At 61.6% G+C, this 57,671-nt stretch carries 51 protein-coding genes (2 of these 51 cut by a window edge); 27 read left to right on the top strand and 24 right to left on the bottom strand.

The window, feature by feature from the left end:
* A protein-coding gene (locus tag ASC86_RS20885) for a 3-deoxy-7-phosphoheptulonate synthase class II (protein WP_056325745.1) crosses the window boundary here: on the top strand, positions 1–738 show its 3' portion. Its footprint begins 636 nt before the window's first position; the window shows 738 of its 1,374 coding nt (coding positions 637–1,374); its start codon lies off the left edge, out of view; it ends in the stop codon at positions 736–738.
* Between the two features lie 138 nt (positions 739–876).
* Complete coding sequence (locus ASC86_RS20890; protein WP_056325747.1) at positions 877–1,275, top strand: GFA family protein; 399 nt, start codon at positions 877–879, stop codon at positions 1,273–1,275.
* Here the strand turns inward: ASC86_RS20890 and ASC86_RS20895 are convergent.
* The 5 genes from ASC86_RS20895 to ASC86_RS20915 form a co-directional block, all read right to left on the bottom strand.
* Positions 1,251–2,207 (bottom strand): hypothetical protein, encoded by a 957-nt coding sequence (locus ASC86_RS20895; protein WP_056325750.1) that lies wholly within the window; start codon positions 2,205–2,207, stop codon positions 1,251–1,253. The two genes, ASC86_RS20890 and ASC86_RS20895, sit on opposite strands and share 25 nt — an antisense overlap.
* Positions 2,208–2,401: 194 nt before the next feature.
* Positions 2,402–4,129: a TadG family pilus assembly protein gene (locus tag ASC86_RS20900; protein WP_056325754.1), complete on the bottom strand. Its 1,728-nt coding sequence runs from the start codon at positions 4,127–4,129 to the stop codon at positions 2,402–2,404.
* Between the two features lies 1 nt (position 4,130).
* Positions 4,131–4,553 carry a TadE/TadG family type IV pilus assembly protein gene (locus ASC86_RS20905; RefSeq protein ID WP_056325758.1) on the bottom strand — a complete coding sequence of 141 codons (423 nt, stop codon included), beginning with the start codon at positions 4,551–4,553 and terminating at the stop codon, positions 4,131–4,133.
* 157 nt (positions 4,554–4,710) lie between these two features.
* On the bottom strand, positions 4,711–5,256 hold the full coding sequence (locus ASC86_RS20910; protein WP_056325760.1) for a DUF1003 domain-containing protein: 546 nt from the start codon (positions 5,254–5,256) through the stop codon (positions 4,711–4,713).
* 94 nt (positions 5,257–5,350) lie between these two features.
* A complete protein-coding gene (locus ASC86_RS20915; RefSeq protein ID WP_056325969.1) occupies positions 5,351–7,237 on the bottom strand; it encodes an LTA synthase family protein in 1,887 nt (628 codons plus the stop codon).
* Between the two features lie 384 nt (positions 7,238–7,621).
* Between ASC86_RS20915 and ASC86_RS20920 the strand changes: the two genes are divergently transcribed.
* From ASC86_RS20920 to ASC86_RS20940, 5 genes are all read left to right on the top strand, one after another.
* Positions 7,622–9,301 (top strand): NAD+ synthase, encoded by a 1,680-nt coding sequence (locus ASC86_RS20920; protein WP_056325762.1) that lies wholly within the window; start codon positions 7,622–7,624, stop codon positions 9,299–9,301.
* 99 nt (positions 9,302–9,400) lie between these two features.
* Entirely contained in the window at positions 9,401–10,114 is a 714-nt protein-coding gene (locus ASC86_RS20925) for an NYN domain-containing protein (RefSeq protein WP_056325765.1), read from the top strand.
* A gap of 31 nt (positions 10,115–10,145) precedes the next feature.
* Complete coding sequence (locus tag ASC86_RS20930) at positions 10,146–10,979, top strand: TolB family protein (RefSeq protein WP_056325767.1); 834 nt, start codon at positions 10,146–10,148, stop codon at positions 10,977–10,979.
* A 144-nt stretch (positions 10,980–11,123) separates the two neighbouring features.
* Positions 11,124–12,647, top strand: coding sequence for a diguanylate cyclase (locus tag ASC86_RS20935; protein ID WP_056325770.1), 1,524 nt, complete (start codon positions 11,124–11,126; stop codon positions 12,645–12,647).
* Between the two features lie 62 nt (positions 12,648–12,709).
* Positions 12,710–13,522 carry an SDR family oxidoreductase gene (locus ASC86_RS20940; RefSeq protein WP_056325771.1) on the top strand — a complete coding sequence of 271 codons (813 nt, stop codon included), beginning with the start codon at positions 12,710–12,712 and terminating at the stop codon, positions 13,520–13,522.
* 41 nt (positions 13,523–13,563) lie between these two features.
* Here the strand turns inward: ASC86_RS20940 and ASC86_RS20945 are convergent, their stop codons facing one another.
* The 4 genes from ASC86_RS20945 to ASC86_RS20960 all read right to left on the bottom strand — a co-directional run bounded on the left by ASC86_RS20945 (position 13,564) and on the right by ASC86_RS20960 (position 18,800).
* Positions 13,564–14,631: a DUF2865 domain-containing protein gene (locus ASC86_RS20945; protein WP_082510349.1), complete on the bottom strand. Its 1,068-nt coding sequence runs from the start codon at positions 14,629–14,631 to the stop codon at positions 13,564–13,566.
* Positions 14,632–14,822: 191 nt separating this feature from the next.
* Positions 14,823–15,464, bottom strand: coding sequence for an acyl-homoserine-lactone synthase (locus tag ASC86_RS20950; protein WP_056325775.1), 642 nt, complete (start codon positions 15,462–15,464; stop codon positions 14,823–14,825).
* 150 nt (positions 15,465–15,614) lie between these two features.
* Positions 15,615–16,352 (bottom strand): LuxR family transcriptional regulator, encoded by a 738-nt coding sequence (locus tag ASC86_RS20955; protein ID WP_056325777.1) that lies wholly within the window; start codon positions 16,350–16,352, stop codon positions 15,615–15,617.
* 135 nt (positions 16,353–16,487) lie between these two features.
* Entirely contained in the window at positions 16,488–18,800 is a 2,313-nt protein-coding gene (locus ASC86_RS20960) for an NADP-dependent malic enzyme (RefSeq protein ID WP_056325780.1), read from the bottom strand.
* Between the two features lie 172 nt (positions 18,801–18,972).
* On the opposite strand from ASC86_RS20960, the gene ASC86_RS20965 reads away from it, so the two are divergent.
* Both ASC86_RS20965 and ASC86_RS20970 read left to right on the top strand, forming a co-directional pair.
* Positions 18,973–19,821 (top strand): UDP-2,3-diacylglucosamine diphosphatase, encoded by an 849-nt coding sequence (locus ASC86_RS20965; RefSeq protein WP_244477661.1) that lies wholly within the window; start codon positions 18,973–18,975, stop codon positions 19,819–19,821.
* A 134-nt stretch (positions 19,822–19,955) separates the two neighbouring features.
* Positions 19,956–21,158, top strand: coding sequence for an MFS transporter (locus ASC86_RS20970; protein WP_056325783.1), 1,203 nt, complete (start codon positions 19,956–19,958; stop codon positions 21,156–21,158).
* Here ASC86_RS20970 and dgcA read toward each other — a convergent pair.
* Positions 21,128–22,111: an N-acetyl-D-Glu racemase DgcA gene (gene dgcA / locus ASC86_RS20975; protein WP_056325976.1), complete on the bottom strand. Its 984-nt coding sequence runs from the start codon at positions 22,109–22,111 to the stop codon at positions 21,128–21,130. The two genes, ASC86_RS20970 and dgcA, sit on opposite strands and share 31 nt — an antisense overlap.
* 230 nt (positions 22,112–22,341) lie before the next feature.
* Here dgcA and ASC86_RS20980 point away from each other — a divergent pair, with 230 nt between their 5' ends.
* The 4 genes from ASC86_RS20980 (at position 22,342) to ASC86_RS20995 (ending at position 26,534) form a co-directional block, all read left to right on the top strand.
* Positions 22,342–23,496 carry an ABC transporter permease gene (locus ASC86_RS20980; RefSeq protein WP_200943840.1) on the top strand — a complete coding sequence of 385 codons (1,155 nt, stop codon included), beginning with the start codon at positions 22,342–22,344 and terminating at the stop codon, positions 23,494–23,496.
* 35 nt (positions 23,497–23,531) lie between these two features.
* Positions 23,532–24,341: an ABC transporter ATP-binding protein gene (locus ASC86_RS20985; protein ID WP_156387152.1), complete on the top strand. Its 810-nt coding sequence runs from the start codon at positions 23,532–23,534 to the stop codon at positions 24,339–24,341.
* 59 nt (positions 24,342–24,400) lie between these two features.
* The gene (locus tag ASC86_RS20990; RefSeq protein WP_056325792.1) at positions 24,401–25,771 is read left to right on the top strand and encodes an MlaD family protein; all 1,371 of its coding nucleotides are present in this window, start codon (positions 24,401–24,403) and stop codon (positions 25,769–25,771) included.
* A gap of 148 nt (positions 25,772–25,919) precedes the next feature.
* Positions 25,920–26,534 (top strand): ABC-type transport auxiliary lipoprotein family protein, encoded by a 615-nt coding sequence (locus tag ASC86_RS20995; protein WP_056325795.1) that lies wholly within the window; start codon positions 25,920–25,922, stop codon positions 26,532–26,534.
* Here ASC86_RS20995 and ASC86_RS21000 read toward each other — a convergent pair.
* Entirely contained in the window at positions 26,509–26,799 is a 291-nt protein-coding gene (locus tag ASC86_RS21000) for a BON domain-containing protein (RefSeq protein WP_056325797.1), read from the bottom strand. The genes ASC86_RS20995 and ASC86_RS21000 overlap by 26 nt on opposite strands.
* A gap of 154 nt (positions 26,800–26,953) precedes the next feature.
* Between ASC86_RS21000 and ASC86_RS21005 the strand changes: the two genes are divergently transcribed.
* Positions 26,954–27,214: a hypothetical protein gene (locus ASC86_RS21005; RefSeq protein WP_056325799.1), complete on the top strand. Its 261-nt coding sequence runs from the start codon at positions 26,954–26,956 to the stop codon at positions 27,212–27,214.
* A gap of 192 nt (positions 27,215–27,406) precedes the next feature.
* Here ASC86_RS21005 and hemF read toward each other — a convergent pair whose 3' ends face one another.
* Positions 27,407–28,318, bottom strand: coding sequence for an oxygen-dependent coproporphyrinogen oxidase (hemF, locus tag ASC86_RS21010; protein ID WP_056325979.1), 912 nt, complete (start codon positions 28,316–28,318; stop codon positions 27,407–27,409).
* Between the two features lie 141 nt (positions 28,319–28,459).
* On the opposite strand from hemF, the gene ASC86_RS21015 reads away from it, so the two are divergent.
* On the top strand, positions 28,460–28,720 hold the full coding sequence (locus ASC86_RS21015) for a hypothetical protein (protein WP_056325802.1): 261 nt from the start codon (positions 28,460–28,462) through the stop codon (positions 28,718–28,720).
* Here the strand turns inward: ASC86_RS21015 and soxR are convergent.
* Positions 28,717–29,163 carry a redox-sensitive transcriptional activator SoxR gene (soxR, locus tag ASC86_RS21020; RefSeq protein ID WP_056325805.1) on the bottom strand — a complete coding sequence of 149 codons (447 nt, stop codon included), beginning with the start codon at positions 29,161–29,163 and terminating at the stop codon, positions 28,717–28,719. The genes ASC86_RS21015 and soxR overlap by 4 nt on opposite strands.
* A 74-nt stretch (positions 29,164–29,237) precedes the next feature.
* Here soxR and ASC86_RS21025 point away from each other — a divergent pair, with 74 nt between their 5' ends.
* Entirely contained in the window at positions 29,238–29,798 is a 561-nt protein-coding gene (locus tag ASC86_RS21025; RefSeq protein WP_056325807.1) for an NAD(P)H-dependent oxidoreductase, read from the top strand.
* Here the strand turns inward: ASC86_RS21025 and ASC86_RS21030 are convergent.
* A complete protein-coding gene (locus ASC86_RS21030; RefSeq protein WP_056325810.1) occupies positions 29,788–30,258 on the bottom strand; it encodes a tRNA (cytidine(34)-2'-O)-methyltransferase in 471 nt (156 codons plus the stop codon). The genes ASC86_RS21025 and ASC86_RS21030 overlap by 11 nt on opposite strands.
* A gap of 468 nt (positions 30,259–30,726) precedes the next feature.
* Here ASC86_RS21030 and ASC86_RS21035 point away from each other — a divergent pair, with 468 nt between their 5' ends.
* The 6 genes from ASC86_RS21035 (at position 30,727) to ASC86_RS21060 (ending at position 38,192) form a co-directional block, all read left to right on the top strand.
* A complete protein-coding gene (locus tag ASC86_RS21035) occupies positions 30,727–32,583 on the top strand; it encodes an ABC transporter ATP-binding protein (RefSeq protein ID WP_056325812.1) in 1,857 nt (618 codons plus the stop codon).
* 22 nt (positions 32,584–32,605) lie between these two features.
* Positions 32,606–32,974: a hypothetical protein gene (locus tag ASC86_RS21040; protein ID WP_056325815.1), complete on the top strand. Its 369-nt coding sequence runs from the start codon at positions 32,606–32,608 to the stop codon at positions 32,972–32,974.
* A 177-nt stretch (positions 32,975–33,151) separates the two neighbouring features.
* Positions 33,152–35,020, top strand: a complete 1,869-nt coding sequence (locus ASC86_RS21045; RefSeq protein WP_056325818.1) for an ABC transporter ATP-binding protein — start codon at positions 33,152–33,154, stop codon at positions 35,018–35,020.
* Positions 35,021–35,398: 378 nt separating this feature from the next.
* Entirely contained in the window at positions 35,399–35,977 is a 579-nt protein-coding gene (gene petA, locus ASC86_RS21050) for a ubiquinol-cytochrome c reductase iron-sulfur subunit (RefSeq protein ID WP_082510350.1), read from the top strand.
* A 14-nt stretch (positions 35,978–35,991) separates the two neighbouring features.
* Positions 35,992–37,266 carry a cytochrome b N-terminal domain-containing protein gene (locus ASC86_RS21055; protein WP_056325823.1) on the top strand — a complete coding sequence of 425 codons (1,275 nt, stop codon included), beginning with the start codon at positions 35,992–35,994 and terminating at the stop codon, positions 37,264–37,266.
* A 32-nt stretch (positions 37,267–37,298) separates the two neighbouring features.
* Entirely contained in the window at positions 37,299–38,192 is an 894-nt protein-coding gene (locus ASC86_RS21060) for a cytochrome c1 (RefSeq protein ID WP_056325826.1), read from the top strand.
* Positions 38,193–38,339: 147 nt separating this feature from the next.
* On the opposite strand, the gene ASC86_RS21065 is transcribed toward ASC86_RS21060, so the two are convergent.
* The 7 genes from ASC86_RS21065 to ASC86_RS21095 all read right to left on the bottom strand — a co-directional run bounded on the left by ASC86_RS21065 (position 38,340) and on the right by ASC86_RS21095 (position 45,047).
* A complete protein-coding gene (locus tag ASC86_RS21065) occupies positions 38,340–38,657 on the bottom strand; it encodes a chaperone modulator CbpM (protein ID WP_056325829.1) in 318 nt (105 codons plus the stop codon).
* The gene (locus tag ASC86_RS21070) at positions 38,654–39,583 is read right to left on the bottom strand and encodes a DnaJ C-terminal domain-containing protein (RefSeq protein ID WP_056325832.1); all 930 of its coding nucleotides are present in this window, start codon (positions 39,581–39,583) and stop codon (positions 38,654–38,656) included. The genes ASC86_RS21065 and ASC86_RS21070 overlap by 4 nt, the downstream gene beginning before the upstream one ends.
* Positions 39,584–39,733: 150 nt before the next feature.
* Positions 39,734–40,324 carry a hypothetical protein gene (locus tag ASC86_RS21075; RefSeq protein WP_056325835.1) on the bottom strand — a complete coding sequence of 197 codons (591 nt, stop codon included), beginning with the start codon at positions 40,322–40,324 and terminating at the stop codon, positions 39,734–39,736.
* Between the two features lie 163 nt (positions 40,325–40,487).
* Complete coding sequence (locus tag ASC86_RS21080) at positions 40,488–41,468, bottom strand: ABC transporter permease (protein WP_056325837.1); 981 nt, start codon at positions 41,466–41,468, stop codon at positions 40,488–40,490.
* A gap of 7 nt (positions 41,469–41,475) precedes the next feature.
* Positions 41,476–42,474 (bottom strand): ABC transporter permease, encoded by a 999-nt coding sequence (locus ASC86_RS21085; RefSeq protein WP_082510352.1) that lies wholly within the window; start codon positions 42,472–42,474, stop codon positions 41,476–41,478.
* Positions 42,471–43,985 carry a sugar ABC transporter ATP-binding protein gene (locus ASC86_RS21090; protein ID WP_056325981.1) on the bottom strand — a complete coding sequence of 505 codons (1,515 nt, stop codon included), beginning with the start codon at positions 43,983–43,985 and terminating at the stop codon, positions 42,471–42,473. Before ASC86_RS21090 ends, ASC86_RS21085 begins: the two co-directional genes overlap by 4 nt.
* An 81-nt stretch (positions 43,986–44,066) precedes the next feature.
* A complete protein-coding gene (locus ASC86_RS21095) occupies positions 44,067–45,047 on the bottom strand; it encodes an ABC transporter substrate-binding protein (RefSeq protein WP_056325843.1) in 981 nt (326 codons plus the stop codon).
* A gap of 230 nt (positions 45,048–45,277) precedes the next feature.
* On the opposite strand from ASC86_RS21095, the gene ASC86_RS21100 reads away from it, so the two are divergent.
* From ASC86_RS21100 to ASC86_RS21110, 3 genes are all read left to right on the top strand, one after another.
* A complete protein-coding gene (locus ASC86_RS21100; protein ID WP_156387144.1) occupies positions 45,278–46,294 on the top strand; it encodes a LacI family DNA-binding transcriptional regulator in 1,017 nt (338 codons plus the stop codon).
* A gap of 116 nt (positions 46,295–46,410) precedes the next feature.
* Entirely contained in the window at positions 46,411–47,454 is a 1,044-nt protein-coding gene (locus ASC86_RS21105) for a murein L,D-transpeptidase family protein (protein WP_056325985.1), read from the top strand.
* Between the two features lie 52 nt (positions 47,455–47,506).
* On the top strand, positions 47,507–47,905 hold the full coding sequence (locus ASC86_RS21110; protein WP_056325849.1) for a VOC family protein: 399 nt from the start codon (positions 47,507–47,509) through the stop codon (positions 47,903–47,905).
* A 454-nt stretch (positions 47,906–48,359) separates the two neighbouring features.
* On the opposite strand, the gene ASC86_RS21115 is transcribed toward ASC86_RS21110, so the two are convergent.
* Together ASC86_RS21115 and ASC86_RS21120 are read right to left on the bottom strand one after the other, a co-directional pair.
* Positions 48,360–52,172: a vitamin B12-dependent ribonucleotide reductase gene (locus ASC86_RS21115; protein WP_056325988.1), complete on the bottom strand. Its 3,813-nt coding sequence runs from the start codon at positions 52,170–52,172 to the stop codon at positions 48,360–48,362.
* A gap of 652 nt (positions 52,173–52,824) precedes the next feature.
* Positions 52,825–53,085 (bottom strand): hypothetical protein, encoded by a 261-nt coding sequence (locus tag ASC86_RS21120; protein ID WP_056325853.1) that lies wholly within the window; start codon positions 53,083–53,085, stop codon positions 52,825–52,827.
* Between the two features lie 179 nt (positions 53,086–53,264).
* Between ASC86_RS21120 and ASC86_RS26950 the strand changes: the two genes are divergently transcribed.
* Together ASC86_RS26950 and ASC86_RS21130 are read left to right on the top strand one after the other, a co-directional pair.
* Positions 53,265–55,511: a M10 family metallopeptidase gene (locus ASC86_RS26950; RefSeq protein WP_056325856.1), complete on the top strand. Its 2,247-nt coding sequence runs from the start codon at positions 53,265–53,267 to the stop codon at positions 55,509–55,511.
* Positions 55,512–55,715: 204 nt separating this feature from the next.
* A complete protein-coding gene (locus ASC86_RS21130; protein ID WP_162245024.1) occupies positions 55,716–57,167 on the top strand; it encodes a calcium-binding protein in 1,452 nt (483 codons plus the stop codon).
* 37 nt (positions 57,168–57,204) lie between these two features.
* Here the strand turns inward: ASC86_RS21130 and ASC86_RS21135 are convergent, their stop codons facing one another.
* Positions 57,205–57,671: the 3' portion of a hypothetical protein gene (locus ASC86_RS21135; RefSeq protein ID WP_056325860.1), read on the bottom strand. It continues 118 nt past the right edge of the window; 467 of the gene's 585 nt are visible here — the last part of the coding sequence; its start codon lies off the right edge, out of view — the gene reads right to left on this strand; the stop codon is at positions 57,205–57,207.

Below are 57,671 nucleotides of genomic sequence, written 5' to 3' on the forward strand. Positions count from 1 at the left end.
ATGAAGGCGATCGGCATCAGCTCGGAAACCAATCCGAGCCTGCGCGAGACCGATTTCTTCACCAGCCACGAGGCGCTTTTGCTCGGCTACGAGCAGGCGCTGACCCGCGTCGATTCGACCTCCGGCGACTGGTACGCGACCTCCGGCCACATGATCTGGATCGGCGACCGTACCCGCCAGCCCGACCATGCCCATATCGAATACTGCCGTGGCATCAAGAACCCGATCGGCCTGAAGTGCGGCCCGTCGCTGTCGGCTGACGGCCTTATCGAACTGATCGACCTCCTGAACCCGAACAACGAGGCCGGTCGCCTGACGCTGATCTGCCGCTTCGGCCACGACAAGGTCGCCGAGCACCTGCCGCGCCTCATTCGCGCGGTCGAGCGCGAAGGCAAGAAGGTGGTCTGGTCCTGCGACCCGATGCACGGCAACACGATCACGCTCAACAACTACAAGACCCGTCCGTTCGAGCGCATCCTGTCGGAAGTCGAAAGCTTCTTCCAGATCCATCGCGCCGAAGGCACACATCCGGGCGGCATCCACATCGAGATGACCGGCAAGGACGTGACCGAATGCACCGGTGGCGCGCGTGCGCTTTCGGGCGCCGATCTCGGCGATCGCTACCACACCCATTGCGACCCGCGCCTCAATGCGGATCAGGCGCTGGAACTCGCGTTCCTGCTCGCCGAGCGCATGAAGGGTGGTCGCGACGAGAAGCGCATGGTGGTCAACGGCTGATCAGCGCTGCTGATCCCCAGGGTCAGCCCTGCTGATCCCCAGGGTCAGCGCTGCTGATCCCAGGGTTGAACGCATTGAAATTGACAGGGCCGGGCCAACACTCGATGTTGGTCCGGCTTTTTCATGTCAGGGGGGATCATGCAGGATATTCATACCGGGAAGTGTCTGTGCGGCGCGGTGCGTTTCGAGACGAGAGGCGCGCTGCGCGAGGTCATCGCCTGCCACTGCTCCCAGTGCCGCCGGCAGACGGGGCTCTATTATGCCGCGACCAATGTGGCCGATGACAGGCTGACGGTGGAAGGGGCCGAGAACGTTACCTGGTACCGCGCCAGCGACGATGCGGCGCGAGGGTTTTGCCGCACCTGCGGCTCGGCGCTGTTCTGGAAGGCGGACGGGCGCACCGACACCTCGATCATGGCCGGCAGCTTCGATCAGCCGACCGATTTGAAGATCGGCGTGCACATCTTCTGCGCCGACAAGGGCGATTTTTACGAAATCAACGACGGCGCGCCTCAGTTTGCCGCTTCCAGCAACTGAAACATCCGCTCGCCCGGCGTCAGATGCGCCGGGCCTTCGGCGGCAATCGCAAAAGCGCGGTCCAGTGCGCAGTGCTTGATCGCCTGCCAGCCCATATAGGCGTTGATGAAATCCGGCGACACCGAGAGGTGCCGCTTGCGGCCGATCTTTTCAGTGCGGCCGACCCAGCCGCTTTCCTCGGCGCGGGTAAACAGCCGGCGGATATGGGTGCGCGACAGCCCGTAATGGATCGACAGTTCGGAAAAGCTCAAATCCTCGATCAGGTAGGGCCGGTTCGACGGGCCTGACGTCACGACCTTCGACATGATGTCGTCAAGCAGCAGGCCGCCGTTTTCAGTCCAGACGAAGGAGGCGATCGAGGCTGGCGGCTCGCGCCATGCGCGGTCCTCGATCAACTGCCTGGCGGCAATCGGCTGGGCGCGGTGGAAGATCGTCGGATCGGCATCGAGGCGGACGACACGGGTGCCGCCATCGAGCAGGTCGAGGCTGTGCATCTGGCCGCGGAACCATTTTTCCATGGCGTCGATGATGACGGCGGTCGGTTCCAGCGGCCGCGAGCGGCGGTTGGTGTTGCCGGGCACGTCCTGGATCAGCTTGTAGGCGAGCAGTTCGGCGAGGAAGGCGGCGGCGGTGTTGCGGCTGGCCGCGCCGAATTTCACCATGATATCGAGCAGGCGCGAAGCGGTGATGCCGCTCAGCGGGTCTTCGGGGTCGCGTTGCAGATAGAGCGCGTAAGCCGCCTGGCTCAGCAGCCATTTCTGCTGTGAGGAGACGAGGCGCGCGACCCGCGGAAAATGATCGTAAAGCCCGACGAGGTGGCGGGCGCATTGCTGAAGAACGGCGAAATAGGCGGGGTGGGCAACCAGCGCTTCCGGCGTCGTCAGGAGCGGATAGCTGCCGGTGTGATGGCCGGCGAAGGGAGCAACCGTCATGTTCCTAGTGTTCCATGGTCTCTGGCCATCTGGTTTGCGCATCGCAGCCGGCATGCCAAGCCGAAGGATGCGCCGCGTCGAGGCCGGTTTTTGCAAAAATTGCCGGGACCGGTCTCGAGCGGCAAGAGTATAACGTGCGAGCCTTCCTATCTGTTCGAAAAAATACCCAAACGGCGAAAAATCCCTGTCGTTGGTTACTGCACGAGAACCGGCCGCAGGCAATTGACGCCGGTGACGCGGACATCCGCTTCCCCAACCCGGACGCCGACCGCGAGCAGGATATTGTAAAGCAGCGTATCGATGGCCGGCGTGACGGCGCCCAGCGTATCGGCAAGGGCTGCCTGAACCAGTTTCGGGCTGCCGAGCGACAGGAACAGCACCTTGATGTCGAGATCGAGATTGCGAAGCAACGACTGGGTGGTCGAGGTCAGGGTGTCTCGCGTCGAGACTGATTTCACCGCCGACATCGCGACTTCCGAGGGGCTGAAGGTCAGCCGCTGCGGCTGCATGTTCTGGGTTTCGACATGGGCGATGCCGTCGATGCGCAAGAGCGGCGATTCGACCAGTCGGGCCTTTTCCACCCGCGGACTGCTGCCGAAGGAGGAAAGCACGGACGGATTGACGTTGCCGATGGCGATTTCGGCAATGCCGGGCACGGTATCGATGCTGACGCCGGCATTGGTGCTGCTGCCGCCATAGCAGCGGATATCGGCCAGGCGCGCTTCCGCATGCGCGACCTCGACATAGAGCGGGAGCCTGATCCTGATGCCGGCAAGGGCGGCCAGGCCATCGACCTCGACGGTTACGGCAAGGCGGGTCTGGGCGGTGCGCACCGCGCTGCCGGGGCTACCAAGGCGATGGGCCGGTGTCTCAATTGGCGGCTCCCCAATGGCGAGATTGACACTTGCGGTGGCGATGCCCGGAACACCCGTCAGGGCGGCGATGGAAATCTGGTTGCCGCCATTGGCGATCGCGGCGGCGGCCGAGAGCATTTCCAGCGCGCTGATCTTCATCTTCCAGTCGGAGCCGGCATCGACCTTGATCTCCTTCTTCGGATCGATATTGAGCAGCTGCGCCAGCGTGAACCTGGCCTTGTTGCGGGTTGTGGCGGTCTCGATGGCCTTCAGCGCGCTGTTCGCCGTGTTCGACAGTCCGCCGGCGAGCCGCATGCCGGCGAGCAGGTCCGGCATAGCGAGGCTGGCGTTCAGCACGTCCTCATAGGTCGCGCCGGTAAGCTTCAGCCGCGTGGCGATGATATCGAGGAACGGCCGGATTTCGACATCGGCATCGGCCAGCGCGCGGTAATCCATGACTTTCAGCGAGATCGTCGTGCCGAGTAGCTGGCCGAGCACGGCATTCAACACGCCGCCATCGAGGCTGGCGAGCCGGGAGCCGACCGAGAAGGCGGCAAGCTTGGTGCTGGCGGCGGTTCCGCTGGCGCGCAGCGTCGGTGGCGTCGAGAACATCGCGGCAAGATGCAGTTCGCCTTCGCGGTCGATGGTTACCTGCGCGGCATCGGCTGGAGTGGCGTTGGGAATGAAGCGTTCGCCGACATCGAGCGCCGGGTCAGGCAGGTAGCGGCCCTTGGTCAGGGTGACGATGCCGCCTTGCAGCGCCACCAGTTCGTCCTTGACCGGCTTTCCGTCGAGATCGATGAGGCCTCGGGAGGTGGCAATCGCCATGTTCAGACCGTTGGCCTTAAGGTGTCGCCGGGTGGCGGTCTCCATATTGGCGAGATCGGAGGAGGCGACGATGGCGGCGATATCGGCGGCCGCCTGCATCTCGCGCTTTTGCAGCGTCAGATAGCCGTAATCGACGCCGAGGCCGAGCGACAGGATGGCAAGCGGCGCCACAAGCGCTGCGGAAATGCCGATATTGCCCGATCTGTCGGTGCGGAGGTTCGGCGCTTTACAATTCGGCATGTCAGATACCTCCCAGTCTTATAGTGGCGTAGCGCCTGATTTCTTGGTTGGGCATCGCGAAGGTGAAGAGGTTCCAGATCGGCAGGTCGCTGGCGTCGTAGGTGATCGTCACCGTGAACTGATCGATGTTGTTGAGGTCGTCCTCGACCTCGTAGGAGACTTTCCGCTTGTTGATGAAGGGATAGTCCTCGATCATCGTGCGCACGTAATGATCGGCAAGGTTGTGGCGTTCGGTCGCGGAAAGACCGGCGACGGCCGTGCGGGCGGCGTCGGCGGCGATCTGCTGGATCGTATGGCTGGCGCTCAGATAGATGCCGTAGCCGATCATCGTCAGGATGGTCATGAAGAAAAGCGGGGCGATCAGCGCGAATTCGATCGCGGCGGCACCGTCTTTGCGACGCAAGAGACGCAGGCCGGTTTTCATAGGCACCTCCCTACAGGTTTTCGGAGAGTAAAAATTCCGATGCACCTATAGGATGTGATTCATTCGTTAAATTTTCTATACATCCAAAAGTTGATTGTTACTCAATCCATAAATCTATAGATGAAATTCCCGCGTGCTTTCGGTTGTAGGCGCCCGGTCATGTATCGGGGCTCTGGCCTGCCGCCGCCAGCTGGTTGCAGAGGCGGGTCACTTCGCCGCGCAACTCGGCGATCTCGCGGAGCAGCACCGTGTCGATCTTGTGATGCAGCGCGATCAGTTCCACCTCGGATTTCAGGTTGACCTCATAGTCCTTGCTGGCGCTCAGCCGGTCCTTCGCCGCCTGGCGGTTCTGCGACATCATGATGACCGGCGCCTGCACCGCGGCGAGCATCGACAGAATCAGATTGAGGAAGATGAAGGGGTAGGGATCGAAAGCATCTCGGGTGAGGATGACCGTGTTGATCACCGCCCAGAAGACGAGGAACAGCCCGAAGGCGATAATGAAGCCCCAGGAGCCGCCGACGCGGGCGATCGCATCGGCCAGCCGGTCGCCCCGGCTCTGGGTCTCGTCGAATTTGGCGTTGAGGTCCTGCGCCAGCGTGCGCCGCTGCCTGGCGTGATCGAGCACGAAGCGTTCGACTTCGCTCAACTGGGCATTGGCCCTGCCGAAAATCGTGTGGGTGATATCGTCGAGATGGGACATGGGATGCTCCGGCTGGCTATCCCTGATGTTCTAGGACGCTTCATGGCCGAAGGGAACATGGCTCCCTCTCCTTGCGAAGAGGGAGCAAGCGGCATCACATGGCGGGCTGGGTGGGGAACAGCTCGGCGTGGGATTCGAAGAAGCGATCCGTGCCGTAGCGCTTGCCGAACATCATGTCGTGCTGCAGGAAGCGGTAGTCGCGCACGGTTTCGTCTATCGTCTTCTGGCGAGCCCAGTTGGTGGTATCCTTGCCGTCGGCGCCGATCAGCATGTAGCGGTCGATCACGTGATGGCGATCGAAGACGTTGCCGAGGAAGCCGGTGTAGTAGGGATGCTCGAAGCCGCCCTGCTGCAGGATCTTGTAGGAGAGGAAGGCCGGGCTGATCGTGCCGATGTCCTTGACCGGGCCGGTCTTGTTCGACCAGACGACCAGGGGGGTCTCGTGCTGCGCCTTCATCTGGTCGAGCGGACCCTTGCGGGAGGCCGTCACGCCGGGCATGAAGCCGGTGCTGGTATAGACGGTGTTGAGCGGCGGCAGGTGATCTCCGAAGATGACGATGATCGTCTCGCGGTCGCGCTCCTTTGCCCAGTCCATCAGTTTCTTGAGGCTGTCGTCGGCTTCCTTGACGCCCTGAGCGTAGGTTTCCAGCACCTGACGGTCGGCATCCGGGAGGGTGCCTTCCACCTTGATGGTGTTCTTCGCATAGCGGTTGGCTTCATAGGGGCCGTGGCCCTGCAGCGTCACGGTGAAGAAGAAGAACGGGTCATCCATCGCGTCGGCCTGGCGGATGATCTCCTTGGTCAAGGATTCATCCGAGGCGAAAATGCCGCGCTTCTGCATGACCGGCATGTTTTCTTCCGAACGGAAGTCCTGGAAGCCGAAGGCGGCATAAACGGCGCTGCGGTTCCAGAACCACTTCTGGAAGGGATGCACCGCCCGCGCCACATAGCCTTCGCCACGGAAGAAGGTGGCGAGCGAGGGGATCGGGTTGCGGATATATTGCTGGTAGGGAATGCTGCCATAGGGCAGGAAGGCGTTGGAAAAGCCGGTCAGCGCCTCGAACTCGACATTGGCCGTCATGCCGCCGAATTCCGGCGAGAAGACGTTGCCGGACTGCATCTCACGGATGGTCGGCATCGGATCGGGCGACAGTTTGACGTTCGGCAGCCGGGTCGGGTCCCACAGGGATTCGCTCATCAGCACGATGACATCAGGCTTGCCGCGATGGCTGGTGCCGGCCGGAACTGGCTTGACCGGAATATTGTCGATGGCATCGATCATGTAGCCGGCAGGGGCCGTCACGTTCGCCATCGGCAGGTTGAGCGCAAAGGCCATGGCAAAGCCGTTGTGGCGATAGTTTTCCGTCTGGTCCCACATGATCGGAATGACGTTCAGGCGATCGCGCAGCCACGAGAAGTCGTTGTAGTCCATGATGTTGTAGAATGACACGAGCAGCGGCACGGACACGGCAAGCCGGGCCAGGCGCGGTTTGCGGGCAAGCTTCGGGAAGCGGCGCCAGGCAAAGCGCGCCAGCCAACCGATGGCGACGATGGCAAGGACCGAGCCGACGACGATGCCGACCGCCGTCCACGGACGGTCGCGCACCAGCACGGGCATCAGCTCCATGATCTGGCGGCCGAACAGGAAATCCGTGGGGTAGAGCGGGTCCGAGAGGAAAACCTGTTTCTGGTGGCTGATCAGAGCCGGCACGACGGCCAGCGGCGCAAGGATAAGCATGCCGATATGCTGGCGCCCGAAAAGCGCATCCAGCGTCAGACTCACCAGCAGGAAAATACCGACCGTCGTCCAGGCGGGACGCATCGGGTCGAGGAAATAGGCCACGGTCTCCTGGACCGAATTGCGGGAGATGCACTCGACCGCGAAAACCAGCAGGATGGCGAGCGCCAGCGACAGCGGCAGGGAAAGCGCGAAACGGCGGGCCTTGGCCCAGTTCCGGCCGAACTCACGGGACCGGCCGATTCCGAAGGTGGTGCCCGCGCTGCGGGGGGCGACCGTGCTGACTGCGGTTTCGAAACTGGCCAAGGCCGGACTCCAATTTTATAAAAACATCGTGAAACTGTCATACCTTTGTCATGTTGAACGCAGCATGAATAAGTCAAGGGCGCCCACGTCCATGTTGCATGTGGTCGAAGCTTACCTATCACCTTGCTTTCATTCGATATTTTTCATGTGGATAACCGCGCTTTCCGCGTTCAGGAAACCGCTCGCCCGAAAAGCCGTTCAGAAACCGCCGGCCGCGTTGCCTCCACCCCGAAAAGCGAGGCTTCCGTTTGGACGTGAACCGCTCTAAACAACGGATGCGGTCTCGACCGCGACCCCGTGCAGAATGAAGGCAGCCCGTCCATGACCGCGCAAAAGACCATTTCCTCCACGCTCCGCATCGCTGTCGCCCAGCTCAATCCGACCGTTGGGGACGTGACCGGTAATCTTGCCAAGGCGCGCGAGGCGAGGGCGGATGCGGCGCGGCAGGGGGCGGACCTGCTGCTTCTGACGGAACTCTTCATTTCCGGCTATCCGCCGGAAGACCTTGTTTTGAAACCGGCTTTCCTGAAATCCTGTCAGGCGGCCGTCGATGCGCTTGCGGCCGATACCGCCGATGGCGGGCCGGGTGTCATCGTCGGCTTCCCGCGCCAGGGCGAGACGGGGCGACACAATTCGGTCGCCGTTCTCGATGGCGGCAAGGTGCTGGTGCTGCGCGACAAGATCGACCTGCCGAACTACGGCGAATTCGACGAAAAGCGCGTCTTTTCCGAAGGCAGCATGCCGGGGCCGGTGAATTTCCGCGGCGTGCGGCTCGGCATTCCGATCTGCGAGGAAATCTGGAACGATCTCGGCGTCTGCGAGACGCTGGCCGAAAGCGGCGCGGAAATCCTGCTGGTGCCGAACGGATCGCCCTATTTCCGCGGCAAGGTCGATGTGCGCCATCAGGTGGCGCTGCGGCAGGTGATCGAAACCGGCCTGCCGCTGGTCTTCGCCAATCAGCTCGGCGGGCAGGACGAACTCGTCTTCGACGGTGCGAGCTTCGGCTTCAATGCCGACAAGACGCTTGCCTTCCAGATGAGCCAGTTCGAAGAGACAATGGCCGTCGTCACCTTCCATCGCAAGGACAATACCTGGCGCTGCGAGGCCGGCCCGTTCTCGAAAATCCCGGAAAAGGAAGAGGCGGATTACCGCGCCTGCATGCTGGGTTTCCGCGATTATGTGAACAAGAACGGCTTCAAGAATGTCGTGCTCGGCCTTTCCGGCGGCATCGACTCGGCGATCTGCGCAGCACTTGCCGTCGATGCGCTGGGCGAAGAGCGGGTGCGCACGCTGATGCTGCCCTATCGCTATACCTCGTCGGAATCCTTCAAAGATGCCGAGGATTGCGCCAAGGCGCTCGGCTGCCGTTACGACATCGTGCCGATCGAGGAGCCGGTCACCGGCTTCACCGAGGCACTTTCGGAGCTTTTCGAGGGCACCGAACCCGGCATCACCGAGGAAAACCTGCAGAGCCGCACGCGCGGCACCATTCTGATGGCGATCTCCAACAAGTTCGGCTCGATGGTGGTGACGACCGGCAACAAATCGGAGATGTCGGTCGGCTATGCGACGCTCTACGGCGACATGAACGGCGGCTTCAACCCGATCAAGGACCTCTACAAGATGCAGGTCTACGCTCTGTCGCGCTGGCGCAACACGACGGTTCCGCCGGGCGCGCTCGGACCTTCGGGCGAGGTGATCCCGTACAACATCATCGACAAGGCGCCGTCGGCCGAACTGCGCCCCAACCAGACCGACCAGGATTCGCTGCCGCCCTATCCGGTGCTCGACGATATCCTGGAATGCCTTGTCGAGCAGGAAATGGGCACGGCGGAAATCGTCGCGCGCGGCCATGACGAGGCGACGGTGCACCGGATCGAACATCTGCTCTATATCGCCGAATACAAGCGCCGCCAGTCGGCGCCGGGCGTGAAAATCACCAAGAAGAACTTCGGCCGCGACCGGCGTTATCCTATCACCAACCGGTTCCGCGATCGGTGATAGTGTCGCGTTAACCGCGTGCAATCTTAAGGCGGCCCGTCGATTGCGACGCGGCCGCCTTTTGTTACTATCCTTCTCTGTTGAGGGAGATGGTGGCCAATGGCTGAGCAGAATGCCGTACTGTTTATCGATGCGGAAAATATGCCGCCGTCTCTGGCTGACGCCATTCACGACGAGGCGATGCGGCATGGTTCCCTGTTTCATCGCAGAGTATACGGCGATTTTAGCCGAGCTTCTCTGGCTCCATGGCTGGAGGTGGCTCCGCGCCATGCACTGACGGCCTGCCAGACGGTTGCCGGCGCGGCAGGCAAGAACGGCGCCGACATCGCCCTTGTCATCGATGCTATGGATTTGTTCCACACGACTGAGGCGGCGGTGTTCTGTCTTGCCACTTGCGACGGCGATTTCACGCAGTTGGCGATGCGGATACGGCAGGGCGGAGGAACCTTCATCGGTATGGGCATGCCGCATGCATCAGCTCGTTTCCGGAGTGCTTGCGATGTCTTCAAGGTCATCGATATCCCCAAAACTGATGCCAAGCCGGTGGCTCAGACCGGTAATCCAGCCCGCGCGCTGAAGGGGGATATCTTGCAACGGGTCTTTGTCACCGCGCCACGGCTCGATGGTGAATGGGTCGGGTTGCCTGACCTCATGAACGCGCTAAAGGTTAGCCTGCCGGGATTCGAGGTGTCGGCTTACGGTCACAGCCAGCTTAGCAAGCTGCTTGCCTTTTCCGGTGTGGAATTGGCCGATAACAATAGGAAAGCGCGCCTGAAAACACCGGTATTGAAGAAGGTGGTCGATAACGGCTAGACATTTTGATCCCCAAAGGTCGGAGTGAGAGATGCGCAGCTCGGTCGAAATCTACAATATCGCTACGGGCCAGACACGGATCGTCTGGCAGACCGACAGGCTGTTCGAAGCGCCGAATTTCACCGCTGATGGCACATCGCTGATCCTCAATGCCGATGGGCTGCTTTACCGGCTGTCGCTCGATGGTGGCGAGCCGGTGGAGATCGATACCGGGCTCGCGCGGACCTGTAACAACGATCACGGGGTTTCGCCGGATGGCGCGACGATCGTCATCAGCGACAAGACCGAATATGGCGCTTCGACCATCTACACGCTGCCGCTCGGCGGCGGCACGCCGAAACAGGTGACGGTGAAGACGCCGTCCTATTGGCACGGCTGGTCGCCGGACGGGAAGACGCTTGCCTATTGCGGCATTCGCGACAATGTCTTCGATATCTATACCATCCCGGTCGAGGGCGGCGAGGAGCGGCGGCTCACCTTCGGAGAGGGGCGTAATGACGGGCCGGATTTCAGCCCGGATGGCGAATGGATCTATTTCAATTCCAGCCGCACGGGGCGTATGCAAATCTGGCGTGTTCGCCCGGATGCAAGCGCGGTGGAGCGCGTCACCGATAGCGAATATGGTGACTGGTTCCCGCATCCCTCGCCGGACGGGCGGCATCTGCTGGTCATCTCCTATGACGGCGACGTGTTCGATCATCCGCGCGATCTCAATGTCAGGTTGCGGCTGATGGATATGGATGGCGGCAATGCGCGCATCCTGTTTCCGCTGTTCGGCGGGCAGGGCACGATCAACGTGCCGAACTGGGCGCCGGACGGAAAATCCTTCGCCTATGTGCGCTATGCCCCGGCTGCGGGCGCTTGAGCGACGGCTTTTTCAACGTCCGGTTTTAACGAATTCCCAACCAGCTTGCTTAAACCAAATTTCCGCTTTGGCTGGTAGCCTGCTTTCAATCGGGAAAGCCGGCCGCGCAGGAGAACGCGCGCACGCCAAGGGGGCAGAAACGGCATGGGGCAGGGTATCATCAAAGGCAAGGGGCGGACCGGGCGCATGGTGCTGGTTATCCACGCCGCCTGCGCGGGCCTTGCACTTCTGATCGTCGCAAGCCTTGCCATCGTGCTCGACCGCTCCGTTACCGAGGCCGACCGTTTCGGCCTGACCGCCGAGCGTAAGCTGGTGGACGGCGAATTGCAGAGCGAGGTCGATGCCGTCGTGCAATACCAGGCGGAACTTTCCTTCTGGAACAAGACGTTTGCCGAGCTTGGTCAGGGCGGCTTGAGCGATGCCTTCATCAAGCAGGAACTGACCGACTGGCTGTGGAAGGATTTCGGCTTCCGCTGGATGATCTTTGCCGATCGCTCCGGCGAGGCCCTGGTGGCGGTGAAGGACGGCCAGAGAACCGAAGAGCGCGAGGGCACGCGGGCGCTGAAATGGGCCGGCGATCTCTTGGAACGGGCCGACAGGCTCTATGAAGACAATCTGGCCGCCGATGGCAGAAGCTGGCGGCTGGACCGGCCCGCCCGCAACAGCGAGGCGCTGGAAGCGCCGGTGCCGGGCATTCACGCGGCCGATATCCGCATGATCGACGGTGCCGTCAGCATCGTCGTGGTGCAGGCCGTCGTGCCGGAAAATCTCCGTATTCCGGCCCTGCGCCGCGATCCGGTGTTCATGGTCACCGTCAAGCCGTTCAGTCCGCGTATGGTGGCGGATGTCGAGGAGCGGCTTGGTGTCTCCCGGCTTGCCTTCAACCCGGTTCGCGATGTCGCCGAAGGTTCGATCCATGTGGCGCTCGGCAATTGCACCGATCCGTCCTGCATGGTCGCCGCCTGGGCACCGCGGCGGCCGGGCAGTTTTGTCCGCTCGGAAACGCTGCCGAGCGTTATCGTCATCGGCCTTGTCGCGACGCTGGTGCTGGCTTTCATCGCGCTCCGGTTCGGGTCGGTGGTGTCGGCGCTCGAAGCGAGCGAGGCGAAAAACCGGCATCAGGCAAGCCACGACCGGTTGACGGGGCTCCTGAACCGCGCCGGTTTCGAAGAGGTGCTGTCGGCCGCCGTCGCCAGAGCGCCGGAGCGGCCGTTCAGCCTGCTCTGCCTCGATCTCGACCGGTTCAAGGCGGTCAACGATACCTATGGCCATCCGGCCGGTGATTTCCTGCTGAAGGTTCTGGCCGAGCGCTTCGAGGCGCGGGTGACCGGGTGCGGCAGTGTTTCCCGCCTTGGCGGCGATGAATTTGCCGTTATCCTCGACCAAAACGTGACGCGCGCGAATGTGGCTACATTGGCGCAGGCGCTGATCGTGGCGGCGCAGACGCCGGTTCCCTATGAGGGGCAGCTGCTGCAGGTCGGCTGTAGCATCGGCATTGCCTTTGCGCCGGACCACGGCACGATCCAGCGCGAAATCGTGCCAGCGGCCGACCGGGCGCTCTATCTCGCCAAGAAGAGCGGCCGGAACCAGGCACGCACGGCCGACGAGGCGCCGATTGAAACGGATGCCGACGATGCCGCGACGGCGCGGGGCGGCCTCGCGGCGTAACCTCGTACTGGACAGGCTGGATAGGCTCGCCTTAGGTTCAGGCTTTTCGGGAGGAGACAAGCATGTCCGCACGGCTTGATGGGAAGATCGCTGTCGTCACAGGCGGCACGCAGGGGCTGGGGGCGGCGGTCGCGACCCTGTTTGCGGAGCGCGGCGCCGAGGCCATCGTCATCTGCGGCCGTAACCGGACCAAAGGCGAGGCGAAGGCCTCCGAAATATCCGGCAAGACCGGCGTTCCCGTCATTTACGTCAAGGCGGATTTCGAAAATGTCGAGGATGCGCGGCGGGTGATCGAAACCTGCGATGCCCGTTTCGGGCGCATCGACGCGCTGGTCAACGTGGCGGCGATTACAGATCGCGGCACCATTCTCGATACGACGCCGGAGCTTTTCGACCGGATGTTCGCCATCAACGTGCGTGCGCCGTTCTTCCTGATGCAGGCGGCGATCGCGGTGATGCGGCGGGAAAAGACCGAGGGCACGATCGTCAATATCGGCTCGATGTCGGCCATGGCCGGCCAACCCTTCATCGCGGCCTATTGCGCCTCCAAGGGGGCGCTGGAGACGCTGACGAAGAACACGGCCTATGCGCTGCTGCGCAACCGCATCCGCGTCAACGGCCTCAATATCGGCTGGATGGCGTCTGATGGCGAGGACCGAATCCAGCGCGAGTTTCACGGAGCTTCCGAAAACTGGCTGGAAGAGGCGGCAAAATCTCAGCCTTTCGGGCGGCTGGTCGATCCGCAGGAGGTGGCGCGCGCCTGCGCCTATCTGTCTTCGGCGGAATCCGGACTGATGACCGGTTCCGTCATCTGCTTCGATCAGTCCGTCTGGGGCGGCTATGACGGCTCGCCGCATCCGGTTGCGCCATTATAACAAGGGCTTGCGGCGAGTTTCGCAGAAAATGAATCCGGTTTTCAGTTCGGCTGTAGTTGCTGGTAGCCGGGGCCTGCCGGGTGGCGCAGGTCGATAGCGGATTCTTCCGCGGGCAGGAAGCTCGGGCCGACCACGCGCACCTTCTTGTCGCCGGGCTCGTAGGGGCGATCGGGGATCGTGCTCTTGATTTCCGCCTGGGGCTTGGTGCCGCCACTGGTGATGGTGATGATCGAGCCCTGCTGCGAGTTGCTCCGGTTCGTCGCTGACGTGCGCGGTAGGGCGCAGCCGCATTGGCCGGGAAGGCCGGGATCGCGGGTCTTGTAGGCAAAGGCCGTCGGCAGGTCGATATAGGGCTCGCCTGTCGAGGCGGAGATCATCTGATCGCTCTCCTCGGTCTTCAGCGCGTGATAGTAGAGCGCGGTTTCCGCGCCGGGGCAGCGGCGGCGGCAGGTGTCGGCGTCGCGCTGGAAATCCGCCGGCGTCGCATTCGACGAGATCGGGAAGAAGGCACCGTCGCAGGTGCGCACGCACATGGTCCTGAGATTTCCGTCTTCACCGCCCGGAAGGGTGAAATCCGCCATATCGTCCTGATCCGACAGGGACTGCATGCTTTCACGGATCGGCGGCAGGTCCTTCAGGATGTTGCGGTGGGTTTCCGGTTCGGCGGCGGCTTCGAGGATCTTGTCCTGTTCCTCGGCGCAGCGGTTGACGTCGAGGGCGGCGAGAATACGGCGGCGGGTGCTGTCGTCACCGCCGGAAATCAGGCTCTGGCGGCGGGCCTTCAGCGCGTCGAGATTGCCTTCCATCTGATGGATCATGGCATCGAGGCTGTCGCAGGTCTCGTTTGGCGGCGCGCCGACGACGATGACGCTGCCGGCGCTGCAGCCTGCCCGGCGGCGATCGCTGCGGGCCTGGCGCAGGTCTATGTTCTGGCGGGAGATGGCGGCGGCGTAATCGCGAAGGTTGGCATTGGAGATGACGTTGCTGCGCGGTAGCTCGTCGAGCCGGGCGGTCAGCCGGTCGCACACGGCTGAGGCTTCTGCGGCCTGAACCTCCAGAAGCAGAAACGCGGCAGAAAAAGCCGCTATCGACGTCGAACCGAAACGCACGTTTGTTTATCGCCTGAAATTGCCGGGCGGGATGCTCCCGCAGAACTGGCCTCAGCCATATCATAACGGCATTCCGCGATGGTGCAACGCGGGGCTGGGGACAATGTTAATGGCGCCGGCGAGGCGGGTCCGCAGCATGCGGAAATCCCCTCGGTCGCAGCGCGGACCGAGGGGATTTCGAAGTTGGAGCTTTAAGCGGCGCGGGCGGTTTCCAGCGACATGGCTTCTTCCAGCACGGTTCCGTCGATGGCGGCGACGGCCTTCATCCGCTCCAGGAGGTCGTCGGTGACTTCCCAGGCGACGGCGACGGCGAAAACCGAGCCGATGCGGTGCGGGGCGCCGATGCGCTCGCCGGGGCAGCCCATGCGGCGGAACATGCGCTCCAGGAAGACATCCGTGACCGTGACGATGTGGCTGAGGCCGGAAGCAAGGCTGAGCTCACCAACGCCGCACATCAGTTCGGCTGCGGCGATCGTCACCTGGTTGGAGGCGCGGTCCTGCGAGATTTCCGGATCGATGCAGAAGCGGCTCGATTCCCAGATCGAAGCGCTGCGGATTTCCGGCTCGCCGTCGAGCAGGATCGGGAAGGTGTCGTCGAGCATGTTGGGGCCGAGCGTCGGCAGGAGGCGCAGCGAGCCGCGCAGGCGGCCGTTGTCGGAATAGGAGAGCACGTAAAGCGGGTTTGCCGTGTCGTAGTCGTCGATCTCCCATTCGTCACGCACCGAGACGTCCCACTTCAGGAAATCATGGAACACACGCTTGCGCAGCTTGAACATGGCGTCGATTTCGCCGGGATTGAACTTTGCAGTGCGGCTGTTGAAAATCCTGATCATTTCTTTGCTCCTTGGTCGGGATGAGCAAAGCCTGTCAGTTTTTGGGGGTTCCTGAAACTGTCGGTAGCGACAGGTTACAGATGCACGTCGCCATGCAAAATAGAGCCCCGGTCGGCGGGGCTCTATTCACAAAGACGGAAAAGGAAGGGGTCAGAAGGTCGGGATGAGATCGTGGCGCACGGCCTGGGCGACGGCCTGCGCGTTGGAGACGACATTCAACTTGCGCCGGGCATTTGTCATGAAGAAGCGCACGGTGCGTTCGGTGATGCCGAGGATGTGGGCGATTTCCCAATAGCTCTTGCCGGCGGCGGCCCAGCCGAGCACCTCGGTCTCGCGGTTGGTCAGTTCCGTATGCACGCCGCCCGACCGGCCGCGCCGCATGTCACTTTCGATTTCGCCGGCATGGAAGAGATTGGCGAGATGCTGGAAATCCCTGACATGGCAGCGGCTATAGGCCGCCCATTCCGAGGCCGGCAAGGTGGACTGAATGGCGAGGAAGGCCAGCCGGCGCATGGGCGTGGCAAGCGGCAGCGTTACGCCGACGATATTCATCCCGCGCCGCTCGAAGGCGGTCAGATGCGGCTCGATCTGCGGGTTAATCTTGCGGGCGCTCAGCCAGTCGACCGGGCGCACCGCATTGGTGAAGGTGTTCAGAATTGGCGCGATATGGGAAAAGTCTCGATTCAACCATTCGTTGATAATGCGGTCGGGCGCGGTGCTGTGCAGGCGATGGATGCTCATGCCTGACGGTGTGAGGTCGGCATCCAGATACAGCAGATTGGCGATGTCGAAAGATCCTCGCATTAACGCGAAAAATCTTTTGTAACCAATATGTTGTTCGCCTTCCATCACGTCCAGCAAATCAAAATATGCCCGTTGGTCGGTCATGCTGAACACCCTTTTTTTTGATGGGTTTCAGCATGCAAACCATTTTTGGTCTTGTCTAGCTCAATCGTTGGTTAAACCAAAACTTTCTTGCTAACAAATCCAAAGTTGTAATTAATGCTCATTTCGGCACACATTTCAGGCGGGATGAGAGGCTTCCACCACGGCCAGAGCTGCCATGTTGACGACGCCGCGCGAGGTGGCCGATGGAGACAGGATATGGGCGGGCAGGGCAGCGCCAAGCAGGACCGGCCCGACATGCAAGCCGTCGGTCATGGTCTTGACGACGCCGAGCGTGATGTTGGCGGCATCGAGATTCGGGAAGACGAGCAGGTTCGCCTCGCCGGTCAGGGTGCTGTTGGGCATGACCCTGCGGCGCAGGATGTCGGAGATGGCGGCGTCGCCGTGCATCTCGCCGTCGGCTTCCAGATCGGGCGCTTCCACCCGGATGATCTCCATCGCCCGCCGCATCTTGCTGGCGCTTTCGGAATCGCGCGAGCCGAAGCTCGAATGGGAAACGAGAGCGGCGCGCGGCGTGATGCCGAAACGGCGGATTTCCTGGGCGGCCATGATCGTCTTCTGGGCGATCTCTTCGGCCGTCGGATTGTAGGTGACGTAGGTGTCGGTCATGAAGGTCGCGCCGCGCTGGGAGATCAGCAGGCTAAGCGCGGAGAAATCGAGCACGCCCTGACGCTTGCCGATGATCTGCGACACGTCGCGCAGGTGGCGGCTGTAGCGGCCCTCGACGCCGCAGATCAGCGCATCGGCCTCGCCGCGGCGCACGGCGAGCGCGCCGATGACCGTCGTGTTCGTCCGAACGATGGTGCGGGCGGCTTCCGGGATGACGCCGAGACGGCCGACGAGCGAGAAATACTCATCGACATAGTCGCGGAAGCGCGGGTCGCCTTCGGGGTTCACCACTTCGAAGTCGGTCTCGGGCCGGATGCGCAGGCCGTAGCGCTTGAGGCGCGTTTCGATGATCTGGGGACGGCCGATGAGGATCGGCCGGGCGGTGCCTTCCTCGAGCAGCACCTGGGCGGCGCGCAGCACCCGCTCGTCTTCGCCTTCGGCAAAGATCACGCGGTTCTTCGCCGCATTCTTGGCGGCCGCGAAGATCGGCTTCATGATGAAGCCGGAGCGGAAGACGAAGCGGTTCAGCTGGTCGAGATAGGCATCGAAATCGGTGATCGGGCGGGCGGCGACGCCGCTTTCGGCCGCAGCCTTGGCAACGGCCGGCGCCACGCGCAGGATCAACCGCTGGTCGAAGGGCGAGGGGATCAGGTAGTCCGGCCCGAAGATCGGGGTTTCACCGGTATAGGCGCGGGCGGCAACATCAGACGGCTCTTCGCGCGCAAGCGAGGCGATGGCGCGCACGGCGGCCATCTTCATTTCCTCGTTGATCGTGCGGGCGCCGCAATCCAGTGCGCCGCGGAAGATGTAGGGGAAGCAGAGGACGTTGTTGACCTGATTCGGGAAGTCGGAACGGCCTGTGCAGATCATCGCGTCCGGGCGGGCGGCGCGGGCGACTTCCGGCATGATTTCCGGCGTCGGATTGGCGAGCGCCATGATCAGCGGCTTTTCGGCCATCTGCTGCAGCAATTCGGGTTTCAGGACGCCGGCGGCCGAAAGGCCGAGGAAGACATCGGCACCACCGATACTGTCTGCCAGCGTGCGGTTGTCGCTCTCCTGGGCATAGACGGATTTCCACTCGTCCATCAGCACTTCGCGGTCGGCATAGACGAGGCCTTCGAGGTCGTGGACCCAGATGTTTTCGCGTTTTGCGCCGAGCGTCACCAGCAGATTGAGGCAGGCGAGGGCGGCAGCACCGGCGCCCGAGGTGACGATCTTGGCATTGGCGATATCCTTGCCGGCGAGTTCCAGACCGTTGAGGATCGCGGCGGCGACGATGATCGCCGTGCCGTGCTGGTCGTCGTGGAAGACCGGGATCTGCATTCGGTCGCGCAACTGGCGCTCGACCTCGAAGCACTCCGGCGCCTTGATGTCTTCGAGGTTGATGCCGCCGAAGGTCGGCTCCAGCGCCGAGATGACATCGACCATGCGCTCGATACCCGGCGCGTCGATCTCGATGTCGAAGACGTCGATGTCGGCGAATTTCTTGAACAGGACGGCTTTGCCTTCCATCACCGGCTTGGAGGCCAGCGGGCCGATATTGCCGAGACCGAGCACGGCCGTACCGTTCGAAACGACGGCAACGAGATTGGAGCGGGCGGTATAGGCTGCGGCGGCATCCGGGTTGTCGCGGATCGCAAGGCAGGGGGCGGCGACGCCGGGCGAATAGGCAAGTGCGAGGTCGCGCTGGTTGCCGAGCGGCTTGGTCGGCTGGATCTCAAGCTTGCCCGGACGCGGATAGCGGTGGAAGAACAGCGCCTGTTCGTCCAGATCGCCGCTTGCCGGAACCTCGGAACCCTTGCCCCTGTCAGCCGTCGTCATTCTTGACCTCCCATCATCATAATGGGGGTCTTTTTTCATGAAATTTCCACGGCGTACAGTTTTTTATGGCATTTGTTTTATGTCCGTGCGGCTGATGCTGTTTCAACGGCCACAGTCATTGTCATGCTCCTGCAACACGAGTCTGGTTTCTGGCGGTCATCTGGACAGGAAGATGATCTGCGAGACCGCCATGACCGATATCGATACCGAAGCCCGCCGTTACCGGACGCTGTTCATTTCGGACGTTCATCTCGGCTCCAAGGCCGCCAAGACCGATTTTCTTCTCGACTTTCTTCGCCTCCACGATGCCGACACCATCATCCTCGTCGGCGATATCGTCGACGGCTGGCGGCTGAAGCGGACCTGGTACTGGCCGCAGCCCTGCAACGACGTGGTGCAGAAGCTGTTGCGCAAGGCGCGCAAGGGCACCCGCATCATCTACATCCCCGGAAACCACGACGAGTTCATGCGCGATTTTCCGGGCGTCCATTTCGGCGGCATCGAGGTCGCCAACCGCCATATTCACGAGGCGGGCGACGGGCGCAAGTATCTGGTGCTGCATGGCGACGAATTCGATGTCGTGGTGCGCAATGCCCGCGTGCTCGCCTATCTCGGCGACTGGGCCTATGACACGGCAATCGCCATCAATGTGGTGCTGTCGGCAGTGCGCCGCCGCCTCGGACTGCCCTACTGGTCGTTTTCGGCCTGGGCCAAGCTGCAGGTCAAGCATGCCGTCAATTTCATCGGCGAATTCCAGAAGGTCGTGGCCGACGAAGCCCGCCGCAGCGGCGTCGACGGCGTGATCTGCGGCCACATCCACCACGCCGTCATCGACCAGATGGACGACATCCGCTACATCAACACCGGCGACTGGGTGGAAAGCTGCACGGCGGTCGCCGAGCATCAGGACGGCACCATGGAGCTGATCACCTGGCGACAGCTCGCAAGCCTGCCGGCGCCGAGGACCGATGTTGCTCTCGTCCCGGTCGCCGACCTGCTGCGCGAGCGCGAAGCGGCTTGAGTGGAAAGCGTCCGTATCTTTCCGGTAGTGCGAACATCGGCTTTGTGTAGCGGAATCTCGTAAGGAGCGCTCCGTCCTATGGCGGCCCGCGGAAAGCCTATGGTAAGGCTCGCGGACAATCGTCAGGTCCTTCCATGATTCCCTCACCCCAGTCTCCCGTCCGCGAGGACGCGCCGGCCCATTTCGTGCCGCGTATCGCCTTGCTCTTCTGCGCGCCGCTGATCGTCAACGGCTTTGCCCTGCCGTTCTTTCCGGTCTGGCTGCAAACTCTTTCACTCAGCGATTTCGAGATCGGCATCATCCTTGCCGTGCCGATGTTCCTGCGTGTTTTTACGGCACCTCTGGCCGGCGCTTTGGCCGACAGGATCGGTGAGCGCTCTAAGGTGCTGATCTGGTCTGCAGTGCTGTCGCTGCTGACGGCGCTGGCTCTGTTTGTTTCGCATGCCTTCTGGTACGTGCTCGTCGTCTATGCGGTGCAGGGCGCGGTCTATTCGCCCTATGTGCCGATCGTCGAGGCGATCGCGCTGTCGGGCGTGCGGCGCTGGGGCTTCGATTATGCCCGCATGCGCGTCTGGGGATCGATCGCCTTCATCGGCGCTACGATGATCGGGGGCGAGCTGATCGGCTGGTTCGGCGGCGGCATGGTGCTGCCGGCGATGGCGGCAGGTTTCGCGTTGATGATCGTGACCACGCAGGCCGCACCCAAGGTCGGACGGCCGCGGCGACCCTCGACGCTGACGACGCTGACCGAGGCGCCGCCGAAAACCCTGCGCAGGCTGGACCTGCAATTGCTCCTGATCGGCGTGACGCTGATCAGCGGCAGTCATGCGATGCTTTATGCCTTCTCGGCGATCTACTGGCAGCGCATCGGCATGAGCGGCACGGAGATCGGGCTCTTGTGGAGCGCGGGCGTGGCGGCGGAGGTCGTGATGTTTGCCTGCGCCAAGCCGATCATCCGGCGCTTCAGCATCTGGACGATGATCTTTTCCGGCTGCGGACTGGCGGTGGTGCGTTGGCTGCTCTTTCCGATGGATCTCGGTTTCGGCGGCTATTTCCTGCTGCAGTGTTTCCACGCCTTCACCTATGCGATCATGCATACGGGCATGCAGAACCGGCTGGTGGATCAGGTGCCGGAAGAACTGGAAGCCTCCGCGCAGGGGCTCTATTTCTTTTACAGCGGCATTTTCATTGCCATCTTCACCTTCGTCTCCGGCTATCTCTATGCCTGGTACGGGGTGAAGGGTTTCTACGGCATGTCGGCGGTCGCCTTTGTCGGCTGTTGCTCGGCCTTTGCGGCCTACTTGCTTCAGCCCCAGAGGCCGGCAGCCGGCGGATAGACCAGCGAGGCCTCGTAGCGCAAACCGTGGCTGCGGTCGTGGGCCAAGAGCAGCGGACCGTCGAGATCGACGAACTCCGCCCCTTGGGCCAGGAGGACGGCAGGCGCCATGCCGAGCGAGGTGCCGACCATGCAGCCGATCATGATCTTCAGGTCCAGCGCCTGCGCCGCCTTCTTCATGCGCAATCCCTCGGTGAGGCCGCCGGTCTTGTCGAGCTTTATGTTGACGGCGTCGTAGCGATCGACGAGGGCGGCGAGGTCTTCCGTCGCGTGCACGCTTTCATCGGCGCAGACCGGCACCGGGCGGGCGATGCCGGCAAGGGCCGCATCCTTCCCGGCGGGCAGCGGCTGCTCGATCAGCGCGACGCCGGCTTCGGCGCAGGCTTCGAAGTGCATGGCAAGCGTTTCGGGCGTCCAGCCCTCGTTGGCGTCGAGGATGATATCGCTTGCGGGGGCGGCTGCGCGGACGGCGCGGATGCGGGCGCGATCGTCGTGGGTGCCGACCTTTACCTTCAACAGCGCCCGGTGCGACCAGATGGCGGCCTGGGCTGCCATCGCCTCCGGCTCTGCGAGGGAGAGGGTGTAGGCGGTGGTCAGCGGCTTCAGGGCCGGCAGCGCGATCCTCTCGGCCACGGTTACGCCGCTTTTCTTGGCCTCCAGGTCCCAGAGCGCGCAATCGACGGCGTTGCGGGCAGCGCCTGCTGGCATCAGCCGATTAAGTTCGATGCGGCCGATGCCGGCCTCCAGATCGGGGCGGACCTCCTCGATCTGCGCCGCCACGCTCTCCAGCGTCTCGCCGTAGCGGCCGTAGGGCACACACTCGCCGATGCCGCTTGCCCCGCCTTCCGTGATGCGGCAGGTGATGACGGAGGCTTCGGTCTTGCTGCCGCGGGAGATGGTGAAGGTTCCGGCGATCGGAAAATGCTCGACGGCGATTGAAACTTTGCGGCTCACGGCCATCTCTCCTCCTAAAATTCATCCGGTTCAGATTGAACCGGATGAATTTTAGTTTCTTCTGTTTTCGTTTGTCTTTCGGAAAACCGGTTTCCACTTTTCCTGACAAACTCCCTGTCCTGTCTTTGCCGCTCTTGCGGGCGGCATCAATCGGTGACAGATCGATACCGAGCGGCTATGAGTCGTTTACGTTTTATCAAATGCAGCCGGCGGCGGAAGACCGAACAGACGTGACGCAATCCAAACGGACGACAGAAGCCGAGGTGACGCTGGACGAGACGGCGGGCGGCGGGCCGCGGGTCTACCGCTTCAGCGGCGAATGGCGCAACGTCACCGCGCCCGATGCCGCGCAGAAGCTTGAGAAGCTGGCGAAGAACGGCGGCGCGGGCGGCGAGGTGAACCTCGACGGGGTGACGGCCATGGATACGGCCGGCGCCTGGCTGATCCGCCGTTTCATGGAAAAATCCGGCGCAGGTGAGGGCGGCCTGACGCTATCGGGCGATGCCAAGCGTTATATCGAGCTGGTCGAGGCGATGCCGAAGGCGCTGCCGGACCCGACCGAGGAGCCGGACCCGAAGCCTTCGCTGGCCGAACGGGTGTTCGCGCCGGTCGGCAAGGTCATGGCCTCCATCTGGGACGATGTGATCGCCTCGCTCTTCATTCTCGGTTCGGCCGTGCGCGGCGCCCAGCTGAAGCTCGGCCGTCACAGCGGCCTTTCGCCGGCGGCGATCGTCAGCCAGATCGACCGCATGGGCGTCCAGGCCGTGCCGATCATCATGCTGATGTCGTTCCTGATCGGCGCGATCATCGCACAGCAGGGCGCGTTCCAGCTCCGTTATTTCGGGGCGGAGCTGTTTGTCGTCGATCTCGTCGGCATTCTGCAACTGCGCGAAATCGGTGTGCTCCTGACCGCCATCATGATTGCGGGACGTTCAGGCAGCGCGATTACCGCCGAGATCGGCTCGATGAAGATGCGCGAGGAGATCGATGCGCTGAAGGTCATGGGGTTGAGCCCCATCGGCGTACTGGTCTTTCCGCGGCTGGTGGCGTTGACGATCGCGCTGCCGCTACTCACGATCATCGCCAACTTCGCGGCGCTGGCGGGGGCGGCCCTCGTCGCCTGGGCCTATTCGGGCATTACGTTTGCCACCTTTCTTGCCCGCCTGCAGGAGGCGGTCGATTTTTCATCGGTTCTCGCCGGCATGATCAAGGCGCCGTTCATGGCGCTGATCATCGGCGTCGTCGCAGCCGTTGAAGGCATGAAGGTCGGCGGCAGCGCCGAATCGCTCGGCGCGCACGTGACGCAATCTGTGGTGAAGGCGATTTTCGTGGTCATCCTGGTCGACGGCCTGTTTGCCATCTTCTATGCGTCGATCGATCTCTGATGGCGGGGGAACACGACGATATGCAGGCGGAGACGATGGACGAGCGGCCGCATGCCGGGCCGAGCGGCGAGCGTGATGTCATCCTCTCCGTCAAGGGGCTGACGGTCTCCTTCGGTTCCCATACGGTGCTCGATCATCTCGACCTCGATATCTATCGCGGCGAAATCCTCGGCTTCGTCGGTGCGTCCGGCGCGGGCAAGTCTGTGCTGATGCGCACGGTGCTGAGGCTCCTGCCGAAGCAATCCGGCACCATCACCATCCTCGGCTCGGAATACGACAAGGTGAGCGATGAGGAGCGCATGGTACTCGACACGCGCCTCGGTGTGCTCTTTCAGCACGGGGCGCTGTTTTCCGCGCTGACGGTGCGGGAAAACATCCAGGTGCCGATGCGCGAATATCTGAACCTGTCGCAGGAGATGATGGACGAACTGGCGCGGCTGAAGATCGACATGGTCGGTCTCGCGCCGGAGGCGGCGGACAAATATCCGTCCGAACTTTCCGGCGGCATGATCAAGCGCGCGGCTTTGGCGCGGGCACTGGCGCTCGACCCCGATCTCGTTTTTCTCGACGAGCCTACGTCGGGCCTCGATCCGATCGGGGCTGCCGAGTTCGACAATCTGATCGCCAAACTGCGCGACACCCTGGGGCTGACCGTGTATATGGTGACTCACGACCTCGACAGCCTGTTCTCGGTTTGCGACCGCATCGCGGTTCTCGGACAGAAGAAGGTGCTGGTCGAGGGCACGATCGAGGACATGCTTGCCTGCGACGACGAATGGGTGAAATCCTATTTCCGCGGCAAGCGCGCGCGCTCCATCGTTCGCGAGAAAGACGGGCAACCTTAAGTCGCCACGGCGGCAACATCGATTTGAGACTGCGGAAGGCCACGAGGTAAGCGTCGGGAATGGAAACCAAAGCCAACTACACCATTGTCGGGTTTTTCACCGTCATGGTCATCGTCGCCGCTTTCGGCTTCGTCTACTGGATGTCGCAATATGGGCGCAGTGGCGAAATGGTCGAGCTGGTCATCAGCATCCCCGGTTCCGCCAACGGCCTTTCCGTCGGCTCGCCGGTGCGCTTCAACGGCATTCCCGTCGGCTCGGTGAGAAACCTCGCAATCAACTCGAACGATCCTCGTTATTCCGTTGCCGTGACACAGGTTTCGGCTGAAGCGCCCGTGCTGAAATCCACCAAGGCGACGCTGGAAATCCAGGGCCTGACGGGGGCCGCCTACATCGAACTCAGCGGCGGCAACAAGGGTGACGAGAATATCCTGCAGACCGCGCTGAACAAGGGCGGAAGCGCCCACATGGTCGCCGACCAGTCGAGCGTGACGAGCCTGCTCGCCACCGCCGACAAGATTCTCGACCGCGCGAACAATGCCATCGGCGATATCGAGGGTTTCGTAAAGGACGTGCGCGGGCCGCTCACCAACACCATCGCCAACGCCGACAAGTTTTCGAAATCGCTGGCGGACAATGCCGACGGCATCAACAACTTCCTGAAGAGCGTCAGCTCGCTGTCGTCGTCGCTGACGGCGGCCTCCAAGCGGCTTGATTCGACGTTGGCTGCCGCCGAACAGGTGGTGAAGTCGGTCGATCCCCAGAAGATCGACCATATCGTCGGCAATGTTTCCAAGATGTCGGACGATCTGGCCGCTGCTTCGGGGCAGGTGTCGGATACGCTCGCTTCCGTGCGCAGCACGGTCACGACCTACCAGCGCTTCGGCGAGAACGCCAACACCACGCTCGGCAAGGTCGATAACCTCATCGCTTCGGTCGATCCGCAGAAGATCGGCACCATCGTCAACGATATTTCGGCGGCAAGCGCGGATGCGCGCAAGACCGCCGCCTCGATATCCGGTTTCGCCGATACGATCACCGCGCGCCAGAAGGATATCGACCAGACGATCACCGATGCCCGCGAGATCGCCAACAAGCTGAATGCAGCTTCCAGCCGTGTCGATGGCATCCTCGTCAAGCTCGACGGCTTCCTCGGCGATGCGGATGCGCCCTCTCTTTCGGCCGATGCCCGCGCGACGCTTGCCTCCTTCCGAAAGGTTGCCGACAATCTCAATGCCCAGATCGGGCCGATCGGCGACAACCTCAAGCGATTCTCCGGTTCGGGCCTGCGCGATATCGAGGCGTTGGTCGGCGAGACCCGACGCACGGTGCAGACGCTCGACAACACCATCCAGACCTTCGACAAGGACCCGCAGCGGCTGATCTTCGGCGGCGAGACCGTGAAGCAGTATAACGGGCGCAACCGGCACTAACGGGCGGGTTTCAGGCCGCTGAAATAGTGACATGCCTGCAAGTCCCGGCGGCAAAACAGCTTTGTCGACGACCGCGCATGCGTTTTGCGCTTGTCACGGCAGATCGAGCCTCTAAGTTGCCAGTGATTGGCGAAGGATTCGGTCTGGCATGGCGTTTTCGGGTAAGTGGGGCGGCCGCAAGGCGGGATGGGCGGCGAAGGCCGCCGTCGGTATTGTTGCCGTCATACTTGCGGGCTGCGCCGGCAAGGCGAACAACGACACCTATGGCCTTTCGGCGGCGCCGACCGTCGAAGGACCTGCCTCGACCAACCGCCAGATTCTCGTCCCAGAACCAACGGCGCTGAAGGCGCTCGACAGCGATCAGGTGGTGGTGCGGCTTTCCGGCTCGGAAATCCAGTATCTCGCCAAATCGCAATGGAGCGACCGCCTGCCGAAGATGGTGCAGGCCAAGCTGGTCCAGACTTTCGAGAACACGGGCAAGGTCGGCGGCGTCGGCAAGCCGGGCGAGGGGCTGGCGATCGACTATCAGGTCATCACCGATATCCGCTCCTTCGAGATTTCGACCGAAGGCACGGATACGGGTGTGGTCGAAATCTTCGCCAAGATCGTCAACGATCGCTCCGGCGAAGTCGTCACGCAGAAGGTGTTCCGCGCCACGGTACCGGCGCGGGGCAGCGGCAATCCCGCCTTTATCGATGCCCTGAATGCGGCATTTGCCCAGGTCTCGGCCGATATCGTCAGCTGGACTCTGAAGTCGATCTGAACTCGCTCGAGACGATCCGGTTGATGACCTCATCGACACCGGGCACACTTTCGGCTGCTTCCTGAGCCCGATCGACCTCTTCCGGCGTCTGCACCATACCCGACAGCAAAATCACATTGCCCTTGGCGACGACGGTGATGTCGCTGGCATCGAGCCCGCCCACCGAAGCCAGGAAATTGGCCACATGGGTTTCCAGATCGTCGTGTTGCGGCGGAAAATCCTCTTCTACCTCGTGGCCGTAAAACATTCTTTCCTTGAAGACCATGTCCGTTTCTCCCTGCAGGTTGCTGAGGCTCAAACGCGCGATTTCAACTTTTGTTCGATCCTGTTCCATCTGAAACAGCGGAAAAACAAGGGGTATGGGATCGTAAGGCCACTGGATGAGAGGAGATCATCCACAACCCCAAGAGGAGAACGTTATGCGCAAGTTCATCATGTCCGCCGCTGTCGCAGCCATCGCAGCCGTCTCGTTCGCAGCTCCGTCGCAAGCCGGCGGCTTCAGCATCGGCTTCGGCGGTTACGGTCACCATCACCACGGCGGCAATTTGGAAATCGGCTTTTATGACAACGGTTATTACGGCGGCCCCTACTATTACGAGCCCACCTGCTTCATCAAGAAGATCAAGAAATACGACAAATGGGGCAACCTGAAGATCAGGAAGATCAAGGTCTGCGAATAAGCGGCCCTCTTGTCGGTATCAAAAAACCCGACTGCATGGCGGCCGGGTTTGTTTGTTGACAGAGCCTGCCAACGCCCTCTGTGTCATCCTCGGCCTTGAGCTAAGCATCCATGGGCCTCTCGTCGAATGGAGAGGCTGATGGATGCTCGGCTCAAGGCCGAGGATGACGGAGAAGAGGACGTTGCTGCGTGTTTATGGCCAGCACACCAGAGGCGGCAGCGAGGACAGGATCGACTCGACATTGCCGCCTGTCTTCAGGCCGAAGATCGTGCCGCGGTCGTAGAGCAGGTTGAACTCGACATAGCGGCCGCGGCGCACGAGCTGTTCGTCGCGGTCGGCCTCGGTCCAGGGCGTGTTGAAATTGGTGCGCACCAGCTTTGGATAGATCAGGTTGAAGGCCTTGCCGACATCCTGGACGAAGGCGAAATCCGCATCCCAGCCACCTTTCTCCTCATCCGAATGCAGCCAGTCGAAAAAGATGCCGCCGATGCCGCGGGCCTCATTGCGGTGCTTCAGGAAGAAGTACTCGTCGCACCAATCCTTGTAGCGGGGATAATCCGCCACTGCATGGCGGCGGCAGGTGATCTCCATGCCGCGGTGGAAAAGCAGGGTATCGGGATCGGTCTGGGTGCGGCGACGGTCGAGCACCGGCGTCAAGTCGGCGCCGCCGCCGAACCAGTTGCTGGTCGTGACGACCATGCGGGTGTTCATGTGCACCGCCGGCACATTGGGATTGACCGGATGGGCGATCAGCGAAATGCCGGACGCCCAGAAGGTCGGGTCTTCGCTGGCGCCGGGGATCTGCTGGCGGAATTCCGGCGAGAACTCGCCGTGGACTGTCGAGGTGTGGACGCCGACCTTCTCGAAGACACGGCCTTCCATCATCGACATGCGGCCGCCGCCGCCTTCGCCGCCCTCGCGCAGCCAGTCCTTTGCCGTAAAGCGGCCCGGAGCACGATCGGAAAGCGGGCCGGTCAGCTCGTCCTCGATTGCCTCGAAGCCGGCGCAGATCGCATCGCGCAGGGTTTCGAACCAGGCGCGGGCACGCTGCTTCTTGTCTTCGATATCGGCGGGCAGGCCCTTCGGCAGGTCCGGTCTTTCCATGAATGTCATCCTCGTGGCGGCATCGTCGCACGCTTCCTGCTTCTGCGTGGCCGGCAGCGGGATCGCTGGAATTACGGACTCGCAAAAGCGCAACGGCGTGCTTATCTTTTCAAGCGTGCACACATAGCGAAAGATGGGCGTATGGCAAGACGACCTGCAGCACCTCCGCTTGACGGCCTCCGGCGGCAAATTGCCCGCCACCGGCAGGACAATGGCCGCAAGGACAGCGGCAATTTCGTGCGCGAAACCTTCCGACTAGATCGTGAACAGGCCCGCGAGAAGGCGCGCGAATGGTTCGATACCTGGCCGAAGGCCGCCTACTGGACCGAAGTGGAAAGCTGGCGCGCGCTCGACGGCAACGAGATCGAATTCACCATGCGCCGCCTGCCGAGCGCCGACTAATCATCCTCGATCAGATGCGCGCCCGGACCCTTGGACGAAAGCTCGTCATGCGGGTTGCGCAGCGGACAGTCGTGCATCGAAAGACAGCCGCAGCCGATGCATGACGTCAGCTGGTCGCGCAGCGCCGTCAGTTTCTCGATCCGTTGCGTCAGGTCGGTATGCCAGCGTTCCGACAGCCGCTGCCAGTCGGAGGCGAGCAATTGCCGGTCGTCGGGCAGGGTGGAAAGCGCCTCCTCGATTTCGGCGAGCGGTATCCCGGTCTTCTGGGCAATGCGGATCACGGCGATGCGGCGCAGCACGCTGCGCGGATAGCGGCGCTGGTTGCCGGCGGTGCGGCTGCTGCCGATCAATCCTTTGGCTTCATAGAAATGCAGCGTCGAAACGGCGACACCGCTTCGGGCGGCGACTTCGCCGACGCTCAGGCCCATTCCGGATATTTTCATCGCTTGACCTCAACTTTACTTGAGGTTTTATAACAGCAGCTCCGATGTTTTGAAACAGGAGCGCATGCATTCGCATGACTGAGAAACTGACTATCGCCGTGATCTATGGCAGCGTCCGCGAGGGCCGCTTTTGCGATACGGTCGCAAACTGGGTCCTGTCGCAGCTTGAACCCGAAGCCGATATCGTGACGGTGCTGATCGATCCTGCCGACCGGCGTGTTTCGGCTGGTGCTGCACAGGTTGCCTACAAGGAGATGATCGAGCGGGCCGATGCCTTCATCGTCGTCACGCCCGAATACAATCACGGCTATCCGGCGGCGCTGAAGGAACTGATCGATTCCTGCTACCAGCCCTGGCATGCCAAGCCGCTGGGCTTCGTTTCCTATGGCGGCATTTCCGGTGGTTTGCGCGCCGTCGAGCAACTGCGGCAAGTCTTTGCCGAGTTGCATGTGGTGACGGTGCGCGACGGCATCAGCCTTGCCTATGCCGGTTCGCAATTCGACGAGAACGGAACGCCGCGCGATGCCGAACGGCTTGCCGTCCGATTCGGCCTGATGCTCAGGCAAATCCGCTGGTGGGCGGCGGCGCTGAAGACCGCACGAAAAGACCGGGACTATCGCAATGTCACGGGATGAGGCTGATCTGGCGCAGCGCCTCGCCGGTGATCATCGCCACCGACATGGCGACATTGAGCGATCTTTGCCCCTCGATCATCGGGATGATGACGCGATCGTCGGCGGCGTCATGCACATGATCCGGCACGCCCGCGCTTTCGCGGCCGAACAGCAGAATGTCGTTCGGCTGAAAGGCGAGGGTGGTGTAGGGCACGGCGGCCTTGGTGCTGGCGAGCACGAGGCGCCGGCCCTCGGCCTTTCGCCAGTTGTCGAACTGTTCCCAGTTCAGATGGCGCGTCAGCGTGACGGAGGCGATGTAGTCCATGCCGGCGCGCTTCATGTTGCGGTCGGAAAGATCGAAGCCGGCAGGCTCTATGATATCGACGCGCAATCCGAGGCAGGCGGCGAGCCGCAGGATCGTTCCGGTATTTCCCGGAATATCCGGCTGGTAGAGCGCGATACGAAGGCCGTCGCCGGACATTGCGGGTTCCCATCAACAAATTTCATGGCATCTATTTCCGCGCCTAATCAATCTGTGCCGATTTGGCAACAGATACCCGTTGGAGGCGAAAGCTCCCGCAAAAATCCTACAAATGCGGTCTGGCGGAATCCGCGAAAAATCGCTAACAAGGGACATCTTCAACGCGAACCATGGAGGCTGGAATGAACATTCGAATGACCACCCGCCTCTGGGCCTCAGTCTTCTTGGGCTGACCGGTTTCGCGCCTTATCCTTACGTTAGTTTGTATCGCGCTTTGAAACCGCCGCTCCGGATGAACCGGCAGCTGTGTTCGCACGTTTGTTTGCCGCTCTTCCCGGACCTGTCGCTTTCGAATGCGGGTTTTTCCGCTTTCGCCATTGGAGCGCCGCGCACCGGAACGGTTGCCCGCTCCCGCCTTTGAATTTTGCACGCCCGCCATTGGTGCGCGTGCGGTAGAGGAGCCTTCTTATGTTCGGCTGGTTTGAATCCCGCCTCAATCCCTATCCGGCGCCGGAGCCGGCGGCGCCGCCCACGGGGCTTTTTGCCTTCTGCTGGCACTATACCAAGCCGGCAGCACCTTGGCTTGCCGTAATGTCGCTCTGCTCGGCGCTGATCGCCATCGGTGAAGTCGCGCTGTTCCAGTTTCTCGGCAACCTCGTCGACTGGCTGGCAACCGCCGACCGGGCGACGTTCCTGCAGACGGAAGGCACGAGGCTGTTCTGGATGGGGGCGATCGTGCTGGTCGGCCTGCCGGGTGCGGTGGCGCTCGGCTCGCTGGTCATGCATCAGGTGCTGCTCGGCAACTACCCGATGATCGCCCGCTGGCTGATGCACCGCTATCTCTTGCGGCAGGGCATGACCTTCTTTGCCAACGAGTTTGCCGGCCGCGTCGCGACAAAGGTGATGCAGACCTCGCTTGCCGTTCGCGAAACGGTGATGAAAATCCTCGACGTCTTCGTCTATGTCGTCAGCTACTTCGTCTCGATGCTGATCGTCGTGGCGGCGGCCGACTGGCGGCTGCTGGCGCCGCTCGTCGTCTGGCTGGTGGTCTATATCTGCATCGTCTCCTATTTCGTCCCGCGCCTGCGCAAGATCTCGAAGGATCAGGCGGATGCGCGCTCGATGATGACGGGCCGCGTGGTCGACAGCTACACCAATATCGCCACGGTGAAGCTGTTTTCGCATGCGGGGCGCGAAGAGGCCTATGCCAAGGACAGCATGGACGAGTTCCTGCAGACGGTGCATCGCCAGATGCGCAAGGTCACGTTGTTTCATATCCTGGTCTATACCAACAACTGCCTTGCACTTTTTGCGATCGCCAGCCTCGGCATCCATTTGTGGCTGACGACGACGATCTCGATCGGATCGATCGCGATTGCCGTGTCGCTGGCCATGCGCATCAGCGGTATGTCGCAGTGGGTGATGTGGGAAGTCTCGGCGCTGTTCGAAAATATCGGCACCGTCTATGACGGCATGGGCATGCTGACCAAGGCCCATGACATCACCGACCGGGCGAATGCCGACAGGCTTTCGGCCAAGAAGGGCGAAATCCGCTTCGAAAACATCCGCTTCCACTATGGGAAGAACAAGGGTGTGATCGATAACCTGAGCCTCGACATCCGGCCGGGGGAGAAGATCGGCCTTGTCGGACGCTCGGGCGCGGGCAAGACGACGCTGATGAACCTGCTGTTGCGCTTCTATGATCTGGAAGGCGGCCGCATTCTGGTCGATGGGCAGGATATTGCCGGTGTCACGCAGGACAGCCTGCGCGGCCAGATCGGTGTCGTGACGCAGGATACCTCGCTGCTGCATCGCTCGATCCGCGACAACATCGCCTATGGCCGGCCGGATGCGACCGACGAGCAGATCATCGCCGCGGCCAAGCGGGCCAATGCCTGGGAGTTCATCCAGCTTCTGGAAGACAACCAGGGCCGTAAAGGGCTTGACGCGCAGGTCGGCGAGCGGGGCGTCAAGCTTTCCGGCGGCCAGCGGCAGCGGATCGCGATCGCCCGCGTCTTCCTCAAGGACGCGCCGATCCTGATCCTCGACGAGGCGACCTCGGCGCTCGATTCGGAAGTCGAGACGGCGATCCAGGAAAACCTCTTCGAGCTGATGGCCGGCAAGACGGTGATCGCCATCGCCCACCGTCTATCGACGCTGACGGAGATGGACCGGCTGGTCATCCTCGACAGCGGCCGGATCGTCGAGACCGGCAGCCATGCGGACCTCGTTTCGCATAAGGGCCTTTATGCCGATCTCTGGTCGCGCCAGTCCGGCGGGTTCCTTGCCGACGATGAGGACGAGAAGGAGGAGGCGGCTGAATAGGCCGCCTCCCGGAGACGACGTCATGCAAGCGATCCGTTTCGAATTCGATGTCCTTGTCGGAGGTGACCGCAGTGCTGCCTCCGACGCCTTTGCCGCCGTCAATCCCGGCTGGAAATGCTGCTGGGGCAAGAATGGCGGCTTTCTCGCCGAACCGCCGCAGCTTTCGGAAGCCGACGATGCCGCAAGTTTCGCCGGCCGCCATATCGAGGCCTATGCGGCGCAGCTTTCGACGTTGCGCGGTTTCGGCCACGGCCACAGCATCCGCATCGCGGCCTATGTCGATCTGGCCGACGTCGAGGATTTCAACCTGGGTCTGAAGCCTGCGACGATGTCGCTGGCGGCGGCGCTGGGGTATGGGATCGATTTCTGCCTTTACCAGCAGGCGGGGTGATGGAGCGCCGTCTCGACACTCTCTGCTCGGCGATAGGCTGGAAGATCCTCGGCACAAGGCCGAGGATGACGACGGAGGGTGATGGTGTTTGTCGAAATGCTGAAGAGGAGCCTCCGTCACCCCACGAATGACAGAAACTTAATTTGCCTGTTTTCTCAAACGTCCTATATCGGTTCCATGCTCCTGCGTTCGCTCTTTTCCTACTTCGAAAACTGGATTCGGCCCTTCGAGCCGAAGGAGCGCCTGCAGCCGCCGGAAAAGCTCGTTCCGTTCATCTGGTTCTATATCAGCCAGGCGAAGGCGCCGTTTGTGGCGATGCTGGTGCTTGGCGGTCTGTCGGCCGCGATCGAGGCGGCATTGTTCTGGTTTGTCGGGCGCATCGTCGATATTCTCGGCACTGTCCAGCCGTCGGATGGCTGGAACGGGCTGCTGGCCCAGCATGGCGCCGAACTGTTCGGCATGCTGGTGCTGATCGGCGTCGTGCGCTTCGTCGTGGCGCTGTTGATGGCGCTGGTCGATCAGCAGATCATCACGCCGGGCTTTTACAATCTGGTGCGCTGGCAGTCTTACGTGCATGTCGCGCGCCAGTCGGTCTCCTTCTTCCAGAATGATTTTTCCGGCCGTCTCGTGACAAAAGTCTGGTCCGGCGGGCAGGCGGCGGGCGATGTCGTGACCTCGCTGATGGAAAGCGTCTGGTTCGTCGGCATTTATGCGGTGACGACGCTGGTACTGGTCGGACAGCTGGATTTCTCGCTGGCGATCGTGGTCGGTCTCTGGCTCGTTGCCTTCTCGGTGCTGGCGCGCTTCTTCGTGCCGCGCATCCGGTTGCATTCGCGCGAGACGGCCGAGGCCGCCTCGATGCTGAACGGCCGCATCGTCGATGCCTACAGCAATATCCAGACGCTGAAACTTTTCGGCCGCGACGACGACAACGACCGCTATATGCGCCGCGGCTTCGAGATCTATCAGAATAGTCTCTTGCGCTTCACCCGCTTCATCACCGGCGTTCGCGCGTCGATGGCGCTGCTATCGGGCGTGATGATCGTCAGCATGGCGGCGCTCTGCGTGCATCTCTGGCTGTTGGGCTCGGTCAGCGCCGGTGCCGTTGCCTTCACGCTTGCGCTGGTTTTGCGCCTGAATTTCCTGCTCAGCCGGATGATGGTGCAGTTCAACGGCATCATGCGCAATATCGGTACGGTGCAGAATGCCGCCGAAACCATCTCCAAACCGATCGCGCTGACGGACCGGGCAGGGGCAAAGCCGCTGACGGTCGAAAACCCCGGTATCGCCTTCCGCAACGTCGCCTTTAACTACGGCCGCGGCATGCCGGTCATCGACGACCTGACACTCACCATCCGTCCGGGAGAGAAGGTGGGGATCGTCGGCCGCTCCGGTGCCGGCAAGACGACGCTGATCAACCTGCTCCTGCGCTTCTACGACATCAATGGCGGAGAGATCCTGATCGACGGGCAGAATATCGCTGACGTCACCCAGGAATCGCTGCGCGCCCATATCGGCGTGGTCAGCCAGGATACCTCGCTGCTGCATCGCTCGATCCGCGACAACATCCTGTTTGGCCGGCCCGATGCCGACGAACGCCAGCTGATCGACGCCGCCAAACGGGCCGAGGCGCTCGATTTCATCACCCGGCTGGAGGACCTGCACGGCCGCAAGGGTTTTGATGCCCATGTCGGCGAGCGCGGGGTAAAGCTTTCCGGCGGCCAGCGCCAGCGCATCGCGATTGCCCGCGTCATGCTGAAGGACGCGCCGATCCTCGTTCTCGACGAGGCAACCTCGGCGCTTGATTCGGAGGTCGAGGCCGCGATCCAGTCCAATCTCGACCGGCTGATGCACGGCAAGACGGTGCTCGCCATCGCCCACCGCCTGTCGACCATCGCCGCTCTCGACCGGCTCGTGGTGATGGAGGAAGGGCGGATCGTCGAGGACGGTACCCATCAGGAACTGGTTTTGCGCGGCGGCCTCTATGCCGACCTCTGGGCGCGCCAATCCGGCGGTTTTCTGGCGCAGGATGCGGCGGCCGAGTAACCGGCGATTACCAGCGTCGCCGATTCTCTCCAAGTTAAAGCGAATATACGCAGTGTTGCGCATTTCACGCGGAAAAGCAGTTTGTAAACATTGGCTTCGGTTTTCCCGCGACATTGTGGCCCACCTCTCGGGCTCAAGGCTGGACATAGCTTGCAATCACGCTTAGAACGCGCCGGATTGCCGGGGAATCTGCGCTTTTCGGAGCGCTGGATTTTGCCCGGCCGAGGGGCATGGGGAGGGAAAAATGAAAGTTTTACCCGAATCTTGCTCCGACTTATTGATTTGGCGCTGTTCTTTCGCTCAACTGCGGTCGGGGCGCGGATCAACGCCGGGGACAGTGCGATTGCCGCATACATTGCGTGAGAGGATGGTTTAGCCGTGAGCGAACACGAGACATCAAGCGAAACCCTGGGCGAGCCCACTCGCCGCGACTTCCTGTACCTGGCGACGGGTATGGCGGGCGTCGTCGGCGCGGCTTCGGTCGCCTGGCCCTTCATCGACCAGATGCGGCCGGATGCCTCGACGCTGGCACTCGCCTCCATCGAAGTCGACGTATCGAGCCTGCAGCCGGGCATGTCGCTGACGGCCAAGTGGCGCGGCAAGCCGGTCTTCATCCGCAACCGGACCGACAAGGAAGTCGAGGAAGCCAAGGCGGTGGCCCTGACGGACCTCAAGGACCCTGTGGCCCGCAACGCCAACCTGCCGGCTGACGCCCAGGCGACCGACCTTGACCGTTCTGCCGGCAAGGAGAAAGAAAACTGGATCGTCATGATCGGCTCCTGCACCCATCTTGGCTGCGTGCCGCTCGGCCAGGCCGGCGATTTCGGCGGATGGTTCTGTCCTTGCCACGGCTCTCACTACGATACGGCCGGCCGTATCCGTAAGGGTCCTGCGCCGATGAACCTCGCCGTTCCGACTTTTGCGTTCACTTCCGACACAGTCATCAAGATCGGTTGAGGGGAATACTGATTATGAGTGGTGATCATTCAACCTATGCGCCGACGACCGGTATCGAGAAGTGGGTCGATTCGCGTCTGCCGCTGCCGCGGCTTATCCATGACAGCTTCATTTCCTACCCGGTTCCGCGCAACCTGAACTATGCCTACACCTTCGGCGCCATGCTGTCGGTGATGCTGATCGTTCAGATCCTGACCGGTGTCGTTCTGGCCATGCACTATGCCGCCGAAACGACCGTCGCCTTCACCTCCGTCGAAAAGATCATGCGCGACGTCAACCATGGTTGGCTCCTGCGCTACATGCACGCCAACGGCGCGTCGTTCTTCTTCATCGCCGTCTACCTGCATATCGGCCGCGGTCTCTACTACGGCTCCTACAAGGCGCCGCGCGAAATCCTCTGGATTCTCGGCGTGGTCATCTACCTCCTGATGATGGCGACCGGCTTCATGGGCTACGTTCTGCCCTGGGGTCAGATGTCCTTCTGGGGCGCGACCGTCATCACCGGCTTCTTCTCGGCCTTCCCGTGGGTCGGCGAGTGGATTCAGCAGTTCCTGCTCGGTGGTTTCGCCGTCGACAACCCGACGCTGAACCGCTTCTTCTCGCTGCACTACCTGCTGCCCTTCATGATTGCCGGCGTCGTCGTCCTGCACATCTGGGCCCTGCATGTCACCGGCCAGACCAACCCGACGGGCGTCGAGGTCAAGACCAAGACCGATACCGTCCCCTTCACGCCCTATGCGACGCTGAAGGACGCACTCGGCGTTTCCGTGTTCCTGCTCGTTTACGCCTGGTTCGTGTTCTACATGCCGAACTTCCTCGGCCACCCGGACAACTACATCCCGGCCGACGCGCTGAAGACGCCTGCTCACATCGTTCCGGAATGGTACTACCTGCCGTTCTACGCAATGCTGCGCGCCATCACCTTCAATGTCGGCCCGATCGACTCGAAGCTCGGCGGCGTTCTGGTCATGTTCGGTGCGATCATCGTGCTGTTCTTCCTGCCCTGGCTCGACACCTCCAAGGTTCGCTCGGCCGTCTACCGTCCCTGGTACAAGCTGTTCTTCTGGCTGTTCGTCGCCAACGCCATCCTTCTGGGCTGGCTGGGTTCGCGTCCGGCTGAAGGCGCCTACGTCATCATGTCCCAGCTCGGTACGCTCTATTACTTCGGCTTCTTCCTGGTGATCATGCCGGTCCTCGGCCTCATCGAGACCCCGAAGCGCATCCCCAACTCCATCACCGAAGCGGTGCTGGAACAGCAGGCTGCGAAGAAAAAGCCTGTTGCTGCGTGATGTCGAGAGCGAAGATTAAGGAACCCAAGACAATGAAAAAGCTTGTTACAGGCATTCTGTCGCTCGCCGTCGTCGCTGGCCTCGGCGCCGGCATGGTGCTCGCCCAGGAATCGGGCGAGCACAAGGAAGGCGCCGCCGCCGAAGAGCATGGCGGTACTCCGCACTTCCCGATCAAGCATCCGGCCCAGGAAAAGTGGTCCTTCGCCGGCCCGTTCGGTCACTATGACAAGGGCCAGCTTCAGCGCGGCCTGAAGGTCTACACCGAAGTCTGTTCCGCCTGCCACTCGATGAACCTCGTGTCGTTCCGCACGCTGGAAGGCCTTGGTTACTCCGAGGGCCAGGTCAAGGCTTTCGCGGCCAACTACGAAGTGCAGGACGGCCCGAACGCCGACGGCGAGATGTTCACCCGCAAGGCGCTGCCTTCGGATCACTTCCCGTCGCCGTTCCCGAACAAGGAAGCAGCCGCCGCCGCCAACAACGGCGCGGCTCCGCCGGACTTCTCGCTGATCGCCAAGGCGCGCGGCATCGAGCGCGGCTTCCCGCAGTTCCTCATCGACATGATCCCGATCGTCGGTGGTTACCAGGAAGGCGGTCCGGACTATATCCACGCGCTGCTGAACGGCTACCAGGACCCGCCGGCCGGCGTCGAAGTGGCTGAAGGCACCCACTACAACCCGTACTTCGCCAATGCCGCGGCACTCGCCATGGCAAAGCCGCTGTCGGACGATCAGGTAACCTATGACGACGGTTCGCCGCAGACGGTCGAGCAGTATTCGCACGACGTCGCCGCCTTCCTGATGTGGGCTGCCGAGCCGCACCTCGAAGAGCGCAAGCGCACCGGCTTCATGGTCATGGTGTTCCTGCTAATCTTCACCGGTCTGATCTACCTGACGAAGAAGTCGGTTTACGCCAACAAGGAACATTGATTTCCGTTTAACGGGATAAAGAAGAAAAAGGCGGCCTCCGGGCCGCCTTTTTACGTTTGACGGCTCTTGTCAGCGGGGGCCAAAGCCTCCCCCTCCGAGGCCGAGGATAACGACGGAGGGTGAGGCGGGGCTTTTGCATTCCATCATTCAGTCATCGATATCGAGCACTGCCAGAATACGCCGCTGAACCTCGGCATCCTGCCGGCGGACGGCCTCCGCCAGCCGGTTGAGCCGGGCGCGCAGGCCATGCACCTGATCGAGGAGCTGCATGGCGACATCGACGCCATCATCGTTTACGCCCATCGGGCCGACGAGGTCCTGAATGAGGCGGGCGCGGGCAAGTTCCGCCTCGTCGAAATCGGGGTGGCCCGCCGATTGCGGCGGCACCAGCCAACGGCGCTCGATCCACACCTTCAGGACCGTGGTTTCGATTTCGAGCCGTTCGCAGAATTCGCTGTCGTTCACTGGCCGCCTCCCATGCCCTTGCGCGGATCGTCGTTACGGCCCTTCGCCCATTCCTCGACGAAGGCCGTGAGTTTCGGGTCGGGTTCGCTCGGAAGCATGATCTTCAGCGTCACATAGGCATCGCCGTGGCCGCCGCCGCGCTTGTGCAGGCCCTTGCCCTTGAGCCGAAGCGTCTTGCCGCTATTGGAGTTCGGGGCGATCGTGACATTGACGGCACCGTCGAGGGTCGGAACCTTGATCTTGGCGCCAAGCACCGCTTCGGCGAGCGATACCGGCACTTCGTAGCGAACGTCGTCGCCATCCGGCTTGAACAGCGCATGCGGTCGGATATGGATTTCGATCAGCGCATCGCCGGCCGGGCCGTTGTTATAGCCGGGGCTGCCCTTGCCGCGCAGGCGCAATGTCTGCCCGTCGCGGGTGCCGGCGGGGATGTTGAGATCGAGCGAGCCGCCCTCGGCAAGGGTGATCTGCCGCTTGGCGCCGTTGACGGCATCGAGCAGGTCGATCTCCATCGAGAAATGCAGGTCGCGCCCGCGCATCGGCCCCTGGGCCTGGCTACGGCCGCGCTGTGAAAAGAAGGTCGAGAAGATGTCTTCATCGCCAAGATTTCCGAAATCGGCAAAACCGCCGGCACTTTCATAGCGGCCGGCCGTATCCGCATTGCCGGCATAATCGCGATAGAAATTACGCGGCGCGGTTTCCGCACCGGTCTCATCGATCTCGCCGCGATCGTAACGGCCACGCTTTTCCTCGTCTTCGAGAAGAGAATAGGCAGACGACGCGGTCTTGAACTGTTCTTCGGCAGCCTTGTCGCCGGGGTTCAGGTCCGGATGGTATTTCTTCGCGAGCTTGCGGTAGGCGCTTTGTATTTCTTTCTGGGAGGCGTCGCGTTTGACGCCCAGAACGTCATAGAGATTGCGGCTCATTCAGTCTCCCTCAGGCGGATTTTTGGTGAAGATGGACGCCGCGGAAGTGTCTTGATTGCGACGTCGCACTTTCCTTAAAGGTGGTGGCGCTCGGGCGTGACTGCAAGAATAGCGCAGCGAAGAAAATAGGGTAGGGTATGGCAAAAACTCTCAGCCGAGTTTTTCGATGGGCCGGCCGACCACCAGCGCTTTCCGCAGGTCAGCCGCCATGCCGGAATAGGCGGAATCCGGCTCGACGCCGAGGGCATCCAGCGTCTTGGAGAAGAAGCAGCGCACCGTGGCGGCGGCGACGATGTCGAATATCTCGGCATCCTTCAGCCCGCGCTTCTTGAGGATATCGACATCCGCTTTTTCGATGGAGCCGGCATCGCGTACCACCTTGGCGGCAAATTGCATGATGGCGCGTTCGGTGTCGTCGATCGGGGCGGTCTCGACGTTCTCGGCGATCTTGCGCACCGTATCGGCGGAAAAGACGTCGCGCATCAGCACCGATCCGTGCGCCAGCATGCAATAGGAGCTTTTCAGTTCCTTGGCGGCAGCGAGCGTGACGAGTTCGTAGCGCCGCATGTCCATGTGGGTCTTGATGGCGGCAAGCAGGGCGCTCCAACGTTCCATCACATCGGGGCGGTGGCCGAAGGCCTTCGTCATGTTTGGCAGGTAGCCGTAGCCGACTTCTGCGTCGTGATAGATCTTGGCGACTTTTTCGTTGGCGGATGCGTCGGGCGTCTGGATGAAAGACATGCTGGCTCCTCCTTGCCAAAGGGGCAGACAGCCGCTTCCGATCGAGGCAGCCCATCCGCCCGCAATCCGTCGCACATACGTCTGCGCGAAGCAGAGTTGCATGAGGACATCATAGCACCGATGGGCCGCTCTCGCCATATTTCCGCGTTTCTGCGCGGAGCTATCAGGCCGTCGATTTTGAGGTCAGCCGCGCCTGCAGCACGACGACGACCAGCAGGAAAAGACCGCGGATCACCGATTGCCAATAGGCGGACAGCGAGATCCAGCCGAGGCCGTTTTCGAAATTGAGGACGTTGAAGACCATGCCAAGCAGCAGCGCCCCGGCAAGCGTTGCACCGACCGAGCCGGAGCCGCCTGTCAGCAGCGTGCCGCCGACGACGACCGAGGCGATGGCGAACAGCTCCCAGCCCACGCCCTCTGTCGGCTGGCCGGCGCCGAACTGGGCGGCGAGGATAACGCCGGCAAGGCCCGCCAACAGGCCGGAGACGGCATAGACGCCCAGCAGGGTACGCTCCACCTTCAGGCCCATCAGCGCCGCCGTCTGCTCGCCGTCGCCGATTGCCAGCACATGGCGGCCGGAGGGCGAGCGTTCGAGGAAGAGCCAGCCGAGGATATAGGCGGCAAGCGCGATCCAGGCCGGGATGGGGAAGCCGAGGAAATCATCCTGGCCGATGACTGTGAAGCCGGTGTCATAGGACACCGAAACGGACTGGTTGTTTGCGAGCAGTAGCGCCGTGCCGTTGGCGGCGAGCATGGCGGCAAGGGTGGCGATGAAGGGCTGGATGCGCAGCCTGGTGATGACCAGGCCATTGAGGAGCCCGACCATCAGCCCGGCGCCGATGCCGCCGGCAAGTCCGGCATACCAACTGATGGGTGAAAGCAGCGCCGAGACGACGCTGGCGAGGGCGGCAACCGCGCCGACCGAAAGATCGATGCCGCCGGTCATGATCACCAGCGCCATGCCGAGCGCAATCAGCGCGAACATCGAGTTGTAGCGCAAGAAGCTGAGAATATTGAACGGCGACAGGAAGTTGTCGTAGCGCAGCGCGCCGAACAGGATGAGGGCAGCAAGCGCGATGAGCACGCCGATCCGGGCAAGATCGCCGGAGGATTTCGGAGCGAAGGATTTGAAGAAGGCGGACATGTTTTCCTCAGCTCCTGTCGGCGCGCTGCTGGATGAAGACGGCGACGACGATCAGGCCGGCCTTGACGACGAGGGCGGCCGCATCCGGCACGCCATTGGCGAGCAGCGTATAGCGCACCAGCTGGATGACGAGCGCGCCCATCAGCGTGCCGAAGATGTTGGCGCGGCCGCCGGTGAGCAGCGAGCCGCCGACCGCGACCGCCGCGATGGCATCAAGCTCCATGCCCATGCCGACGAGATTGGCGTCGCTTGCGGAGTTGCGGGCAACGACGATCAGGCCGGCGATACCGGCAAGCGCGCCGCTGATGACATAAACGAAGGTTTTGACCCGGCGCACTGGAATGCCGGTGAGGCGCGCGGCCTTCTCATTGCCGCCGACGGCGATGATCTGACGGCCAAGCACGGTGAAACGGATCAGGCAATAGGCAAGGATTGCGATCACCACCATCAGCACGACCTGCGCCGGGATGCCGGCGATATGGCCCATGGCGATGAACTGGAAAGGCGGGTTCTTGAAAACCTGCAGGTTGCCGTTGGTCATTACCTGGGCGATGCCACGGCCGGCGATGAAGAAAACGAGCGTGGCGACGATCGGCTGAATCCTGAAGTGCGTCACCAGAAAGCCGTTGAACCAGCCGCAGGCGGCGGCCACCAGCACCGGAATGATGAAGGCGAGGGTGACGGCAAGCGCCATGTTGTCGATTGGCAGCAGCTTGCCCATGAAGATCATCGGCGCCAGGGCACCGGAGATCGCCATCAGCGAGCCGACGGAAAGATCGATGCCGCCTGTTGCGATGACAAGCGTCATGCCGGTCGCGACGATGACGATGGTCGCGACCTGTGTGAGATTGACGTTGAGGGTTTGCCACGACAGGAAATTCGGCGTGACCGCGATGTTGAAGACGAGCAGGGCCAGGAAGGCGACGAACACGCCGTAGCGGCTGACAAGCTGCAGCGGGGAGGCAGTCGTGGCCGTGGGTTTGAGCGAAGTATCGGTCATTGTCATGCCAGTTCACCGGAAGCGCCGTCGATTTGGTGGGCCATGGCCGCCAGCAGGTTCTGTTCGGAAAGCTGTTGGCGCGGCAGCACCGCGACCGACATGCCGTCGCTGAGCACGGTCACGCGGTCGGCGGCGGCCAGCAGTTCCTCGAGTTCGGAAGAGATCATCAGCACGCTCAGGCCTTCGTCTGCGAGGCTGCGCAGGAGCTTGAGAATTTCGGATTTGGCGCCGATATCGATGCCACGGGTCGGCTCATCGACGATCAGTACGCTCGGGTCGGTGCAAAGCCAGCGGGCGAGCAGCACCTTCTGCTGGTTGCCGCCGGAAAGCTCCTTGATCGGCTGGTCCGGCGAGGCGCATTTGACGCCGAGCGAGCGGATGAAACGCGAGACGATCTCATCCTGCCGGGCGCGATCGACGATGCCGGCCTTTTTCAGCTTCGGCAGCAGTGCCAGCGTCATGTTCTCACGGATGCTCATGTCGGGAATGATGCCGTCGACCTTGCGGTCTTCCGAGACGAGGCCGATGCCATCGGCAATGGCGGCCGCAGGTTCGGCATAGTTGCGTTCGCTTCCGTTGAAATGCAGACTGCCACGTTCCAGCCTGTCGACGCCGAAGATGATGCGCGCCGTCTCCGTGCGGCCGGAGCCGAGCAGGCCGGCGAGGCCGGAAATCTCGCCCTGGCGGATCGACAGATCGACATCGCGGACGCGAAGTCCCGAGCCTGCGTTCTTGAGTTCGAGCCGAACGGGGCGGGCATCGTCGGAACCGGCATCGCGGGCGAGTGCCTGGAAGGCTGCAAGCTCGCGGCCGAGCATGTGGCGCACCAGTTCCATTTTCGGCATGTCGTTCATGGCGCTGACAGCCACCGTATGGCCATCGCGCATGATCGTCACGCGGTCGCAGATCGCATAGAGTTCATCCAGCCGGTGGCCGATGAAGACGACGGCAACGCCGTTTTGTTTCAGGGTGCGGATGGTGCGGAACAGGATTTCCACTTCGCGCTCGTCGAGCGAGGAGGTGGGTTCGTCCATGATCAGCAGGCGTGCATTCTGGGTCACGGCGCGGGCGATCGACACCATCTGGCGGGTCGCGGCATTGAACCGCGCCACCGGCAGATCGACATCGATATCGAGATTGAAAACCTTGAGGACCTTTGCCGCACCCTCACGCATCGCCTTGCGGTCGAGCAGGCCGAAACGGCGCGGCTCGCGGGAGAGATAGATGTTTTCGGCGACCGAGCGCTGTGGCGCAAGGTTGATTTCCTGATAGATCGTCGCGATGCCGGCGGCCTGACTTTCGGCGGGGCTCGAAAAGCTCACATCCTTGCCCTGAAAGCGGATGGTGCCTTCGTCGCGCTGGTAGGCGCCGGTCAATATCTTGATCAGCGTGGATTTTCCCGCGCCATTCTGGCCGACCAAGGCCATGATTTCGCTTTCGCCGATCTCCAGCGATGCCGATTGCAGCGCGGCAATGCCGGCAAAGGATTTTGAAATGCCCTGCATGGACAGCAACATGCCGATCCGCCTCATCATCTGTGCATGAAAATGCCGGCCGGGAGGCGAAACCATCCCGGCCGGGTCGTTCAGCTTGGGACGTCAGTATGCGTTTGCGAGTTCGGCAGCCGCGTTGGAGCTATCGTAGAACTTGTCATCGTTGATGACCCAGGGCTCGATTTTCTCGCCACCGGCATACTTCATCATCGTATCGAAAGCCTTCGGCCCGAAACGCGGATTGCACTCCACCACCGCCGCGATCTTGCCATCGACGACAGCCTGAACGGCTTCCTTGCCGCCGTCAATCGAAAGCACGAGGATGTCCTTGCCCGGCACCTTGCCGGCAGCCTCAATCGCCGAGATGGCGCCGATCGCCATTTCATCGTTATGGGCGTAGATGATATCCGCATCCGGATGTGCCTGCAGCAGGGCTTCTGCCACCTGGCGGCCCTTGTCGCGGGCGAAGTCGCCGGTCTGGGATGCGACAATCTCGAAGCCGCCGGCCGCCGTGATCGCTTCATCGAAACCCTTCTTGCGGTCGTTTGCCGGCGAGGAGCCGGTCGTGCCTTCAAGCTCGATGATCTTGGACTTGCCGTTGGCATTCTTCGCCAGCCATTCGGCGACGCGCTTGCCTTCCTGGATGAAGTCGGAGCCGATGAAGGTGAGGTAATCTTCGCCGGCCTTGGCGAGCGACGGATCGACGCTGCGGTCGAGCAGGATGACCGGAATGCCGGCCTTCTTCGCCGCCATGACGGCGGGGATCAGTGGCTTTTCTTCGCGCGGCGCAAGGAAGATCAGGTCGACGCCCTGGGCGATCATCGAGTTGACGTCGGCGACCTGCTTGGCGGCCGAGCCGGCGGCATCGGTATAGACGAGCTGGAAGCCACGCTTTTCGGCTTCGGCCTTCATGCTGTCGGTCTGGGCGATGCGCCAGGGGTTGTTGGATTCGGTCTGGGCAAAGCCGACCTTGTAGGTGTCTTTCTTGGCAAGCGCCGGCAGTTCGGCAAGCGCTGCGCCGGCAAGGGTGATCGCGCCGAGCGCGGTTGCTGCGAGCATGAATGTGCGACGTGAGAATGCGGGCATCTCAGTTTCTCCTCCCGATTTTTCCGGTTTCCTCGACCGGCAGTGAGCGATAAGTGCTTCACATGGGGCGATGGTGTCGCTAATAATATTAGCAGTCAAGTGTCATTTTATGAGCACTTGCAGAAAATTCGGGTTGCGTTGCAGCAATCTGCGGGAGGGTATGACGCATGGGCAAGTCGGACGACCGTGGGGGCCAGGGTGGACGAGGAAATGGCGGAAGCCGGCCGACAATGACGGATGTGGCCCGCATTGCCGGGGTTTCCCAGTCCAGCGTGTCGCTCGTCCTCAACGAAATGTCAGGCTCGCGCATCTCGGCGGAGACTCAAGCCAAGGTTTTCGAGGCTGCTCATAAAATAGGTTATAAATTACCGGGGGTGCGCCACGACCCGCCGACGCAGACCGCGGTGGAGCGGGATACGATCGCCTTCATCGTCGATGAAATCTCCACCAGCCCTCATCCGGTCGTCAGTCTCGATGGTGCGCGCGATTATGCCTTCGAGCAGGGGTTTCTGGTTTCCGCCCATGCCACGCGCTCCAATCCCGATCTGGAAGAAGCGGTGCTGCGCGCCGTGTTGCGCGACCCGACCATCATCGGCGTGATCTATGCGACTATTTTTACGCGGAAGGTGCATGTGCCGAAGCAACTGCGCCACATCCCGACGATCCTCCTGAACTGCTATGCCGAGCCGCGCCAGCAGATGGCGATCGTGCCGGGGGAGGTGGCGGGCGGCTTCGCCGCGACCGCCCACCTGACGTCGCTCGGCCACAAGAGGATCGGCTTTATCAATGGCGAGCCGTGGATGGATGCGGCCGTCGACCGCCTCAAGGGCTACAAGCAGGCGCTGGCGACGGCCGATATCGCCTTCGACGAAAGCCTCGTGCGCGATGGTGACTGGCTGCCCCTGCGCGGTTACGAGGCTGGGCTCGATCTTCTCTCCATGCCGAACCCGCCGACCGCGATTTTCTGCGGCAACGACCTGATGGCGATCGGCGTGATGGAAGCGGCCGCGGAAAAGGGTTTTCGCGTGCCGGAGGACCTGTCGGTCATGGGCTATGACGACCAGGAACTGGCGCGCTACACTCACCCGCCGCTCTCGACGCTGGTGCTGCCGAACTACGAGATGGGGCAGAAGGCGGCCGAAGCCCTGATCGACATGGTGGTGCACAAGAAGAAGCTGAAGCCGATGACGGTGAAGGTGGATGGCCCGCTGGTCGTCAGAACCTCGACCGCAAGGCCCGGATCTTAACCGGCCGTTCACCAAAACTGCGGATTGTCTCGCACAGGCTTCGTCGTTTATGACGTCTCATCGACGAATGCCAAAACTTCGTCGCGATTTGTCCCGATAGAGTACCGATGCAGACCATGACCGTTCCATTCCGGGCCGAAAGCCGGCCGGTGCGTTTCCGCACCCTTTTCCATCGCATGGCCGCCGTGCTGGCGCTTGGCGTGGCGTTGTCCGGCTGCATGTCGCTCGACGATCTCTCCGAAGCGCCGCCGACCCTGTCGAAGAAGATGGTGGCCGAGATGGCAAGGAAGGGCATGAAGCCGGAAAGCCCGGTTCTCGTGCGCATCTTCAAGCAGGAGAGCGAACTCGAAGTCTGGAAGATGGACAAGTCGGGGCAATATGCGTTGCTCAAGACCTATCCGATGTGCCGCTGGTCCGGCAAGCTCGGGCCGAAGACCAAGGCCGGCGACCGTCAGGCGCCGGAAGGGTTCTATCATGTCTCGGCGGGCATGCTGAACCCGAAGTCGCAGTATTACGTCTCCTTCAATCTCGGCTATCCCAACCGGCTGGAATCGGCGCTCGGCTATAGCGGCGAGGCGCTGATGGTGCATGGCGCCTGCTCGTCGTCCGGCTGCTACGCCATGACCGACCAGGGCGTCGGCGAAATCTACGCTGTTGTCGCCAAGGCGCTTGCGAGCGGGCAGGAGCGTTTCCAGGTCCAGGCTTATCCCTTCCATATGACGGCCGAAAACATGGCCGAGCATCGCGGCGACCCGAACATGAGCTTCTGGCGCACGCTGAAGGAAGGCTATGACAGCTTCGAGGTAACGAAGCGCCAGCCGAAGGTTTCCGTCTGCGGCAGCCGCTATGTCTTCAACAAGGAATTCGAAGGCGGCGAGCCGAGCGACCCGCTCAGTGCCTGCCCGCCGGTCGCGCGCGAACTGGAGCCGATGGCGCTCGCCAAGATCAATGCCGAAAACCGGCGGATCGATACCGCGATGACCGAGGCTCTTCCGACGTCCTCGACCATGAGCGCCTATCAGGACGGTGGCATGCACCCGAGTTTTCGCGCGCTTCTGAAGAAGGAAGGCGCCAAGAAGCTGGCAGCCAGCATCTCCGGCATCAAATATCCGATCAGCCGGCCGGACGCGGCTTTGGCCGATCCGTTTGCCGGCGAGTAAACAGACCGGCAGCCCTGCTGCTCGCAAGGATATGTTTCAACGGGAGGACGGCATGGGCTACAGGTTCGGGCTCGATCATTTCGCGCTACTGGTGCGCAACGTTGAGCGCAGCACTGCTTTTTACCGCGATGTCATGGGCTTTACGCCGATCGAGCGAAGCGGCAGCCCCGGCGTGCAATGGCTGGAGATTGGCGGTGGCGATGCCATCCATCTTATTCAAAACGATTTTGGCGCAACGCATGTGACGAAGGATACCCACGTTGCGGTGTCCACCGCCGATTTCGATGCCTTTGTCGGGCATCTTAACGCGCTTGAGATCAGCTTTACCGATTGGCCCGGCAATCCCGGCAAGATCGGTCTGCATCGCAATGGGTTTCGCCAGATTTACGTGCAAGATCCGGACGGCTACTGGATCGAGATCAACGACCATAGGCCGCCGTCCAGCATTTGAAGTAGCGCTTTTGGAACGCAAGCGCTTGTACCTGGGAGTTACAAGGGGCGCCGTTCATGCCGTTTCGACGAGCATTGCGAATACATGAGTATCGAGCAGCATAACCTTGGTGAGATTTTCCGATCAGCCTGCCATTCGGCGTAAATCGTTGCCAATGCCAGCCGTCTACGTCCTGATGAAACGTCCAGCGGTCTCCGTTTTCATCTTTGCAACTAATCATCATGGTTTTCCTCCCTCAGCTATACATGGGAGTGTGGACCATTTTATTTTTACTGGCCACTAACCGAGCACACCTTTAGAGAGCGTCTGACGGTGTGTCAGGTGTACTCGCGTGTATCCACGTGTATCTCGCAAGTGATTTAATATGAGGATAGAGAATCTAGTACGCTGAAAAGACTACAGGCCCGTGGTTGCCACGGGCCTGTAAAGGATGGCGAAAATTATTTCAGCTTGCTCAGCTGCAACCGCTCGTCGCTCCGCACGTGTCGCACTTTTCACAAGTTCCATTGCGAACCATCGTGAAGTTCTGGCACTCGGAGCACATGTTGCCCGTGTAGCCCTGTGCAATCGAGCGGATGCGGCGCTCGGCTTCCAGCTTCTTGGCATCCGACTTGGCGGCGGCTGCTTCGGCGGCGGCCTTGTCGGAGAAGAGGGCGGTTACCTCGCTGGTGGTCTCGACTTCCGTCGTCTCTTCCGAGATTTCTTCGGCCAGTTCTGCAGCCCGCTCTTCGTAATCGCGCTTGAAGGCGACGATTTCGGAGGTGGAGACGGCGAGCGTCGTTTCGATCTTGCGGGCAGCGCTGCCGGCAAAGGCCGTGACCGTGCCGCCCGACGATGCCTTGGCGGGAGCGGCGGTTGCCGAGCCCTTCGGCTCGCCGCTGGCGCGGTCGATGCCGCCCTGGACGAGCGTCGGCTTGTGGCCGCGGGTCCAGCCGGTGGAGATCAGGTTGGTCTTGCCTTCCTGGATGCCCTTGCCGAGTGCGGTGTTGGAGAAGTCCGACGTATCGACATGGGCCAGATCGTGGCGGTTCAGGTATGAAACGGCGAGTTCGCGGAACACGTAGTCGAGGATCGACGTGGCGTTCTTGATCGCGTCATTGCCCTGAACCATGCCGGCCGGCTCGAACTTGGTGAAGGTGAAGGCCTCCACATATTCTTCCAGCGGCACGCCGTATTGCAGGCCGAGCGAGATGGCGATGGCGAAGTTGTTCATCATCGCACGGAAAGCGGCGCCTTCCTTGTGCATGTCGATGAAGATTTCGCCGAGGCGGCCGTCGCCGAATTCGCCAGTGCGCAGATAGACCTTGTGACCGCCGACGATCGCCTTCTGGGTATAGCCCTGGCGGCGGTTCGGCAGCTTTTCACGCTCGCGGGTGACACGCTCGATCACACGCTCGATGATCTTTTCCGTGACCGTGACGGCCTGGGCGGCTGCCGGCTGCTGGACGAAATCCTCCAGCGCATCCTCGTCGTCCTCGTCCTCGATCAGCGAGGCGTTGAGCGGCTGGGACAGCTTCGAGCCATCGCGATAGAGCGCGTTGGCCTTCAGCGCCAGCTTCCAGGAGAGCATGTAGGCGGACTTGCAGTCCTCGACGGTTGCTTCGTTCGGCATGTTGATCGTCTTGGAGATCGCGCCCGAGATGAACGGCTGGGCAGCCGCCATCATGCGGATGTGGCTTTCGACCGACAGATAACGCTTGCCGATCTTGCCGCAGGGGTTGGCGCAATCGAAGACCGGCAGGTGCTCGGCCTTCAGGAACGGCGCGCCTTCCAGCGTCATCGCACCGCAGACGTGGATGTTGGCGGCTTCGATGTCCTTCTTCGAGAAGCCGATATGCTCGAGCAGGTTGAAGCTCATGTCGGCCAGCTGCTCGTCGGAGACCTTCAGCGTGGTCTTCAGGAAGTCGGCGCCGAGCGTCCACTGGTTGAAGACGAACTTGATGTCGAAAGCAGCCTTGGTCGCGGCGTTGATCGCCTCGATCTTGTCGTCGGAAAAACCCTTGGCGCGCAGCGAGCCGGGGTTGATCGCCGGGGCCTGGTTGATGTTGCCGTGGCCGACGGCATAGGCCTCGATCTCGGCGATCTGGCTTTCCGAGTAACCGAGCGTGCGCAGGGCTTCCGGAACGGCGCGGTTGATGATCTTGAAGTAGCCGCCGCCGGCGAGCTTCTTGAATTTCACCAGTGCGAAGTCGGGCTCGATGCCGGTCGTGTCGCAATCCATGACAAGGCCGATCGTGCCGGTCGGCGCGATGACGGAGACCTGGGCGTTGCGGTAGCCGTGCTTCTCGCCGAGCGAGACGGCGAGATCCCAGGCCGACTTGGCATGGACGATCAGGTCCTGATCCGGGCAATCGGCGTGCAGCAGGGCAACCGGATCGACCGACAGGCCTTCATAGCCGGCGGTTTCGCCGAAGGCGGCGCGGCGATGGTTGCGCATGACGCGCAGCATGTTGTCGCGGTTCGGCTTGAAGCCGGGGAACGGGCCGAGCTTGGCCGAGATTTCGGCCGAGGTCGCGTAGGAAACGCCGGTCATGATCGCGGTCAGGGCACCGGCGATGGCGCGGCCTTCCTTCGAGTCATACGGGATGCCGGAGGACATCAGCAGGCCGCCGATATTGGCGTAACCGAGGCCGAGCGTGCGGTATTCGTAGGAGAGTTCGGCGATTTCCTTCGACGGGAACTGCGCCATCATGACGGAGATTTCGAGAACCAGCGTCCAGAGGCGGACGGCATGCTCATAGTCGGCGATGTTGATGTTCTTCGTCGCTGCATCCTTGAACTGAAGCAGGTTCAGCGAGGCAAGGTTGCAGGCGGTATCGTCGAGGAACATGTATTCCGAGCACGGATTGGACGCACGGATCGGGCCGGCAGCCGGGCAGGTGTGCCAGTCGTTCATCGTCGTGTTGAAGTGCAGGCCCGGATCGGCCGATGCCCAGGCGGCATAGGAGATGCTTTCCCAGAGGTCGCGGGCCTTCAGCGTCTTCATCACCTTGCCGTCCTTGCGAGCGGTGAGGTTCCAGTCACCATCGGCTTCCACAGCGCGCAGGAAGTCATCCTTCAACGAGACGGAGTTGTTGGAGTTCTGGCCGGAGACGGTGAGATAGGCTTCCGAATCCCAGTCCGTGTCGTAGGTCTTGAATTCGATATCCTTGTAGCCCTGCTTTGCGAACTGGATGACGCGCTGGACGTAGTTTTCCGGTACCTGATCCTTCTTGGCGGCGCGGATTTCGCGCTTCAGGGCAGGGTTCTCGTTCGGGTCGAAGCAGGCGTCGTTATCACCAGAGCAATTGACGCAGGCCTTCATGATCGCCTTCAGGTGCTTGGCGACGATCTTGGAGCCGGTGACGAGGGCGGCGACCTTCTGCTCTTCCTTGACCTTCCAGTTGATGTATTCCTCGATATCCGGGTGATCGATATCGACGACGACCATCTTGGCCGCACGGCGGGTGGTACCGCCGGACTTGATGGCGCCGGCAGCGCGGTCGCCGATCTTCAGGAAGCTCATCAGGCCGGAGGACTTGCCGCCGCCCGAAAGCTTTTCGCCTTCGCCACGCAGATAGGAGAAGTTGGAGCCGGTACCGGAGCCGTACTTGAACAGGCGGGCTTCGCGCACCCACAGGTCCATGATGCCGCCTTCGTTGACCAGATCGTCGCCAACGGACTGGATGAAGCAGGCATGCGGCTGCGGATGCTCATAGGCCGACTTGGATTTGACCAGCTTGCCGGTGAAGGGATCGACATAGAAGTGGCCCTGGCCGGGGCCATCGATGCCATAGGCCCAATGCAGGCCGGTGTTGAACCACTGCGGCGAATTCGGCGCGACGCGCTGGGTGGCGAGCATGTAGGCAAGTTCGTCGCGGAAGGCGAGGGCCGCGTCTTCGGAAGCGAAGTAGCCGCCCTTCCAGCCCCAATAGGTCCAGGTGCCTGCCAGACGATCGAAAACCTGGCGGGCATCCGTCTCGGAGCCGTACTGTTCTTCCTTGGGGAGATCCTTCATCGCGGCGAGGTCGGCTTCAGAGCGCCACAGCCACGAGGGAACGGAATTTTCCTCGACCTTCTTGAGCTTCTTCGGGACGCCGGCTTTGCGGAAATATTTCTGGGCGAGGATGTCGGCGGCAACCTGGGAGAACTGCGCCGGCACGTCGATATCCGCGAGCCGGAAGACGATGGAGCCATCCGGGTTCTTGATTTCGCTGACCGCCTTGCGGAATTCGATTTCCGCATAGGCCGATTGGCCGGGCTTGGTGAAACGACGTTCGATCTTCATCTGTCCCTTGTCCTTTGTTGCCGCAACCGGGAAAGCGCCCGGCACAATAAGTCCCATCCGGCCGCACATCCTGTTGCGCAGCCAGTGTCCGTTTCCGTTTTTCGTGGGAAACCCTCTCGAGGGCACCCTTTATCTTGTGCTGATTTTGGCTGCAAACACTAAATATAGTATCAACAACTTCTTTACGCCAGTTTTTGTTGCGATCGCGGAGGGCGCTGGGGATCACAAATCATTACCGTTCCCGCCAGCGAGTCATCCACCGGAGGGCAATTGTCGATAACGATCTTTTTGATACGAACCGGCCTCGTGACATTCCGGTCCCGTCGCCGCCGCAACGTGGAAACCATTAACGCCATAGGACCCGATTCCGTCAAGGGCTGGTCTGTGACGGAATTTTTAACCCTATATCTTGTGTCTGGTGACTGTGGAAAACGGGGACAGCGGGCGACGCCTGTAAAATCAGGCGTTTCCGCCGAAAGTTTCACGCCGCTCAGGGAATGGATTAACCGAAACCCAAAAAATCAGTGATGAAAAGCCGCAGGGAAGGTGGCTCCCGATCTCCTGCAATAGCCAGGGCGGCAAAACTGTGAACTGGGGAAAAGGTGATTCGGTATCGATCTGCCTGGGGGCAGAGGTGGCGTGGCAGGCATCCTCAAGGATTACCGTTTTGAGCCTTCTGCAAGTGGTCGGAAGCTTCGATGGCCAGCGGGTGGCCACGGTGGCGCGCGATAAACCGCCGCCAGGCCTCCGGCGTGTTGCTTCGAAGCGCCATATCGTATTCTTCCCGAATGGCGGTCGTGGGGTCGCGCGGTGGCGGTAGCATGTTCTTCTCCTCAGCGTAAAGAATGCCGGAAACGAGGAGGCAGCAGGCCAGCGCAAGCGAATAGGTGCCGAATGCCGCGATTTTGATCACTCGAACCTCTCTTTTTTTATAGCGTCCGCCGTGATGGTGGTATTAGCTACGCAGAATATAGCACATTTCTCATGCATGCGTTTCCGGTCACTTCGTTTCAGCGTCCGGGCAGATTGTTTTCCGCAGAACGATGCTGCGGGCCTCTTTAATCTTTTCATCTAAGAATTTCGAGGGAAGTCATGAGCATTGCAGTTTCCTCGACCCCTTCGGGCAACCAATATATCGATGGCATTCTCTACGGCACGCAATGGAGCGGGCCGATCACCTACAGCTTTGCCGATGCGCTCAGCGATTTCGGCACCTATCCCTACGCGATCGACGGGTCTCAGCAGATCAGCGCGACACAGCAGAACGCGATCCAGTCCATTCTGGAGGGGACGGCTTCTTCCGGCACGGCGCTTTTCACCTTCGGCTCCTACTCCCAGATCGCCAATATCGACATATCACTCGCTGCCGATCCGGCCGGCAGTTCCGACATAACGATCGGCCAGACGAACATGTTCGACGGCAGCGACCTGACGACGGCAAGGGTTGCCGATTTTCCGCTCCTGAGCCAGGGGGTCTCCGGCGGCGACGTCTGGTTCGGAGACAACTATGACTACCGCACGCCGCAGGTCGGCACTTACGCCTGGGCGACGCATATCCACGAACTCGGCCATGCCATGGGCCTCAGCCACGGGCACAATGCCGGCACGGATATCGATGGTTTCAAGTTTGCCATCCCGCATGATCGCGACGGGATGGAATTTTCGGTGATGACCTACCGCAGTTTTGTCGGCGGCTTGACGAACGGATACACCAACGAAGAATTTGGCTACGCTCAGACGCTGATGATGTACGATGTCGCAGCGCTCCAGTATCTCTACGGCGCCAATTTCAGCACCCATTCGGAGGCAACGACCTATACTTGGTCTGCGACCACAGGAGAGATGTTCGTCAACGGCACCGGGCAAGGCAAGCCGGGGGATGGTGTTTCCGCCGCGTCGAACCGTCTGTTCCTAACGATCTGGGACGGCGGCGGCGAAGATACCTATGATTTCGCCAACTATACCGACAATGCCTTCATCGATCTGGCGCCGGGAGGATGGTCTCTCGTTTCGCAGACTGAGCGCGCCTATCTCGGCCTCGGCGCTTATGCGAACGGTAATGTCTATAATGCGTTGCTCTATCAGGGCGATCTGCGCTCTCTCATCGAAAATGCCAATGGCGGCTCCGGCAATGACGAAATCGCCGGCAATGTCGGCAGGAACAAGCTGACGGGCAATGGCGGCGACGACGTGCTCGTCGGGCGTGGTGACGATGACATCTTGAACGGCAACGACGGCGCCGATACGCTTTTCGGCGATTTCCGGACACCTGTCGCGACCTATTCGGGGGCAGGAGTGTTTACGGAAAATGCCGCCGCCACCAACAATACGCGCGAGACGGCGCGAAGCCTGACATCGGCGATCGGCCCGCACACGGATGCGAATGTCGAGCATTCGGATACGAACCCGAGCGTCACGATCACGGGAACGGGCGACGGCAATTTCGACTGGTACAGTTTCGATGTGCTGGCGCCGGGACAGGTGACGCTGGATATCGATGGCGGGACGGACACCTACATCGAACTTTACGACGCCGACGGCAATCTGCTCGCCTACAACGATGATTCCGTTACGGATGCCGGTGACACGGGCTCCACCGTCGATTGGAAAAGTTTTATCGCCTTCACGCTGACGACGCCGGGGCAATATTTCGTAAAGGTCGGCGTTTACACCAGCAGCGGCTCCGGGGGAGCGGTCATTCCCAGCGGCACGGTCTACACGCTTGGCATCGTCTTGCCCAACCCTGTCGAGATCGACGCCGGCGGGGCCGGCAACGATCAACTGAACGGCGGGGGAGGAACGGACAAGCTCTTCGGCGGAGCCGGCAATGACACGCTCGACGGCGGCGCGGATGCCGACACACTCGACGGCGGCGCGGGTGATGATACCTATGTTCTCGGTGCTGAAAACGACACGGTTTCCGATAGTTCGGGAACGGACACAATTACCTCGACGATCACGCGTTCGCTGGTCGTTTTCGGCACGATCGAGAACCTGACGTTGCTGGGGACGGGGGACATCAATGGTACCGGCAACGGGTTGGCAAACACGATCGCCGGCAATTCCGGCAAGAACATCCTGGACGGTGGGTTGGGTCTTGACAGGCTGGTCGGCGGCGCGGGGGACGATACCTACGTCCTTGGTGCTGAAAACGACATGGTACCGGCACTTCCGGCAAGAACATCCTGGACGGTGGGTTGGGTCTTGACAGGCTGGTCGGCGGCGCGGGGGACGATACCTACGTCCTTGGTGCTGAAAACGACATGGTTTCCGACAGTTCGGGGATCGACACGATCACCTCGACGATCACGCGGTCGTTGGCGGGTTTCAGCGCGATAGAAAAACTCATCCTGCTTGGAGTAGGCAATATCAACGGCACCGGCAACGGGCTCGTGAACACGATCACCGGCACTTCCGGCAAGAACATNGAGGAAGGCGCGACCGACACGATGAAGATGTTCACGGTCGTTGGCGGGTTTCAGCGCGATAGAAAAACTCATCCTGCTTGGAGTAGGCAATATCAACGGCACCGGCAACGGGCTCGTGAACACGATCACCGGCACTTCCGGCAAGAACATTCTGGATGGCGGCGCGGGCCTCGATACACTGATCGGCGGTGCGGGGGACGACACCTATGTTCTGGGTGCCGATAGCGATACGGTATCGGATAGCGATGGGATTGATACGATCACCTCAACGATCACCCGTTCGTTGGCGGGTTTCAGCGCGATCGAAAAGCTCATCCTGCTGGGGACGGGCAATATCAACGGCACCGGCAACGGGCTCGTCAACACGATCAACGGGAATTCCGGCAAGAACATTCTGGATGGCGGTGTCGGCCACGACACATTGGTCGGCGGTGCAGGGGACGACACCTACGTCCTCGGTGCCGAGAGCGACACCATCTCCGATAGTTCAGGGATCGACACGATTACCTCGACGATCACGCGCTCACTGGCCGGATTCAGCACGATCGAAAAGCTCATTCTGTTGGGGACGGGCAATATCAACGGCACCGGCAACGGGCTCGTCAACACGATCAACGGGAATTCGGGCCAAAATACCCTGGATGGTGGTGGCGGTCACGACACCTTGGTCGGCGGTGCTGGGAACGATACTTACGTGCTGGGCGCAGAAAGTGACACGGTGTCGGATAGTGCAGGGATCGACACGGTCACCTCGACGATATCGCGCTCGCTAGCAAGTTTCGGCACAATCGAAAAGCTCACGCTGCTCGGGACGGGAAATATCAACGGCACCGGCAACGGGTTGGCGAATACGATTACCGGCAACGCCGGCAAGAATGTTCTGGAAGGTGGAGCGGGCCTCGATGCGCTGATCGGCGGAGCGGGTGACGACACCTACGTTCTCGGCGCCGAAAACGACACCGTTTCCGACAGTGCCGGCCGGGATACCATCACCTCGACGATCACCCGTTCGCTGACCGGCTTCAGTTCGATCGAGAACCTGACGCTGCTCGGCACCGGCAATATCGACGGAACCGGCAACACGCTCGACAACATCGTTCTCGGCAATGCCGGCAAGAACACGCTGGCCGGGGGAAACGGCAAGGATGCGCTCAAAGGCAACGGTGGCGACGATATCCTCAAGGGCGATACCGGCGACGATATCCTATTCGGGGGCTTGGGAAAGGACACGCTCACCGGCGGCGCCAACAAGGATATTTTCGTCTTCGATACCGCGCTTGGCTCAAGCAATGTCGATCATTTGACGGATTTCAGCGTGGTGGATGATACCATCCATCTGGAGAACGCCGTTTTCACGGTGCTCACCGTGCTGGGAACCCTGGCTGGTAGTGCTTTCGTAAAGAACACCACCGGCAAGGCCGTCGACGGCAACGACCGGGTCATCTACGAGACGGATACCGGCAATCTGTTCTATGATTCCAATGGGTCCGGGAGCGGTGGTTCAGTGCTGTTTGCGACACTGAACAAGAACCTGGCTTTGACAAGCAACGATTTCGTGGTCGTCTAGAGGAGCGGCGGTTGCGAACTGCCGCCTGCGCGATCTGTCAAAGGCCGTCGAGATTGATGCCGATTGTGATGGCACCGATCGGCTGGTCCGTTTCGGGATCGAAGACCGTCATGCTGGCCTGCACCTGCAGCATCTGTGTCGATTCATCCTTTTCAGCCCGGTCGATGAAGATATCGCGCGTGCCGGTAAGGTAGGTTTTCTGCCATTTCGGCTCGTCGCCTTGCCAATAATCCGAACTGGCCTCACTTTCGGCTATGCTCAAGCCCTTGGCGTCCATCACGATGATCTCTGTGACGAGGCCGTCCGCCTCCTTCTGCTTTGCGCGTAAAAAGGCGGAAAGAGAATTGTCCACCACAGCGCGGATCAGGGGGCGTTCCTGGCTTCGGAACTCGATGCGCCAGCGCGCATCCATCGCATCGATATCTTCCGCTGTCAGGTACTGGTGGAAGGCATTCCCGGTTTTCAAAGCATCGACGATGCGCTGGTCATTTGTCCAGCCGCGCA

It is taken from the genome of Rhizobium sp. Root1212 (genome assembly GCF_001424985.1).
In the GTDB taxonomy this organism is placed as follows: Bacteria; Pseudomonadota; Alphaproteobacteria; order Rhizobiales; family Rhizobiaceae; genus Pararhizobium.

Excerpts from the sequence above, each read along its gene's own strand:
- ASC86_RS20890 (WP_056325747.1), top strand. The coding sequence starts at position 877 with ATGCAGGATATTCATACCGGGAAGTGTCTGTGCGGCGCGGTGCGTTTC.
- ASC86_RS20895 (WP_056325750.1), bottom strand. The coding sequence starts at position 2,207 with ATGACGGTTGCTCCCTTCGCCGGCCATCACACCGGCAGCTATCCGCTC.
- ASC86_RS20900 (WP_056325754.1), bottom strand. The coding sequence starts at position 4,129 with ATGCCGAATTGTAAAGCGCCGAACCTCCGCACCGACAGATCGGGCAAT.
- ASC86_RS20905 (WP_056325758.1), bottom strand. The coding sequence starts at position 4,553 with ATGAAAACCGGCCTGCGTCTCTTGCGTCGCAAAGACGGTGCCGCCGCG.
- ASC86_RS20910 (WP_056325760.1), bottom strand. The coding sequence starts at position 5,256 with ATGTCCCATCTCGACGATATCACCCACACGATTTTCGGCAGGGCCAAT.
- ASC86_RS20920 (WP_056325762.1), top strand. The coding sequence starts at position 7,622 with ATGACCGCGCAAAAGACCATTTCCTCCACGCTCCGCATCGCTGTCGCC.
- ASC86_RS20925 (WP_056325765.1), top strand. The coding sequence starts at position 9,401 with ATGGCTGAGCAGAATGCCGTACTGTTTATCGATGCGGAAAATATGCCG.
- ASC86_RS20930 (WP_056325767.1), top strand. The coding sequence starts at position 10,146 with ATGCGCAGCTCGGTCGAAATCTACAATATCGCTACGGGCCAGACACGG.
- ASC86_RS20935 (WP_056325770.1), top strand. The coding sequence starts at position 11,124 with ATGGGGCAGGGTATCATCAAAGGCAAGGGGCGGACCGGGCGCATGGTG.
- ASC86_RS20940 (WP_056325771.1), top strand. The coding sequence starts at position 12,710 with ATGTCCGCACGGCTTGATGGGAAGATCGCTGTCGTCACAGGCGGCACG.
- ASC86_RS20950 (WP_056325775.1), bottom strand. The coding sequence starts at position 15,464 with ATGATCAGGATTTTCAACAGCCGCACTGCAAAGTTCAATCCCGGCGAA.
- ASC86_RS20955 (WP_056325777.1), bottom strand. The coding sequence starts at position 16,352 with ATGACCGACCAACGGGCATATTTTGATTTGCTGGACGTGATGGAAGGC.
- ASC86_RS20960 (WP_056325780.1), bottom strand. The coding sequence starts at position 18,800 with ATGACGACGGCTGACAGGGGCAAGGGTTCCGAGGTTCCGGCAAGCGGC.
- ASC86_RS20965 (WP_244477661.1), top strand. The coding sequence starts at position 18,973 with ATGATCTGCGAGACCGCCATGACCGATATCGATACCGAAGCCCGCCGT.
- ASC86_RS20970 (WP_056325783.1), top strand. The coding sequence starts at position 19,956 with ATGATTCCCTCACCCCAGTCTCCCGTCCGCGAGGACGCGCCGGCCCAT.
- ASC86_RS20985 (WP_156387152.1), top strand. The coding sequence starts at position 23,532 with ATGGACGAGCGGCCGCATGCCGGGCCGAGCGGCGAGCGTGATGTCATC.
- ASC86_RS20990 (WP_056325792.1), top strand. The coding sequence starts at position 24,401 with ATGGAAACCAAAGCCAACTACACCATTGTCGGGTTTTTCACCGTCATG.
- ASC86_RS20995 (WP_056325795.1), top strand. The coding sequence starts at position 25,920 with ATGGCGTTTTCGGGTAAGTGGGGCGGCCGCAAGGCGGGATGGGCGGCG.
- ASC86_RS21000 (WP_056325797.1), bottom strand. The coding sequence starts at position 26,799 with ATGGTCTTCAAGGAAAGAATGTTTTACGGCCACGAGGTAGAAGAGGAT.
- ASC86_RS21005 (WP_056325799.1), top strand. The coding sequence starts at position 26,954 with ATGCGCAAGTTCATCATGTCCGCCGCTGTCGCAGCCATCGCAGCCGTC.
- hemF (WP_056325979.1), bottom strand. The coding sequence starts at position 28,318 with ATGGAAAGACCGGACCTGCCGAAGGGCCTGCCCGCCGATATCGAAGAC.
- ASC86_RS21015 (WP_056325802.1), top strand. The coding sequence starts at position 28,460 with ATGGCAAGACGACCTGCAGCACCTCCGCTTGACGGCCTCCGGCGGCAA.
- soxR (WP_056325805.1), bottom strand. The coding sequence starts at position 29,163 with ATGAAAATATCCGGAATGGGCCTGAGCGTCGGCGAAGTCGCCGCCCGA.
- ASC86_RS21025 (WP_056325807.1), top strand. The coding sequence starts at position 29,238 with ATGACTGAGAAACTGACTATCGCCGTGATCTATGGCAGCGTCCGCGAG.
- ASC86_RS21030 (WP_056325810.1), bottom strand. The coding sequence starts at position 30,258 with ATGTCCGGCGACGGCCTTCGTATCGCGCTCTACCAGCCGGATATTCCG.
- ASC86_RS21035 (WP_056325812.1), top strand. The coding sequence starts at position 30,727 with ATGTTCGGCTGGTTTGAATCCCGCCTCAATCCCTATCCGGCGCCGGAG.
- ASC86_RS21040 (WP_056325815.1), top strand. The coding sequence starts at position 32,606 with ATGCAAGCGATCCGTTTCGAATTCGATGTCCTTGTCGGAGGTGACCGC.
- ASC86_RS21045 (WP_056325818.1), top strand. The coding sequence starts at position 33,152 with ATGCTCCTGCGTTCGCTCTTTTCCTACTTCGAAAACTGGATTCGGCCC.
- ASC86_RS21055 (WP_056325823.1), top strand. The coding sequence starts at position 35,992 with ATGAGTGGTGATCATTCAACCTATGCGCCGACGACCGGTATCGAGAAG.
- ASC86_RS21060 (WP_056325826.1), top strand. The coding sequence starts at position 37,299 with ATGAAAAAGCTTGTTACAGGCATTCTGTCGCTCGCCGTCGTCGCTGGC.
- ASC86_RS21070 (WP_056325832.1), bottom strand. The coding sequence starts at position 39,583 with ATGAGCCGCAATCTCTATGACGTTCTGGGCGTCAAACGCGACGCCTCC.
- ASC86_RS21075 (WP_056325835.1), bottom strand. The coding sequence starts at position 40,324 with ATGTCTTTCATCCAGACGCCCGACGCATCCGCCAACGAAAAAGTCGCC.
- ASC86_RS21080 (WP_056325837.1), bottom strand. The coding sequence starts at position 41,468 with ATGTCCGCCTTCTTCAAATCCTTCGCTCCGAAATCCTCCGGCGATCTT.
- ASC86_RS21085 (WP_082510352.1), bottom strand. The coding sequence starts at position 42,474 with ATGACAATGACCGATACTTCGCTCAAACCCACGGCCACGACTGCCTCC.
- ASC86_RS21090 (WP_056325981.1), bottom strand. The coding sequence starts at position 43,985 with ATGTTGCTGTCCATGCAGGGCATTTCAAAATCCTTTGCCGGCATTGCC.
- ASC86_RS21095 (WP_056325843.1), bottom strand. The coding sequence starts at position 45,047 with ATGCCCGCATTCTCACGTCGCACATTCATGCTCGCAGCAACCGCGCTC.
- ASC86_RS21100 (WP_156387144.1), top strand. The coding sequence starts at position 45,278 with ATGACGGATGTGGCCCGCATTGCCGGGGTTTCCCAGTCCAGCGTGTCG.
- ASC86_RS21105 (WP_056325985.1), top strand. The coding sequence starts at position 46,411 with ATGACCGTTCCATTCCGGGCCGAAAGCCGGCCGGTGCGTTTCCGCACC.
- ASC86_RS21110 (WP_056325849.1), top strand. The coding sequence starts at position 47,507 with ATGGGCTACAGGTTCGGGCTCGATCATTTCGCGCTACTGGTGCGCAAC.
- ASC86_RS21115 (WP_056325988.1), bottom strand. The coding sequence starts at position 52,172 with ATGAAGATCGAACGTCGTTTCACCAAGCCCGGCCAATCGGCCTATGCG.
- ASC86_RS26950 (WP_056325856.1), top strand. The coding sequence starts at position 53,265 with ATGAGCATTGCAGTTTCCTCGACCCCTTCGGGCAACCAATATATCGAT.